Source organism: Pseudomonas sp. E102 (assembly GCF_052660185.1).
The window spans coordinates 2,464,731-2,521,579 of record NZ_CP084025.1 but is presented as its reverse complement, the minus strand read 5'-3'; the positions used below and the strand labels follow the sequence as shown (position 1 = coordinate 2,521,579).

The 56,849-nt window shown below is 62.2% G+C and carries 51 protein-coding genes (2 of these 51 cut by a window edge); 18 read left to right on the top strand and 33 right to left on the bottom strand.

Features of this window, described 5'->3' with window-relative positions; all coding sequences use genetic code 11:
* Positions 1–3,959 carry the 5' portion of a dermonecrotic toxin domain-containing protein gene (locus tag DOCECA_RS11190; protein WP_445571985.1) on the bottom strand. The gene continues 1,147 nt to the left of window position 1, outside the view, so the window shows 3,959 of its 5,106 coding nt (coding positions 1–3,959); its start codon is at positions 3,957–3,959; its stop codon lies beyond the left edge, outside the window.
* A 225-nt stretch (positions 3,960–4,184) separates the two neighbouring features.
* The gene (locus DOCECA_RS11185; RefSeq protein ID WP_434558842.1) at positions 4,185–4,787 is read right to left on the bottom strand and encodes a LysE family translocator; all 603 of its coding nucleotides are present in this window, start codon (positions 4,785–4,787) and stop codon (positions 4,185–4,187) included.
* Positions 4,788–5,082: 295 nt separating this feature from the next.
* On the opposite strand from DOCECA_RS11185, the gene DOCECA_RS11180 reads away from it, so the two are divergent.
* Positions 5,083–6,618: a family 10 glycosylhydrolase gene (locus DOCECA_RS11180; RefSeq protein ID WP_445571984.1), complete on the top strand. Its 1,536-nt coding sequence runs from the start codon at positions 5,083–5,085 to the stop codon at positions 6,616–6,618.
* A 6-nt stretch (positions 6,619–6,624) separates the two neighbouring features.
* Here the strand turns inward: DOCECA_RS11180 and DOCECA_RS11175 are convergent, their stop codons facing one another.
* From DOCECA_RS11175 to DOCECA_RS11145, 7 genes are all read right to left on the bottom strand, one after another.
* Positions 6,625–7,458: an AraC family transcriptional regulator gene (locus DOCECA_RS11175; RefSeq protein ID WP_420763917.1), complete on the bottom strand. Its 834-nt coding sequence runs from the start codon at positions 7,456–7,458 to the stop codon at positions 6,625–6,627.
* A 91-nt stretch (positions 7,459–7,549) separates the two neighbouring features.
* Positions 7,550–7,975, bottom strand: a complete 426-nt coding sequence (locus DOCECA_RS11170; RefSeq protein ID WP_434647429.1) for a GlcG/HbpS family heme-binding protein — start codon at positions 7,973–7,975, stop codon at positions 7,550–7,552.
* Positions 7,976–8,043: 68 nt separating this feature from the next.
* Positions 8,044–8,826, bottom strand: a complete 783-nt coding sequence (locus DOCECA_RS11165; protein ID WP_420763915.1) for an ABC transporter substrate-binding protein — start codon at positions 8,824–8,826, stop codon at positions 8,044–8,046.
* 142 nt (positions 8,827–8,968) lie between these two features.
* Positions 8,969–9,319 (bottom strand): RidA family protein, encoded by a 351-nt coding sequence (locus DOCECA_RS11160; protein ID WP_434558848.1) that lies wholly within the window; start codon positions 9,317–9,319, stop codon positions 8,969–8,971.
* Entirely contained in the window at positions 9,316–10,689 is a 1,374-nt protein-coding gene (locus DOCECA_RS11155) for an FAD-dependent oxidoreductase (RefSeq protein WP_445571983.1), read from the bottom strand. The genes DOCECA_RS11160 and DOCECA_RS11155 overlap by 4 nt, the downstream gene beginning before the upstream one ends.
* A complete protein-coding gene (locus tag DOCECA_RS11150) occupies positions 10,682–11,011 on the bottom strand; it encodes a (2Fe-2S)-binding protein (protein ID WP_420763912.1) in 330 nt (109 codons plus the stop codon). The genes DOCECA_RS11155 and DOCECA_RS11150 overlap by 8 nt, the downstream gene beginning before the upstream one ends.
* Positions 11,001–12,125, bottom strand: a complete 1,125-nt coding sequence (locus DOCECA_RS11145) for an NAD(P)/FAD-dependent oxidoreductase (protein WP_420763911.1) — start codon at positions 12,123–12,125, stop codon at positions 11,001–11,003. The genes DOCECA_RS11150 and DOCECA_RS11145 overlap by 11 nt, the downstream gene beginning before the upstream one ends.
* Before the next feature lie 155 nt (positions 12,126–12,280).
* Between DOCECA_RS11145 and DOCECA_RS11140 the strand changes: the two genes are divergently transcribed.
* Positions 12,281–13,186 carry a LysR substrate-binding domain-containing protein gene (locus DOCECA_RS11140; RefSeq protein WP_434647434.1) on the top strand — a complete coding sequence of 302 codons (906 nt, stop codon included), beginning with the start codon at positions 12,281–12,283 and terminating at the stop codon, positions 13,184–13,186.
* 245 nt (positions 13,187–13,431) lie between these two features.
* Here DOCECA_RS11140 and DOCECA_RS11135 read toward each other — a convergent pair whose 3' ends face one another.
* The 3 genes from DOCECA_RS11135 to DOCECA_RS11125 all read right to left on the bottom strand — a co-directional run bounded on the left by DOCECA_RS11135 (position 13,432) and on the right by DOCECA_RS11125 (position 16,322).
* Positions 13,432–14,067: a hypothetical protein gene (locus tag DOCECA_RS11135; protein WP_445571982.1), complete on the bottom strand. Its 636-nt coding sequence runs from the start codon at positions 14,065–14,067 to the stop codon at positions 13,432–13,434.
* An 11-nt stretch (positions 14,068–14,078) separates the two neighbouring features.
* Entirely contained in the window at positions 14,079–15,305 is a 1,227-nt protein-coding gene (locus DOCECA_RS11130; protein WP_434647440.1) for an RtcB family protein, read from the bottom strand.
* 75 nt (positions 15,306–15,380) lie between these two features.
* On the bottom strand, positions 15,381–16,322 hold the full coding sequence (locus DOCECA_RS11125) for an AraC family transcriptional regulator (RefSeq protein ID WP_420763907.1): 942 nt from the start codon (positions 16,320–16,322) through the stop codon (positions 15,381–15,383).
* A gap of 213 nt (positions 16,323–16,535) precedes the next feature.
* On the opposite strand from DOCECA_RS11125, the gene DOCECA_RS11120 reads away from it, so the two are divergent.
* The gene (locus DOCECA_RS11120; protein ID WP_434605761.1) at positions 16,536–17,309 is read left to right on the top strand and encodes an L-iditol 2-dehydrogenase; all 774 of its coding nucleotides are present in this window, start codon (positions 16,536–16,538) and stop codon (positions 17,307–17,309) included.
* A 195-nt stretch (positions 17,310–17,504) separates the two neighbouring features.
* Positions 17,505–18,356: a CAP domain-containing protein gene (locus DOCECA_RS11115; protein WP_445571981.1), complete on the top strand. Its 852-nt coding sequence runs from the start codon at positions 17,505–17,507 to the stop codon at positions 18,354–18,356.
* A gap of 104 nt (positions 18,357–18,460) precedes the next feature.
* Here the strand turns inward: DOCECA_RS11115 and DOCECA_RS11110 are convergent, their stop codons facing one another.
* Entirely contained in the window at positions 18,461–19,327 is an 867-nt protein-coding gene (locus DOCECA_RS11110) for a LysR family transcriptional regulator (RefSeq protein WP_434676517.1), read from the bottom strand.
* 101 nt (positions 19,328–19,428) lie between these two features.
* Here DOCECA_RS11110 and DOCECA_RS11105 point away from each other — a divergent pair, with 101 nt between their 5' ends.
* The 3 genes from DOCECA_RS11105 to DOCECA_RS11095 are packed head-to-tail and all read left to right on the top strand — an operon-like array spanning position 19,429 to position 22,463.
* Entirely contained in the window at positions 19,429–20,775 is a 1,347-nt protein-coding gene (locus DOCECA_RS11105; protein WP_445571980.1) for an acyclic terpene utilization AtuA family protein, read from the top strand.
* On the top strand, positions 20,775–21,098 hold the full coding sequence (locus DOCECA_RS11100) for an AtuA-related protein (RefSeq protein WP_434647447.1): 324 nt from the start codon (positions 20,775–20,777) through the stop codon (positions 21,096–21,098). The genes DOCECA_RS11105 and DOCECA_RS11100 overlap by 1 nt, the downstream gene beginning before the upstream one ends.
* A 54-nt stretch (positions 21,099–21,152) precedes the next feature.
* Positions 21,153–22,463 carry a CitMHS family transporter gene (locus tag DOCECA_RS11095; RefSeq protein ID WP_445571979.1) on the top strand — a complete coding sequence of 437 codons (1,311 nt, stop codon included), beginning with the start codon at positions 21,153–21,155 and terminating at the stop codon, positions 22,461–22,463.
* A 3-nt stretch (positions 22,464–22,466) separates the two neighbouring features.
* Here the strand turns inward: DOCECA_RS11095 and DOCECA_RS11090 are convergent, their stop codons facing one another.
* Complete coding sequence (locus DOCECA_RS11090) at positions 22,467–23,366, bottom strand: NAD(P)/FAD-dependent oxidoreductase (RefSeq protein ID WP_445571978.1); 900 nt, start codon at positions 23,364–23,366, stop codon at positions 22,467–22,469.
* A 135-nt stretch (positions 23,367–23,501) separates the two neighbouring features.
* Here DOCECA_RS11090 and DOCECA_RS11085 point away from each other — a divergent pair, with 135 nt between their 5' ends.
* A complete protein-coding gene (locus DOCECA_RS11085) occupies positions 23,502–23,951 on the top strand; it encodes an Rrf2 family transcriptional regulator (protein ID WP_434605773.1) in 450 nt (149 codons plus the stop codon).
* 73 nt (positions 23,952–24,024) lie between these two features.
* On the opposite strand, the gene mqo is transcribed toward DOCECA_RS11085, so the two are convergent.
* The 11 genes from mqo to pedF all read right to left on the bottom strand — a co-directional run bounded on the left by mqo (position 24,025) and on the right by pedF (position 37,341).
* Positions 24,025–25,668: a malate dehydrogenase (quinone) gene (gene mqo, locus DOCECA_RS11080; protein WP_434647452.1), complete on the bottom strand. Its 1,644-nt coding sequence runs from the start codon at positions 25,666–25,668 to the stop codon at positions 24,025–24,027.
* 378 nt (positions 25,669–26,046) lie between these two features.
* A complete protein-coding gene (locus DOCECA_RS11075) occupies positions 26,047–27,252 on the bottom strand; it encodes a DUF1624 domain-containing protein (protein WP_434647453.1) in 1,206 nt (401 codons plus the stop codon).
* A 186-nt stretch (positions 27,253–27,438) separates the two neighbouring features.
* Entirely contained in the window at positions 27,439–28,809 is a 1,371-nt protein-coding gene (locus DOCECA_RS11070; RefSeq protein WP_445571977.1) for an ATP-binding response regulator, read from the bottom strand.
* Complete coding sequence (gene ercA, locus DOCECA_RS11065) at positions 28,793–29,950, bottom strand: alcohol dehydrogenase-like regulatory protein ErcA (protein ID WP_420764037.1); 1,158 nt, start codon at positions 29,948–29,950, stop codon at positions 28,793–28,795. The genes DOCECA_RS11070 and ercA overlap by 17 nt, the downstream gene beginning before the upstream one ends.
* Positions 29,951–30,080: 130 nt before the next feature.
* The gene (gene pqqA, locus DOCECA_RS11060; protein WP_003243383.1) at positions 30,081–30,152 is read right to left on the bottom strand and encodes a pyrroloquinoline quinone precursor peptide PqqA; all 72 of its coding nucleotides are present in this window, start codon (positions 30,150–30,152) and stop codon (positions 30,081–30,083) included.
* 282 nt (positions 30,153–30,434) lie between these two features.
* Positions 30,435–31,955, bottom strand: coding sequence for an acetaldehyde dehydrogenase ExaC (gene exaC, locus DOCECA_RS11055; RefSeq protein WP_445571976.1), 1,521 nt, complete (start codon positions 31,953–31,955; stop codon positions 30,435–30,437).
* 270 nt (positions 31,956–32,225) lie between these two features.
* Positions 32,226–34,001, bottom strand: coding sequence for a PQQ-dependent methanol/ethanol family dehydrogenase (locus DOCECA_RS11050; protein WP_434605778.1), 1,776 nt, complete (start codon positions 33,999–34,001; stop codon positions 32,226–32,228).
* Positions 34,002–34,281: 280 nt separating this feature from the next.
* Positions 34,282–35,217: a quinoprotein relay system zinc metallohydrolase 1 gene (locus DOCECA_RS11045; RefSeq protein ID WP_445571975.1), complete on the bottom strand. Its 936-nt coding sequence runs from the start codon at positions 35,215–35,217 to the stop codon at positions 34,282–34,284.
* Between the two features lie 16 nt (positions 35,218–35,233).
* Positions 35,234–35,989, bottom strand: coding sequence for a quinoprotein dehydrogenase-associated SoxYZ-like carrier (locus DOCECA_RS11040; protein ID WP_434558882.1), 756 nt, complete (start codon positions 35,987–35,989; stop codon positions 35,234–35,236).
* Between the two features lie 9 nt (positions 35,990–35,998).
* Positions 35,999–36,874: a substrate-binding periplasmic protein gene (locus DOCECA_RS11035; protein WP_445571974.1), complete on the bottom strand. Its 876-nt coding sequence runs from the start codon at positions 36,872–36,874 to the stop codon at positions 35,999–36,001.
* A gap of 5 nt (positions 36,875–36,879) precedes the next feature.
* Positions 36,880–37,341, bottom strand: a complete 462-nt coding sequence (gene pedF, locus DOCECA_RS11030; protein ID WP_420763890.1) for a cytochrome c-550 PedF — start codon at positions 37,339–37,341, stop codon at positions 36,880–36,882.
* 251 nt (positions 37,342–37,592) lie between these two features.
* Here pedF and exaA point away from each other — a divergent pair, with 251 nt between their 5' ends.
* Both exaA and DOCECA_RS11020 read left to right on the top strand, forming a co-directional pair.
* Positions 37,593–39,449, top strand: coding sequence for a quinoprotein ethanol dehydrogenase (gene exaA / locus DOCECA_RS11025; protein WP_434558886.1), 1,857 nt, complete (start codon positions 37,593–37,595; stop codon positions 39,447–39,449).
* Positions 39,450–39,581: 132 nt separating this feature from the next.
* Positions 39,582–40,226: a pentapeptide repeat-containing protein gene (locus DOCECA_RS11020; protein ID WP_445571973.1), complete on the top strand. Its 645-nt coding sequence runs from the start codon at positions 39,582–39,584 to the stop codon at positions 40,224–40,226.
* Between the two features lie 163 nt (positions 40,227–40,389).
* Here the strand turns inward: DOCECA_RS11020 and DOCECA_RS11015 are convergent, their stop codons facing one another.
* From DOCECA_RS11015 to DOCECA_RS11005, 3 genes are read right to left on the bottom strand one after another with little or no spacing between them, the layout of a single operon-like run.
* Complete coding sequence (locus DOCECA_RS11015; RefSeq protein WP_434605787.1) at positions 40,390–41,028, bottom strand: response regulator; 639 nt, start codon at positions 41,026–41,028, stop codon at positions 40,390–40,392.
* Positions 41,025–42,281, bottom strand: coding sequence for a histidine kinase (locus DOCECA_RS11010; RefSeq protein WP_445571972.1), 1,257 nt, complete (start codon positions 42,279–42,281; stop codon positions 41,025–41,027). The genes DOCECA_RS11015 and DOCECA_RS11010 overlap by 4 nt, the downstream gene beginning before the upstream one ends.
* A gap of 2 nt (positions 42,282–42,283) precedes the next feature.
* Positions 42,284–42,481: a hypothetical protein gene (locus DOCECA_RS11005; RefSeq protein WP_434605791.1), complete on the bottom strand. Its 198-nt coding sequence runs from the start codon at positions 42,479–42,481 to the stop codon at positions 42,284–42,286.
* A 163-nt stretch (positions 42,482–42,644) separates the two neighbouring features.
* Between DOCECA_RS11005 and DOCECA_RS11000 the strand changes: the two genes are divergently transcribed.
* The 6 genes from DOCECA_RS11000 to DOCECA_RS10975 all read left to right on the top strand — a co-directional run bounded on the left by DOCECA_RS11000 (position 42,645) and on the right by DOCECA_RS10975 (position 47,829).
* The gene (locus DOCECA_RS11000) at positions 42,645–43,811 is read left to right on the top strand and encodes an ABC transporter substrate-binding protein (protein WP_445571971.1); all 1,167 of its coding nucleotides are present in this window, start codon (positions 42,645–42,647) and stop codon (positions 43,809–43,811) included.
* A 26-nt stretch (positions 43,812–43,837) separates the two neighbouring features.
* A complete protein-coding gene (locus DOCECA_RS10995; protein ID WP_445571970.1) occupies positions 43,838–44,827 on the top strand; it encodes a YVTN family beta-propeller repeat protein in 990 nt (329 codons plus the stop codon).
* Positions 44,824–45,555, top strand: coding sequence for an ABC transporter ATP-binding protein (locus DOCECA_RS10990; RefSeq protein ID WP_434676505.1), 732 nt, complete (start codon positions 44,824–44,826; stop codon positions 45,553–45,555). The genes DOCECA_RS10995 and DOCECA_RS10990 overlap by 4 nt, the downstream gene beginning before the upstream one ends.
* The gene (locus DOCECA_RS10985; RefSeq protein WP_445571969.1) at positions 45,552–46,343 is read left to right on the top strand and encodes an ABC transporter permease; all 792 of its coding nucleotides are present in this window, start codon (positions 45,552–45,554) and stop codon (positions 46,341–46,343) included. Before DOCECA_RS10990 ends, DOCECA_RS10985 begins: the two co-directional genes overlap by 4 nt.
* A 233-nt stretch (positions 46,344–46,576) precedes the next feature.
* Positions 46,577–47,110 (top strand): PQQ-dependent catabolism-associated CXXCW motif protein, encoded by a 534-nt coding sequence (locus DOCECA_RS10980; protein ID WP_445571968.1) that lies wholly within the window; start codon positions 46,577–46,579, stop codon positions 47,108–47,110.
* 53 nt (positions 47,111–47,163) lie between these two features.
* On the top strand, positions 47,164–47,829 hold the full coding sequence (locus DOCECA_RS10975; RefSeq protein WP_039588789.1) for a response regulator transcription factor: 666 nt from the start codon (positions 47,164–47,166) through the stop codon (positions 47,827–47,829).
* A gap of 152 nt (positions 47,830–47,981) precedes the next feature.
* Here DOCECA_RS10975 and nahK read toward each other — a convergent pair whose 3' ends face one another.
* The 4 genes from nahK to DOCECA_RS10955 all read right to left on the bottom strand — a co-directional run bounded on the left by nahK (position 47,982) and on the right by DOCECA_RS10955 (position 54,758).
* Positions 47,982–50,624 (bottom strand): hybrid sensor histidine kinase/response regulator NahK/ErcS', encoded by a 2,643-nt coding sequence (gene nahK / locus DOCECA_RS10970; protein WP_445571967.1) that lies wholly within the window; start codon positions 50,622–50,624, stop codon positions 47,982–47,984.
* Entirely contained in the window at positions 50,554–51,717 is a 1,164-nt protein-coding gene (nosP, locus tag DOCECA_RS10965) for a nitric oxide-sensing protein NosP (RefSeq protein ID WP_434558902.1), read from the bottom strand. The genes nahK and nosP overlap by 71 nt, the downstream gene beginning before the upstream one ends.
* A 216-nt stretch (positions 51,718–51,933) precedes the next feature.
* Entirely contained in the window at positions 51,934–53,118 is a 1,185-nt protein-coding gene (locus tag DOCECA_RS10960) for a porin (RefSeq protein WP_434558904.1), read from the bottom strand.
* Positions 53,119–53,483: 365 nt separating this feature from the next.
* The gene (locus DOCECA_RS10955; protein ID WP_434558906.1) at positions 53,484–54,758 is read right to left on the bottom strand and encodes a glucarate dehydratase family protein; all 1,275 of its coding nucleotides are present in this window, start codon (positions 54,756–54,758) and stop codon (positions 53,484–53,486) included.
* A 96-nt stretch (positions 54,759–54,854) separates the two neighbouring features.
* Here DOCECA_RS10955 and DOCECA_RS10950 point away from each other — a divergent pair, with 96 nt between their 5' ends.
* Entirely contained in the window at positions 54,855–55,751 is an 897-nt protein-coding gene (locus DOCECA_RS10950; protein ID WP_445571966.1) for a LysR substrate-binding domain-containing protein, read from the top strand.
* 160 nt (positions 55,752–55,911) lie between these two features.
* The gene (locus DOCECA_RS10945; RefSeq protein ID WP_420763875.1) at positions 55,912–56,340 is read left to right on the top strand and encodes a nuclear transport factor 2 family protein; all 429 of its coding nucleotides are present in this window, start codon (positions 55,912–55,914) and stop codon (positions 56,338–56,340) included.
* 203 nt (positions 56,341–56,543) lie between these two features.
* Here the strand turns inward: DOCECA_RS10945 and DOCECA_RS10940 are convergent, their stop codons facing one another.
* Positions 56,544–56,849, bottom strand: the final stretch of a protein-coding gene (locus DOCECA_RS10940; protein WP_434647479.1) for a LysR substrate-binding domain-containing protein. Its footprint extends 618 nt past the window's final position; only the last 306 of its 924 coding nucleotides appear in the window; the start codon falls outside the window, past its right edge; its stop codon occupies positions 56,544–56,546.

The following is a 56,849-nucleotide window of genomic DNA, read 5'->3' as shown; positions in this document are numbered from 1 at the left end:
ATCGCCAGGGCCGCCGGGGGCACCGTATCGAGCCCGGTATTGGCCAGTCCCAGGTCCCGCAACAGTCTGAGCTCGGGCAGGCTTGGCAGACGGGTGCAATTGTTGCCGTTCAAGGCGAGCTCCTCCAGCCCGGTCGCCGTGCGCAGGAATGCGCTGCCTTCCTCATCGAGCCTCAGGCCACAGCGCGACAGGTTCAAGATGCGCAGCTCCGGCAAGGCGGCGATGGCTCGCAGCTGCTCGGGAGTGAAATGCAGATTATCAGCCCATACCAGGTCCTGCAGCGAAGGCAGCTCGGCGAGGCGACCGATGGCCTCGACCGTGGCGGCACTCATCGACGGCCCTACCCCACTGCTGACTCCCGACAGGTTCAGGATATGCAGGTTGCTCGCCGAATCGCCGCCAAGCAGAGGTACGAAGACATCGGCGGTCATCAACAAGGGATTGTCTTTCATCGACAACTCCAGCAGCCCGCGCAACTCGCCGGAAGCCACGGGTATCGTATTCAGCTGGTTGCCCCGCAGGTGCAAGGTATCGATGTTGGGAAACAACCGGAGGAAATCAGATGGGTCCTCATCCAGGCTCAGATTCGTCAACATCAACTCTTCGATTTGCTCGAAATTTGCGCTGATGGTCGGTAATCGGCCGAGGTAGTGCCCCGACAGCTTCAACCGCACCTCGCTCCCCTCCTGGCCCGGAACCGGGGTGCGTCGCCAGGCACGGCGGATTTCCCCGCCGACGATCCTGCGCTGCTCGGCACGCGCCTGCGGGTCGAGCAGGTTCTCGGCGGGGTGATGCACGTCTCCATGGGATTCCCAGTGATGCAGCTCTTGGTCAAGTGCCGTCCACTGGGCTTGCAGCCGGTCGACCAACACCTCCAGCGTCGTGCCCGCCCGCCTCGCCTGCTGGCTCAGATCCAGCCGAAGCTGGACCATGGCATCACCGGCATGACCGGGATAAAGCTGTTCGATCCGATGGTCCAGGCCGTTGCGCCACGCCGATAGAGGAAGGCGTCCACGCCCGCTGAGCGGGTAACCCATGCGGCCGTTGAGCGATTGCAGGCCGGGCCCGTCATCACCGATGCGCTTCATCTGTAGGAAACCACGGAGTGCCTGCCGATCATCCAAGGCCTGGTCAAGCAAACGGGTGCGCAGCTTCGTCGCTTCCCATATATCCAGGCCGAGCGCCTTGCGCGCGTCATCGGGCATGGCCCTGAGCAGCGCTTCCTCCAACGGCAGAGGGCCCGCCAGTTCTTCACCTTGTTCATCGAAAGGCTGGTATCGCTCACCTTCCTGGCGGATGGTCTTCATCGGCCCTTCTCCTTCCAGCTCAAGCGGAGTCCGGAGTTCCCGCGACCACAGGCGAAGATGCAAACGCCCCTTTGCCAGCGGCGACTGGTCGAGCAGGCCCATGACCAGGCGATCCCGGTCGCCGGTGCTTTCACCGCGTTCCAATGCGCCCAGCGCGCGGGTCAGGCGCAACTCACGCAACGCTTCGGCGCATTGGTCACCCAAGTCCCCGGCCACACGCCCTTGGACCAAGCGCAACCGTTCATCCCCCGTCGTTTGACGGGCAAGCTCGTTGGCGACGGACTCCGGCATACCGGGAAAAGCACGCTTGATCGGCGCGGCCAACGGATCCAGCTCGACACCGCGACGCATGCCATCGGTCACCCGTGCCGCGTTGCGCTCCAACAGGTCGGCCCAGCGGTCCGCCAACAGCCGACTACGCTCTGCTGGGCGCAGGCCGACGCTGCGTTGCCCGAGTATCTCGGTCTGTTCTTCCCTGCCCAAATTCGAGAGCACATAGTTGGCCCAGGCATCGCTCTGCAAATCTGTGCTGGTCAATCGGATAAACCGCACGTCGCCCGCACGCCCAATGGGGTAGACCCTGACGCCATCGTCGTAGCGCAGCGTGGCGCCTCTCGGCCAGCCTGGAAGATCGACAAGGGTCTGGACGATCCGAAAGTGCGCGCCCCCCATCGACTCATTGCGGCGCAGTCGCGCGACGGCCTGTTTCAGGTCCTGCCAGTTCCTCGCGTCATCCAGACTGTCGGCGAGTATTGCCGGCAATGGCTGGCCCTCGACCTGCAAATAGCGTAGATGTTCCTCGTTGATACCTGTCTGGCGCTGCAATGAGAGGATTGTCTGGTCATCCAGCTCGGAGGGTGTTTCGGCGAAGGATCGCAGCAGCTCCAGGTTGCCCTGCTGCATCGGATCGCGATGGGCCCACTGCCAACCACGGGCACGGTTCCACTTCAGGGGCGGTCGGATACCACGATGGTCGGCAGGCAAGCGCAGGTCGAGCACGTCGCCGGCTCCCTGGACTTCGAAGTAGTCATCGTCGATTCGAACCCAGGCCTGCTCCGGTGTGCGCCAGACGCCCCACGCGTCCTGTTCGGCTTCTGCCGGCGGCACGCCTTGCGCCCGGAAACTACGCACATCGCCGTTCCACAAGCGCGTGCTACCGTCATGGGCGGACATCGGCTCGAGGGTCCCGCCCACGAATCCCAGATAGGCACCTTGGGCGATCCCGAACAAGACATTGAAGATATGGTCGATGCCCTCCTGGGCCTGGCCTTCGTTGAACGCCTGGATGCCTTCAAAAATCTCATACACCATCTGCGCGCCCCCGACCGCCGCCGCGGTCATGCCAACCGGTGCGTAGAAGGGGAACAGCATGGCCGTGACCATCAACGCACGCTCGGCAAGGCTTTCCCAGTAGGCAAACCGCGCCATCCGCGCCTGCCAGTCCTTCTCCTCGGTGGGAACCATCAGCGTAGCCGCGTTGGCCAATACATGGCCGCGCCACTCGCGATAGCAAGCGGGCCAGGGCTGCTCGCGCAGATCACCCAGGCCCCAGGCAACCTTTGGTATCGGCACCCGGATGCGTTCCCGCGTCCCGTCCTCGCCCCGCTCACCCTCGCGCCAGCCGGTGATGCGGCCGTAGATCTCCTGCATCACGTTAGGGTGGGCATCCACCCGCCATTCCACCTGATCGTGCAACGCGGTCCCCAACGAGGCCTGCAAGCGCAACGGGAAGTAATGCATCAGGCTCTGGCGATAACTGCGTTTACGTACCCGTTCGATCAGCTCGGCAGACATGGCTTGCAGGCTTTTGAATTGCTTGAGGGGCGCCACCGCATCATGGGGCATGTGCAGGACGACTGGCCGAACGCCTTCGGCGTTGCCTTGCACGCCCCAGTAAACCCGTGCACCGAACAACGGCACCGACAGCAGCTCAAGGGACTTGACCTCGCAAGCCAGCGGCACGGCAGGTCGCTCTTCCAGGTGCACACCAACGTGGGCCAGCATCCGCTCGCCGGTTTCATCCAGGCGCCCGTCCAGCTTCGCTTCATAGGCATCGTAGGCGAGACGGCTGCGTGCATAGCTCATGTAGACATGCGCAATGGCGGGGACTTCGGCGCCGAGGTGCGGCAACCTGCTTTCGAGCACCTGTCGGTAAGCCCCGCCTGCGTTAATCCGGCGGCAAAGACGCGCAAATTCGGCGGGTGATATGGGCAATGCCGCGGTATCCGATCGTTCATCGGCGTCCAGGAACTCCAGGCTGCGACCTTGAATGTAGAGCACGCCGTCCTTATCGAAGTCGCTGCCTGTCACAGCATCGGCGGGCGGGAAATTTTGCATCGCGGCTTTCACCACCGTCAGGGCGGGGTCACGGATGTAGTGGGTGCGACTCACCCTTGCGCTGCGCACCGCATCGACAGCCGTGCCAAAGCCGTTTACCGCAATCCAGCGTTGTATCTGTGGCTCGGCTTGCAGCAGGTTGGTTGCGAAAACCGCTGGTTTCGGCAGGTCGGCAACCAACGCGTTGAGTGCGTCGCTGTCGCTCTGTAACTGCTTCATGAGGGCTTTCAAGCGCGTCTGATGAGGGCGCGCGGCTCGCTTCAACCAGCCGGGCAGCTTGGCCTCGATGATGGCGACATGAGTTTGAATGGACATGATGGACCTCCTTCCTTGGGGTCGTTCGAGCGTTCGAAGTGGTGAGCACGCTCAGCTCAGGGTTGGGCGATGCTGTCGAAATCGGACGCTTTTTGAAACCGGCGAAGCGTTGCAAGGGGTTGCGAGACTGGGGCACGGGCTCGCGGCTAATCGCACCCGGCGCCTGGGTGCGTGCAGCGAACCCGTTGCCCCTTCGCGTCAGGCCGCCATCTAAGCGGCTCTCGACTAGACAACCAACGTCAACCACGCCGAGACCAGCAGCAACACCGCCATGGCCCGATTGAAGCGGCCCATCGCAACGGCGGAACGGCAAAACCTCGCCGCGCCACGCCCCAAGCAGGCCCAGGCAGTCATGCAGGGGATCGAAATCGCGAAGAATGCGAGGGACAGCCACAGCACCCGCGCCGTACGGTCGGCCTCGGACCCGGCGAACACGCTGACCACCGCCAACGCCATCATCCAGGTCTTGGGATTCACCAGCTGCAACCCGGCGGCGCCCGCCAGGCCGAGTCGGGGCCCGTCCACAGGTCGGTCCGGGTCGATGGCTTCAGCCGGTGCGCTGTAGATCTGCCAAGCCATCCAGCTGAGCCAGGCGATGCCGGCCCATGACAGCGCCGTTTGAACCATGCCATGCCGGGCCAGCACGTCCCCCAGCCCGGTGCCCACCAATAGCACCAACATGGCGGCGGCTGCGCAAGCGCCGAGGATTATCGGCCAAGTGGTCGCCAGGCCGTAGCGTGAGCTGTGGCTCAGTACGAGGATATTGGTCGGGCCCGGCGTGATGGAGGCGACGAAGGCAAACAAGGCAAACGGCAGTAATTGGTCCATGGAGCGACTTCTCATTGGTGATCGTAGAGCTGATCATCCCGATGCCGCCGTATTGAGTCTGGAACAATTGAGCAGCGCTTGCGCTAGTCCACCGGGCTCAGTGCATTACTGTAAAAACCGACCCGCGAAGCTAGTCGAGGAACCCTGTTACCGGACGCATATGGCAATGCCAAGTTACACACTTCGATCGTGCAATATCTCGCCGCAAAATTGACAGCACGCTGAACAACCAATCCTGACTACTTCATTTATATTCCTATCCGGACACATCATATTTTCTGCGGGGAGTAATACTTTGACTAACATCAAGCGCCATCTTCGAGGCACATGGATCTCGACAGTAATCAATCTCGACTGGCCATCAAAAAACTCCCTCTCGCTTGTTGATCCTCAGGCACGCATCAACCAACAAAAGAACGAACTCAAAAACCTGCTGGACGAGGCAGTCAAGCTGCGGCTCAATGCGGTGTTCTTTCAGGTCAAACCGGCTTGCGATGCCTTCTACCGTTCGCAAGTACTGCCTTGGTCGGCCTATCTTACTGGCACTTTGGGCCAGGATCCCGGTTACGATCCATTGCAGTTCGCCATCGAGCAGGCACACCTGCGCAACTTGGAGCTGCACGCATGGTTCAACCCATACAGAGTCTCCATGAATACAAGACAAAGCACTGTCGAGGCGTTGAGTAACGTGCCCCCCGCCTCGCCCGTCAGTGTTTACTCGTCGAATCCTGACTGGGTCCGCATCGCCGCGCAGCGATTCGTGCTGGACCCAGAGGTTCCACAGGCAAGGGATTGGGTTATTCAAGGCATCATGGAAGTGGTCGACAACTACGACCTCGATGGCGTTCACCTCGATGATTATTTCTATTACGAAACGCCAGACTCGCCACTTGATGATGCGGACACTTTTGCGAAGTATGGTAATGCCTTTCAAGACAAGGGCGATTGGCGCAGAAATAATATCACCGAGATGATAGCCCTGCTTTCCAGGCGAATACGAGCCTCGAAATCACATGTCAAGTTCGGTGTCAGTCCCGCAGGAGTATGGCGCAACCAAAGAGACGATATAGAGGGGTCGGATACCACGGCCGGCAGTCCCACCTACGATAAGCAGTTCGCCGATACGAGACAGTGGGTATTGGATGAACTGCTCGACTATATCGCGCCTCAAGTGTATTGGCCGCTGACGCGCAGAATAGTGCAGTACGACATTATTTCGAACTGGTGGGCAAGTGTCGTTCGCGGCAAAAGTGTGCATCTATATATCGGCATGGCACTCTATAAAGTAGGAGTCGCCAGCAGTGCGGAACCACAGTGGCTCGTGGAAAATGGCACGACTGAAATCGGTAACCAACTCCTGTGGAACCTCACATCGGAGGGCGTTCACGGAAGTGTTCTTTTTCGAGCGTCATTCTTCCATGCCCCGGCGGTGCTGCCCGCGACAGGTGTGATCAAGCAAAGTATATGGCCAACCCTGGCGCTCGTTCCTTCCATGCCGTGGAAAGGCACAAAGCCCCCCGCCCCACCCATAGAGCCGGAATGCCGCACGGCGTCGCAAGGGGTTGAACTTCGATGGGTGGATGGAAATGACGAGGGGACCGTGTACTACGCGATTTACAGATTCGCGTGCAATCAGTCAGTCATGATCGACAATCCTGAAAATCTGATCGCTACGGTGCGTAGGGCGGGAACACAACAGTGTTGGGTGGATACGTCACCGTCGAGTTCCGAGGGGATGATGTATGCCGTGACAGCACTTGATCGCAACCACAATGAAAGCGCCATGGCGCTCGCCCGTTGGAGCGCCCTTGTACCGCAACAAAGCGAATGAACCGGTTCATTGGTTCCGGAGTGCTCGCTTGCGATAGTCCGCCGGGCTCATGCGATAGGCACGCTGGAACCAACGGCCGAGGTGGCTCTGGTCGGCAAAACCGAGCATCGCAGCCACCGCCACGGCGCTTTCGCCACGAGCCAGCAGACGTCGCGCCCGAGCCAGGCGCAGCTGGATCAGGTAAGCATGGGGCGCCAGGCCGAAAGCGGTTTTGAACGCGCGGCTCAGGCGAAAGCGATCCACACCGGTGGCCCGCGCGAGGTCGTCGAGGCCGATGTCCTCGCTCAAATGGCTGTGCAGGTAGTCGCGGGCCTGCTGGGCCACCAGCGGCAAGCGCGGGTCGGGATTGATCCGCGCGCGCCAGTGCAGGTGTTGGGTGAGGTTGGACAGCAGCATGTCGAGGGCGGTTTGGCGCACGATCAGGATGTCCTGTTCATGCAAGCTCTGGAAAGCCGTGGCGGTGGCGCGCGCCAGTTGTGCGTCGTCGTTGAGGGTTGCGGCGAAGCCCAGGCGGGCGTTGTCCGGCGCTTCTTCGAACAGCGAGCGCAGTTCGCGCTCCAGCCATTGCGGTTCGAGATACAACGTGCGGTAGGTGAAACCGTGTTCGTGAGGGGCGTTACCGTCATGCAGTTCGCCGGGCTCGAGCAGGAACACTTTGCCCGGCGTGCTGGTGTGTTGTTGTCGGCGACAATGGAACTGCTGCACGCCCTGCTCCGTCACGCCCACCAGGTAGGCGTCGTGCCAATGCGGATCGTAGGCATGCCCCTCGAAATGCGCGCGCACGGTCTCGATGCCGGACGTGGCGTCCTGCTTGAGATCGATCCAGTTGCGCGCTGTCATGTTTCTTTCCGTCTAGTCGATGTGCTCCGGCAGATTAACGGCTGCTCGGGCCTCTGTCTGGAAGATTTGTGCAGACCGAGGGGAAATAGCATCACGCATCGGGCGTGATTACCGGCAGCACCGTCTCCACCGCCAACCGCGCCAGCTCCGCATCTTCCTCAGCCTTCACACCGGAAACTCCGATGGCGCCGATGCATTGGCCGTCATGGCGGATCGTCACGCCGCCCTCGAGCATGCCCTGCAAGTGCGGCGCGCTCAGGAAGGCCAGGCGGCCGCCGTTGATCATGTCCTCGAAGGCTTTGCTGTCACGCCGTCCCATGGCGGCGGTGCGGGCTTTTTCGGTGGCGATGTAGGTCGACAAGGGCGACGCGCCGTCCAGACGCAGCAGCCCGAGGGGATGCCCGCCATCGTCCACCACACACACCGACACCGCCCATTGGCGCTGGTGAGCAAGCTCCTTGGCCGCCACCAGTAGTTGTGCAACGTCCTGTTCCGTGAGTATCGCTTTGGTTTTCATGAATCACCCCGAGTTATGGAACATGAGGCCTGCCGGCCAGCGCCTACAGGCCGTAGACAATGCGCTGATTATTCACCGTAGATATCGAAATCGAAATATTTTTGGCGAATCCGATCGTACGTGCCATTGGCGCGAATGGTTGCCAGGGCCCGGTTGAAGCGGCTCGCCAGCGGATCGTTTTTGCGCACCGCGATACCGATGCCCGTGCCGAAGTATTGTTCTTCGACGAAATTGGGTCCGACAAATTCAAAATCCTTGCCTTCCGGCCGCTTGAGCAAGCTTTCGTCGATGACGACCGAACTGGCCATCGTCGCGTCCAGACGGCCGCCCAGCAGGTCGAGGAAGATCTCGTTCTGCGAACCGTAGCGGATGACTTCGGCGCCGGCCGGGGCAAGCTTGTCGGTGACGTAGCGATCGAAGTTGGTCGCCCGTTGCACGCCGATTCGTTTGCCCTTGAGCTGCGCGGGAATCGCGTTGATGCCGCTGCCCTTGCGAAACACCAGGCGAGCCGGGATTCGGTAGTAACGGTCGGTAAAGTCGACCGATTTCATCCGCTCCGGCGTGATCGACATGGAGGAAATCACCGCGTCGACTTTCTTCACTTTGAGCGCCGGGATCAAGCCATCGAACTCCTGCTCTTTCCATTCACAACGGACCTTCATCTCGGCGCACAAGGCCTGGCCGATATCGTAGTCGAAACCCACGATGGCGTTGTCCGGGGTTTTAGAGGCGAACGGTGGATAGGCCGCTTCGATGCCGATGCGCAACGAAGTCTGCGCGGCCTGCAGGTTGGCGCCGAACGCCAGCAACGAGACGATGCCCAGGTTAAGTGCAATGCGTTTGATGTTCATTCATTAGCTCCGGATGCGATGTTATTGATTTCGGACGCTCCGGGGGAAGCCGTCCGTTATGGCAGCAGCAACGTGAACAAGCGCGGGCGACGGCTCTGGTGGTCGTCTTGCCCGGGGACGGCAGCACAGCGGTCCGGCGGTGCTACACCGCCGCGGTGACGATCAGTTCCAGCAGGATCTGCGGGTCATCGAACACCACCTGTGCGGTGGCCCGCGCCGGGGTATGCGCGGCCTCGACCCAATCACTCCACAGCGCATTCATCGCGGCGAAATCGCGCCCCATGTCTTTCATCCAGATTTGCACGCTGAGCAGCCGACGTTTATCGCTACCCGACGCGGCGAGCAGTTCATCGACCCGTTGCAGCACCTGGCGGGTCTGGCCCTCGATGTCCTGGCTACAATCGGCGGCGACGATGCCGCTGAGCCAGGCCACGCCGTTGTGCACGACGCTACGGCTCAGGCGCGGGTTGCTTTCGATACGTTGGATGGTCATGACAGTTGCTCCAATGAGTGGCTTTCGCCGGCCAGTTGGGCCAGCGTGATGGGTTTGAGGGGCGCACGGATGCGGTAGTCGCCGACCTCGGCGGGTGAAACCCGGCGATGGGCGGCGATGATCTGCGTGACAGTCAAGCCACACTGGCGGCCCTGGCACGGGCCCATGCCGCAGCGGCCGAAGGCCTTGGTCTGGTTGGGCCCCAGGCAGCCGAGGTCGACATGACGGCGGATATCACCGGCGCTGACTTCTTCGCAGCGGCACACCGTGACGTCATCGGCGGGAACGCAGCTCTGCGTCGATGGGCGATAAAGGGCATCGATCAATGGCCGCGCCGCACGGGCGCGGCGTAATGCCTTCTGGACGCGACGCGCGGGCTCCTGACATCCGGCCACGGCCAGCGCCGCCAACCGCCCTTCGAGTCGCGCCACCTGGGCGCCGCCGATGCCACCGCCGTCACCGGCAATGAAGATGCCAGGAGCACTGGTTTCGCCAAAGCCATTGCGGCGCGGGACCCAGCACAGCTGCGACTCGCTCCAGTCATGTTCCAGGCGCAGCGACCGGCTGACCTGCGTATGAGGGACCACGCCCTGGTGCAACAAAATCAGCTCGGCACCTACCTGGTGATGCCGCCCGCCACTGTCGAAACTCAACGCCCTGGCACGATCCTCGCCCTCGATGCGCAAATGAGCGGCACCGCGAAAATGGCGGATACCGGCACGCTTCAATTCAGCCAGTAACCCCGCCCCCTTGAGCAAGTCACGCCAACCACGGAGCGCCCCGGGTATCTCACGCCAGGCCTTGATGAGATCGCGCCGATGGCTGGTATCGACCAGCGCGTCGATGACGATCCCGGCCCGCAGGTACTGCACTGCCAGCAGGTACAACAGCGGACCACAACCTGCCAGGACCACGGGCCCGGCCGGAACCATCGCCGCGCTCTTGAGCAAGATCTGCCCCGCGCCGGCGGTCATCACCCCGGGCAAGGTCCAGCCGGGAATTGGCATCGGCCGTTCGAGGGCGCCGGTGGCAATCAGCAGATGGCGCCCCTGCAAGACTCGCGCACGGCCGTCGATCAGGTAATGAACCGCGCGCTGCGGTGTGACTTGCCAGATTGCCGCGTTGGGCAAATAGCGGGCTCCACACTGCATGAATTCCGCCGCCAATCCAGCGCCCACGCGGTAATCCTCACCCAGGACCGCGCGGCTGCGGGCATCGGCGTGAAGGACCTGGCGATAGATCTGCCCGCCGGGGCTGGCCTGTTCGTCCAGTACCACCACTGACAATCCACGGGACCGGGCTTCGAGCGCCGCGCTCATGCCGGCAGGTCCGGCGCCGATGATGACCATGTCGATCGCGACGTTACTCATCGCTTTGCTCCCGGCCCGTTACCAGGCTGGCGGCGCCACATTGACGGCGCACGCGCATGCCGGCGCGCACGGCAACCAGGCAGGATTGGACGTTGGCCTGGTCATCCACCTGCACCAGGCATTCGAAGCACACGCCCATCATGCAATACGGCGCCCCGGGCCTGCCGTTGATGGCGCTTTCGCGGGTATGGCGGACGCCGCTGGCGAGCAAGGCGGCCGCCAGCGAGACATTCCCCGGCACGCTCAACGGTTGGCCTTCGAATTCGATCAACACATTGTGCTGCGCAGCAGCCAAAGGTCTGAAAAGGCTGTCAGCCAGCATGGCGTACCTCCACGGATGAGCTAAAGCGGTGCAAGCCGAATGGCTTCACGGCCGGGTCATCGAATTCACCGGCAATCCACGGGGCCAGGCGCAGGGCATGAGCGGCGGCCAACGTCACACCACTGTGGCAACTGACGACCGACAGCCCGGGGCAGCCCTGGTACATTTCGTAGATGGGGAACCCGTCCGCGCTCATCACCCGCAACGCGCCCCAGGCACGCACCAGCCGCACGTCACCCAACAGCGGGAAACACTGCACCGCGCGCCTCGCGATAGCAGCCATGACTTGGCTACCGGTGCCATCGTCGAAACCTGCCGATTCATGGGAATCGCCCAATTGCACGGTGCCCTCGTCGGTCTGACGCACGTAAGTGGTGGGGTAATCGAGAAAGGGCTTGAGGCGCTCGGTCACCAGGATCTGCCCTCGGTTCGGTTGCACGGGCACATCCAGACCAACCATTTCACCCAAGCTCCGATTGCCCAGGCCAGCGGCCAGGACAACCTGCCGGGCCGACCAGTGCTGGTCGCCGGCACGTAGCCGAAAACCACTGGCATCGGGTTCGATTGCATCGACGTGATGACCATTAATCAACGTTACGCCCCGGGCCTGGCATGCGGCGTAGAGCGAACGCAACAGTTTCAACGGATTCACATGACCGTCCATGGGCGAGAAGCAACCGCCCACCACGTCTGGCCCGATGCCGGGCAGACGGCTGCGCAGTTGTGCCGGTGCCAGCAGTTCGTAGGGGTAATCGCCGTCAAGGGCTTCGCGCAGCCAGCCAAGGCGCGCGGCCTCCTCGGCCATTTCCGCGTCGCTCAGGCACAGTTGGAAACCGCCCTGCTGGCGCAGGTGGATATCGATGCCGGTATCGGCCTGCAACGCAGCGGCGAAGCGTGGCCACAGCGCCACGGACTCACGGGTCCATTGCGCATAAGGACTCATCCCAAAACCCTTGCCCTGGACCCAGAGCAAACCGAAGTTGCCCCGGGCGGCGCGTATGGCGTCGTCGCCCTCGTCGAGCACACTCACCTGGCGTCCGAGCAGGGCCAGGCCATAAGCGATGGACATACCTACCAACCCACCGCCGACGATGATGACATCAGTTTTTTGCATGGCAGCTCTTTACCGTGGAGGTGCTTCTTGCAGGGGTCACAGGCCTTTATTCCGGCCACATGCTTTGATGGACAAGATGCTAGGGCGCTGCCGCGCTCGTGAAAAATGCTTTATTTTGTCCAGCTCATGTCTTTTTGTTATGGATAGGTAAGCCCATGAACCTTCGTCAGCTCGAAGCCTTTCGCGCAGTGATCCTGGGGCAGACGGTGACCCGCGCCGCCGAGATGCTGCACATTTCCCAGCCCGCCGCGACCCGGCTGATCGCCAGCCTGGAAGAAGACATCGGCTTCAGCCTGTTCGACCGGATCAAGGGGCGGCTGCAACCCACCGCCGAAGCCATGACGCTTTATCAGGAGGTGCAGCGGTCGCTGCTGGGCGTGGAACGCATCGCGCGGACCGCACAGGACATCCGCAACCTCAAGCGCGGATCGCTGCACATCGCCTGCGCGCCGGCCATGGGCTTGTCGTTCCTGCCACGGGCCATCGCCGCGTTCATGGCCGAGCATGACCAGGTGCAGGTTTCCCTGGTGGTGCAATCCTCGCGGGAAGTCGTGGACCTGGTGGTGGGCCAGCGTTGCGACCTGGGCTTGATCGTCCTGCCCAACACCTACCCGAGTCCCCGCGCTGAAAAACTGCTGGCGACACGGATGCTCTGTGCCCTTCCCGCCGGCCATCGTCTGACGGATCGCCGGATGATCGTGCCGCAAGACCTGCACGGCGAGCGGTTCATCTCCTATCCGCAGTCCATTGGTTCTCGCCAGCATATCGACGCGATTTTCGCCGCACACGGCGTGGAACGTGAATTGCGCCTGGAGACGCAGCTTTCCCAGCCCATGTGCACGTTCGTCGAGCAAGGCCTGGGCGTTGCGTTGGTGGACGCCATCAGCGCGGTCGAATACCGGGGCAACGGCATCGTCTTCCGCGCCTTCGAGCCGGCGATTGAAATGGACTTCAGCATGTTGCTGCCGATTCAGGGACCCTTGTCGAGATTGCAGGCGTGCTTTCTGGAACACATGCAGCGATTCATCGAGGCGCAGGTGCCGGCGGCGTATCGGTTTTAGCTGGCTCAATGGATCCATTGGGCAAATCAGTGAAGACTTGATGGATCACTTGACACCAAAACTGAACTGCCGCAAAACCCGTGGCGAGGGAGCTTGCTGCCGATGGCCTGCGAAGCAAGCCCCTTAATGGAATCAAGGTAAAGCTCACTCGCCGTTTTGCGGCTGCTGTGCAGCCGAGCGGGAGCAAGCTCCCTCGCCACGGGTTTTGTATAGGCTCGACTATCGGGACGTGTCTCTCCTGGGCCTCAATCCGTCGTGCTCGCCGCCAGCACCCCCAGCGTGCGACGCTCGGGGTTCCAGATACTCAGGCACCAAACGCCCCACCATTCCATGCCATCGTCGAAATAATCACTCCAGGGGTCCCGGGCCGGGTCGGGCTCGTCGCTGGCCAACCCGTTGAAGTTGAAATTATCGACCCAGTCCACCACCACCACGCGGGCATCCGGTGCAAGCCCCAACAGGTCAAGCCATTCCTTGAATAGCGCCTGGGGCGTGTCGTCAACGAAGCGAGTGCCATAGGGTGGCTCGCAGAACGCGTCGTACAAAGCGAAGAATTCCGGGTTTCGCCCGGTCTTTTCAACACTCACCAGTTGAAGGATCTCATCGCGCCCTAGCGCTCTGGGCCGGGCTTTGGCCAAGTCCCAGTTCATGTTTGGAGGCGGGACGTCGGCAACGGACGGATCCACGACCAACTGACGGTGCTGTTCGAGCCATTGAGCCTTGATGTGCTGGAACAGCCGGTCTACCGCCTGGCCATGCAGCGCTTGGTCGACGGTATCAACCGCCTCGGGCGCGAAGACCAGGAAGTCAAACGCGCAACCGGCTTTCTCCATCCGCTGGCGCAACGCATCACTGGCCGACTGTTCAACGATCCTCAACATGACGAGCTCCGCTAACCCTTCACGCACACCACTTGACGCAGTGTATGCAGCACTTCGACAAGTTCACGTTGTGCATGCATTACCTTTTCTATGTCTTTGTAAGCCATGGGGATTTCATCTATCACGGCGACGTCCTTGCGGCACTCGACATGGGCGGTGGCGCGCACTTGGTCGTCGACGGTGAAACGCTTTTTCGCTTCGGTGCGGCTCATGACCCGACCGGCCCCGTGGCTGCACGAACAGAACGATTGCTCGTTGCCCAGGCCCCGGACGATGAAACTTTTGGCGCCCATCGAGCCGGGAATGATGCCCAGTTCGCCTTTTTGCGCCGATACCGCGCCTTTGCGGGTCACCAGCACCTCGCGTCCGAAGTGTCGCTCCCTCTGCACATAGTTGTGATGGCAGTTCACCGCTTCCAGAGCCACATCGAACGGTTTGCTGATCACCTGTCGCGTGGCCTGTATCACGGCATCCATCATCAACGCCCGGTTCTGCCGGGCGAAATCCTGGGCCCAGCCCACCGCTTCGACGTAGTCATCGAAATGTCGGCTGCCTTCTTCAAAATAGGCCAGGTCTCGATCCGGCAGATTGGCGAGGTGTTGGCGCATGTCGGCCTGGGCCAGCTGGATGAACAGGTTGCCGATGGCGTTGCCCACGCCCCGGGAGCCACTGTGCAACATGAACCAGACCCGATTTGCCTCATCCAGGCACACCTCGATGAAATGATTACCGCTGCCCAGGGTCCCGAGGTGCTGGCGATTGTTGGTGCGGGCCAGCTTCGGGTATTTGTCGGTAATCGCCTTGAACCGCGCGGCCAGCGCGGACCACGCCTGGTCCGCGTGCCGTGGGACGTTGCTCCAGGCGCCTTTGTCGCGCCCGCCATGGCTGAGGCTGCGGCCATGGGGCACGGATTTTTCAATGGCGCTACGCAGGGCCTGGAGGTTGTCGGGCAGATCGGCGGCATCCAGTGAAGTACGGGCCGCAATCATGCCGCAACCGATGTCCACCCCCACCGCAGCGGGAATGATTGCCCCCACGGTCGGGATCACGCTGCCTATGGTCGAGCCCTTGCCGAGGTGGACATCGGGCATCACCGCCAAGTGCTTGAAGATAAACGGCATCTTCGCGGTGTTCATCAATTGCTGTCGGGCCTCGGGCTCCACCGGGACGCCCTGGGTCCAGAGCTTGATGGGCTTGCCGTTGGCGACTTCCAGCAGATCGTAGGTATTTTCTTGCATGACCGGAGCACTGTCTGTAGGCGAACCGGCTTGATTGCCGGTTCATGATTTTCGACACCGGCCATGAACGCAGATTCAGGTGCGGTCTGTCGAATGCGATTGCGTGACGGGATGTGGCGAGCCTGCCTCGAGGCTGTGGCGATACTCGCTGGGCGTCTGGTTCATCTCGACGCGAAAGTGCCGATTGAAGTTGGACAGGTTGTTGTAACCGACTTCAAAACAGATGTCGGTCACCGCCATTTCGCTCTGCGACAGCAACCGGCAGGCGCGCTGGACCCGGAGCTTGCGCGTCAGGTCGATGAACCCGTGCCCGGTGATGCGTTTGAAGAACCGAGAGAACCCGGGCTCGCTCATGCCCAGTTGCTGGGCGATCTCTGACACTCTCAGGTCGCCCGTGAGTTCGGCTTGCAGGTATTCGAACGCTTTTTGGATGCGCTCCGAGCTGCGCGCGTCAAGGACCGGCGCATAGCAAGGACTGGCCAGGCATGAGGCCTCGCCGTCGCCGGCATGGCCAAGGGTGTCGAGCAGTTCGAGAAACAGCGCCAGTCGCGCCAGCCCCCTGGCCGGGCCGATCGCTTCGAGCAGTTGCGCGGCACGGCGCGCAGTGCCGCCGCTAAAGGCCAGGCCACGTCTGGCCCGCTCGAACAATCGCTGCAGATCCCCCAGTTCAGGTAAGGTCCGGCGCAACGACAACAGCGTGGCACCGTCGAACTGCAACACCACGTCGCGCCCGACCAACTGCTCCCCGGGTGCGACATCGCCGATCCAGTCGTGAGGCAAATCCGGCCCGATCATCGCCACATGGCCTGGCCCGAAAGGGCCCATGTAGTCACCGACCAGCAATCTGCCGCTGCCCTGGCGGATCAGGTGGATTTCAAACTCCGGATGATGGTTCCAGCGTGCCAGCGGATAGGGATAGTCGTGCTCGTACCAGCGAAAACTGTGCTCGGGCTCGGTCAGGATGACTTCCAGCTCGGCAGGCCGGTGATCGTACAGCAGCGTTCGGTGGTCAGGCATGTCGCGCCTCTTTCTCGTTATTGCGGGCACCTTACGCCGAGTGCCTAGGGCCTCGCCAGCGTCGTCGCGACCGCGCACCGATACTTTTTTAACACGGACGCTGGGGTAGTCGATCGCGTTAAAAAAGTATCAGCTTTCAGCCCCACTGGCGTTTGTCGGCTTCCGCCCGCGCTGCTGTAATCGGTCTGCCCCTAACAATGACAGGACTTCCCCATGAAACGACTGGAAGGAAAAAGCGCCCTGGTGACCGGCGCCGCCCGCGGCATCGGACGCACGTTTGCCCAGGCCTATATCAACGAAGGCGCGACGGTGGCGATTGCCGATATCGACCTCGAGCGTGCCAAAGCCACCGCCACTGAACTGGGCGACAGCGCCTTTGCGGTCAAGATGGACGTGACTGACCAGGCGTCAATCGATGGCGCCATCGACGCAGTCGTGGCCCGTGCGGGCAAGCTGGATATCCTAATCAACAACGCGGCCCTGTTCGACCTCGCGCCCGTCGTCGAAATCACGCGCCAGAGCTACGAACGGCTGTTTTCCATCAATGTCGCCGGCACGTTGTTCACCTTGCAGGCCGCCGCTCGGCAGATGATCAGCCAGGGCCACGGCGGCAAGATCATCAACATGGCAAGCCAGGCCGGCCGGCGCGGCGAGGCCCTGGTGGCGGTCTATTGTGCCTCCAAGGCTGCCGTGATCAGCCTGACCCAGTCCGCCGGGCTGGACTTGATCAAACACCGGATCAACGTCAACGCCATCGCCCCTGGCGTGGTGGACGGCGAACATTGGGACGGCGTCGACGCGCTGTTCGCGCGCCATGAGAACCTGCCGTTGGGAGAAAAGAAGCGGCTGGTCGGGCAACAGGTCCCGTATGGCCGGATGGGCACGGCCCAGGACCTGGTCGGCATGGCGATTTTCCTGGCGTCGGCGGAAAGCGAATACGTAGTGGCACAGACCTACAACGTCGACGGAGGCAACTGGATGAGCTGACGCGCTGGAAGTTTTATGGCCTTGAGACGACGAAAATGGACCTAATCGCCTGAAAATTGATCCGACTACTTGAGGATCGTCCCAAACGGTACCAAACGGTGCCGTTGCAAGGGATTTCAAGAGAGCGTGAATACCGTTGCCCCAGCGGGGCAAAAATTGCGCATCATAGGCGCCGTCCGCTCAAGGGAGATTTACATGCGTGCCATTTTTTCCGTCATGCGTCTTGCCGCGCTGTCGCTGGGACTGGCGTTTGCCACCAGCGCCGCAGCCACCGAGGAGACGCAACTGGTCGAGTCCATCAACCTCTACCGCAGCCAGTCCCAAAGCTGCCCGGGCCAGGCGTCCCTGGAATTGCCACCGCTGGCGATGGATTCGCGGTTGATCCTGTCGGCCAATGGCATCGGCGATCTGCAACAGGCGTTGGCGCGGGCGGCCTACCCGATGGTCAACGTGCAAGCCATCAGCCTGTCCGGGCCGCGCGACGCCCAAGCGGCAATGAAGGCTGTACAGGAAAGCTTTTGCCAAGTTGTGCTGGACCCACAATTTGTCGATATCGGCGTCAGTCGCCTGGACCGTGAGTGGCGCATCGTGCTCGCCCGCCCGCTGTTATCGGCGCGCCTGGGTGATTGGCAGGCCGAAGGGCAGAAATTGCTCAAACTGATCAATAGCGCCCGCGCACAGCCGCGCCGCTGCGGCACCGATGCGTTCAGCGCCACGACGCCGCTGGCCTGGAACGCCACGCTGGCCCTGGCCGCTGTCAATCACACCCGGGCCATGGCCAACAACAATTTCTTCGATCACAAGGACCGTGACGGACGCATGCCGGGCGATCGCGCTGAATTGGCGGGTTACCTGGGCCAGGCCATCGGCGAAAACATCGCCGCCGGCCAGGACACCGCGCTGAAGGTAGTGGACGGCTGGCTGGCAAGTCCGGGGCACTGCGCCAACCTGATGAATCCGCAATATCGCGAACTGGGCGCCGGGTACGCGGTGGACCCGAAGAGCGATGCGGGGATCTATTGGACGGCGATGTTTGGCACTCAGTAATTGTATTGATCGAACTTGCGCCTTCGCGAGCAGGCTCGCTCCCACATGGATTGCGGTTTTCCCCTGTGGAAGCGAGCCTGCTCGCGAAGGCCGCGCATCGGCCCTCATTGCAGCCGCAATACCTGCCGCACATGCCCCATGAACTGGCTCAACGACGGTGACGGGGCTACTGGCTTGCGCTGCAGCAGGCCAATCGAACGTTTTGCCGGTTGATCGATGGCGGTGACGGCGCATTGCTCGCCGATGTTGAACACCGCCGTGCAACTGGCCGGCAACAGCGAAAATCCCAGCCCTTCCCGCACCAAGGCCGTGGCGGTGCTCATATGCGCCACTTCCCAGGCGGGCAACGGATCGACATTCAGGTAACGCAACGCAGCGTCAGCCAACGGCCGGATACTGGTGTCCGGCGTCAGGGCGATATAAGGCTGCTGCGTCCAATCGCGTTGATGATCCTTGTGGCTCAGCAGCACAAGGTTGTCATCCAAAAGGCGCTCGAAGCTCAAGCCAGACAGGTCGTCCGGCAGTGAACTGATGCCGGCATCCACCTCGCCACGCTGCACCCAGCCCATGATTTCCCCCGCTCGGCCATCCAGCAGATGCACGTTCACGCCCGGATGCTCACGCTGGAAAGAAGCGATGACCACCGGCAGGAACGACGCGGCAGCGGTCGGCAACGCTGCGAGCCTGAGCGTGCCCCGGCTCAAGCTGAGGGTGTCGCGGGCGTCGCGCACGGCATCGTCCATGTCCCGAAGCATGCGCCGGGCCTGGGGCAGGAAATGCTCGCCGGCCGGGGTCAGCTCGACGCTGCGGGTGTTTCGCGCGAGCAATTGCAGGCCCATGCTCTCTTCGAGTTTGCGGATGCTGTAGCTCAGCGCCGGCTGGGACAGGTGCAGCTGTTCGGCGGTGCGGGTAAAGCTGGACGTTTCAGCGATCAGGATAAACGCACGCAGCTGGCGGAAGGATACGTTCATGGCCCGCTCATAAAATTATTGGATCAATTGATTCTACCTTTAAAATTCACAGAACAATCCAGCCTCTCCACTATAGGGCCACCCTTCAGTGGAAAACGGACATGACAAAAACAATTCTCGTCGGGTGTGGCGCCGGTTTCGCCAATGACCGGCCAGACGCGGCCCTGCGACTGGCCCAGGACCTGGCACAACGCAGCGGCCAGCGGTACATCATGCTTGAGCTGCTGGCGGAGCGGACCCTGGCCGAAGCGCAACTGCGCAAGCGCCTCGATCCACAGGCCGGTTATTCCGCCCGGTTGTTCGATTTTCTCGAGCCCATGCTGGACCTTTGCATCGAAGCCGGGATCCCGATCATCACCAACGGCGGCGCCGCCAACCCGAGGGCGGCCGCCCAGCGACTGCGCGGTGCATTGGCCGGTCGTTTCCCTGGGCTGAAAATTGCCTGCGTGCTCGGCGACGACCTGCTTGAAGAAACACCGCCGCGCTATAAGCGATGGCTGTCGTCCGATACTCAACAGCCTGTCTCCGTGAACGTCTACACCGGCGCCGACGGTATCGTCCAGGCGTTGACCGGCGGTGCCGGCATCGTTCTTTGTGGCCGTGTAGCCGACCCTTCGCTGGCGGTAGGCGCGATTCGTCATGGGTTGGGTTGGAGCGCCGACGATTGGCAGAAAATCGCCGTCGCCACGGCGGCCGGCCATCTGTTGGAGTGCTGTACCCAGGTCACCGGCGGTTATTTTGCTCATCCCGGGATGAAAGACATTCCAGACCCGGTCAATCTCGGTTGTCCGATTGCCGAAATCCACGAGGACGGCCGCTTGATCCTGGGCAAGACCCGCCACAGCGGCGGCCGGGTCAGCGAGCAGACCGTGAAGGAGCAGCTTCTTTACGAAGTCCACGACCCTCGCCGCTACCTGACGCCGGATGTTGTACTGGATCTGGGCGAAGCACGCGTGCAGGACTTGGGCGACGACCGTGTGGAGATCAGCGGCCTGCTCGGCCATCCGCGTCCTGACACGCTCAAAGGATTGGCGGGCGTGCGTGGCCTCTGGTTCGGCGAGGCGGAAATATCCTATGCCGGCCCCGGCGCCGTGGCGCGTGCGGCATTGGCGCGAGAAATCCTGCTGGAGCGTTTCGACCGGTTGGCGCCAGGCGTACAGCCCTGGATCGATCTTTCCGGCGTCGCCAGCCTGTTCAACGACCAGGGCGGTCGCTATCTGCAAAAGCAACTCGCCCAGGCACCAGCCCTCGAAGATGTGCGCGTGCGCATCGGCCTGACCCACACCGACCGGTCGTTGCTCGAAGTGCTGTTGGCCGAGGTGGAATCGCTCTACACCAACGGGCCAGCCGGCGGCGGTGGCGTTCGGCGACACCTCGTCGAGGCCGTCACCACTCGCAGTTTCCTGCTGCCGCGCGGTGAAATCCATACAACCCTGGAGTGGTACTGATGAACCTCGTCACGCTCGCCGATTTTGCCCACGCCCGTGCCGGCGACAAAGGCAACATTCTCAGCATCGCGGTGTTTCCCCATGACGCGGCCCACTACGCCTGGTTGCTGCGGGAGCTGACCTGCGAACGGGTGGCCGAGCAATTCGCCACGCGGCGGCCTTCCATGGTGCATCGCTATGAACTGCCGAACCTCAATGCACTGAATTTTGTCCTTGAAGACGCCCTGGAGGGCGGCGTGAACCGCAGTTGCGGCCTGGACCGCCACGGCAAGAGCTTGAGCTATCTGCTGTTGGCCCTGCACCTGCCAGGCCCGCGAGACTGATCGATCCTTCGCCCGCCCGAACCATCCGACAAGAATAAAAAGAGAGGCTGCAACATGATTACAACCCTGGGTTTTTTGATGATGCTTGCCATCATCGGACTGATATTGCTGCGCAGGATCAGCCCGGTGGTGGCGTTCACCACCCTCCCCGTGATCGTTTGTCTGCTCGCGGGGTTCAATCTCGGGCAGATCGGCGAATTCATCAAGGCCGGCCTGATCACGGTTGCGCCGACTGCCGCGCTCTTCCTGTTTGCCATCCTGTTCTTTGGCATCATGCGTGACCGGGGATTGTTCGATCCTCTGGTCAACCTGCTGATCCGCAGCACGGGCGGCAAACCCCTGGCTGTGGCGTTGGTGACCGTATTGGTGACGTCGGTGGTGCACCTGGATGGCGTGGGCGCCGCCACGTTCCTGCTGACTATCCCGGCGCTGCTGCCCTTGTACAAACGCTTGAACATGAGCCCGGCGATGTTGCTGTGTCTGGTGGGCACCACGGCGGGCGTCATCAATATGGTGCCTTGGGGCGGCACGACCGCCCGCGCCGCCGCGGTGTCGGGCCTGGACGCCACCGAGCTGTGGCTGGGCTTGCTGCCGGTGCAGATGGTGGGCCTGGTGTGCATGCTTGGGGTGGCGACGATATTGGGTATGCGCGCGCAGCGTCGCCAACCGATGTCTCTGGGGGCGGCGGCCGCAACGTGTGATGTAGACGGTCTGCAAACCCAGGATCGCGAATTCAGCCTCTCCCCCCGGGAGCCGCGCTACTGGCTGAACGTGGCCCTGACCGGTGGCATCCTGGTGTGCCTGTTCACCGGTATTTTCCCTTTGTATGCGTGTTTCATGGTGGGACTGGGCATCGCCCTGCCGCTGAATTTCCCATCCCTGGACGCCCAGGCCGAACGCCTCAAGGCTCATGCATCCGATGCACTGCAGATGGTCCTGGTGATGATGGCTGCCGCCGTCCTGCTGGGCGTGCTCTCCGGCGCGAAGATGTCCGACGGCATGGCCTTGGCGCTGATCGATATCCTGCCCGCGGGTTCTGCCCAATACCTGCACGTGATCGTCGGCTTCTTCGGCGTGCCCCTGGGCATGATTTTTTCGCCGGACGCCTATTATTTCGCCCTGCTACCGGTGATCAGGGACGTGGCCGCCGCGGCCGGCGTTCCCCTCGAAGCGGTCGCCCGGGCCATGTTGATCGGCGAGAACACCGGGTTCTCCATCAGCCCGGTGGTGCCCAGCGTCTACCTGGCGCTTGCGTTGTCCGGCGTCGAACTGCGCAAGCACATGGCCTATACGTTTTTCTGGGCCTGGAGCGTCAGCCTGGTGATGCTCGCTTTCGCCGTGGCAACCGGCGCGGTACAGGTCTGAGTTTCAAGGGTGGGTCTGGAAGATCAACGACCGATGCACCCCGGAGCCCGCCCTCACCCCATCACCAACGGCCAGCGCGACCGAGCCGAACGGCATCGCCGCGTCGCCACAAGCAAACACCCCGGGAATGCTGGTTTCCCGGGTCATCGGGTCGGCCTGGATGAACGCCCCGAGCGGGCCTTCTTCAAAGTTGCAACCCAGGGATCTGGCAAGGGAACTGGCAACGCGGGTATGCGGCAAGACAAACAGGCCTTCAATGGCGATCACTCGCCCGTCCGCCAACACCACATTGGCCCGATCGCCTTCAATACGTTCGACACGTTCCGGCACCAAGGTCACACCGCGTTGCGCCAGGCTGTCCTGTTGCTCACGGTCAGGCTCGAACACACCATTGGTGAAAAACGTCGTCGGGCCCCAGTCGGGCAGCATCAAGGCATGGTGCAGCGACATCGGCGACGTCGCCAGCACACCAATCGGCCTCTGCTCCAATTCATAGCCATGACAGTACGGGCAATGGAAAACGTTTTTTCCCCAACGCTCCCTCAATCCTGGCACATCGGGCAACTCATCGATCACGCCGGTGGCGAGCAACAGGCGTTTGGCACTGTAGCGTTGTCCACGGGCCGTCTCGACGACGAAGCCGTCCGCGTCGCGGGTGGCGTGGATCGCGCTATCCGACAGCCATTCCACGGTCGGGTAAGCCATGAGTTGGGCACGGGCGTCACTGGCAATGTCATCCGGGGCGCGGCCGTCCTGTCCTAGGAAACCATGGGAAGTCGCTGCAAACCGGTTGCGACGCTGGTCGGCGTCGATTACCAGCACCTTTTGACGGGCGCGGGCCAATTGGAGGCCAGCGGACAGGCCGGCGTAGCTGCCGCCAGCGATGATGATGTCGTGTTCCATGGGGCGATCTCCATTTTTCGAAGGAGTGGGATTTTCTCGAAACATCGTATGTTTCTTGAAAAGCGCCTGTCAATGGTCTCGTAACTTTTGCCATTACAGGCGATACTCCGCGCAGATTTACCTTCGGACCCGCCCATGAGAAACGACACCCGCCTATCACGCATGCTGCACGTCTTGATTCATATGGATCGCCACCAGCAATCGGCGACCTCCGACACCCTCGCCCAGATGCTGGGTACCAACCCGGTCGTGGTGCGCCGAACCATGGCGTTGCTCAAGGAACGGGGTTACGTCACTTCGGAGAAAGGCCATCGCGGTGGATGGAGCCTGGCTAAACCGTTGGCGGAGATGACGCTGCTGGACATTCATCAGGCGTTGGGCAGCACGTCGATTTTCGCCATCGGCCTGTCCACTGATCATCCGCAATGCCTGGTTGAACAAGCGGTGAATGCGGCGCTGACGGATGCGTTCGATGAGGCCCAGGCGTTGTTGCTTGAGCGTCTGGGCAGTATCACGTTGGCCCAGTTGGCGGAGGATTTTGATACGCGGTTTCGGGACGAGCCCAAGGTCGAGCGTCACCTCTGATTCCTGGCGCACGCACATAAAAAAGCGCCGCTCAATGAGCGGCGTTTTTTTACCTGACCAGACAGCGTCCGGTTTACAGCGCCATGTCAGCCGCTGGATTGGATTCCCGGGCAGCAGCCGGCTGGGCCGGAGCTACAACGGTGCCAGCCTTGCCGATAGCCGGTGGCGGGTCCAGTTGCAGCACTTCGCTGGTGTAGGCCCATTCCTGCGCAACACGCTCAGGGCTTTCGTTCAGCTTGGTGCCGTAGCTCGGTACGATCTGGCGCAGTTTTTCCTGCCAGGCCGGGGTGGCGACTTTGTCCTTGAAGACTTTTTCAAGCACGGTCAGCATGATCGGCGCAGCGGTCGAGGCACCTGGCGAGGCGCCCAGCAGGCCGGCGATGCTGCTGTCCTGGGAAGCGACGACTTCAGTGCCGAGTTTCAGCACGCCGCCCTTCTCTTCGTCACGCTTGATGATCTGCACGCGCTGGCCGGCTTGCCACAGGCGCCAGTCTTCCTGCTTGGCGTCCGGGAAATACTCTTTCAGAGCATTGAAGCGGTCTTCGTCCGACAGCATCAGCTGACCGGCGAGGTATTCCACCAGCGGGTACTGTTCGATACCGACCTTGGTCATCGGCCACACGTTGTGGGTCGTGGTGCTGGTCAGCAGGTCAAAGTACGAACCGTTCTTCAGGAACTTGGTGGAGAACGTCGCGAACGGGCCAAACAGGATCACGCGCTTGCCATCAAGCACGCGGGTGTCCAGGTGCGGCACCGACATCGGCGGCGCGCCAACCGAAGCCTTGCCGTAGGCTTTGGCCAGGTGCAGCTGAGCGATGGTCGGGTTTTCGGTCACAAGGAACGAACCACCCACCGGGAAACCGGCGTATTCACGGGCTTCTGGAATGTCAGCCTTCTGCAGCAGGTGCAGCGCGCCGCCACCGGCACCGATGAACACGAACTTGGCGTCGGTCTCGGTTTCGGTCCCGTCTTTGAGGTTCTTGTACGAAACGCGCCAGGTGCCGTCTTCGTTGCGGGTGATGTCTTCCACTTCGCTGGAAAGCTTGAGGGAGAAGTTCGGCTTGGATTGCAGGTGAGCTGCGAACTGACGGGTGATTTCGCCGAAGTTCACGTCGGTACCCAGCGGACTCCAGGTGGCCGCGACTTTCTGGCTCGGGTCACGCCCTTGCATCATCAGCGGAACCCATTTACTGATCTGCGCCGGATCCTCGGAGTACTGCATGCCGGCGAACAGCGGGCTGGCCTGGAGCGCGTCGTAGCGCTTCTTCAGGAACGCGATGTTGTCATCACCCCAGACGAAGCTCATGTGCGGCGTGGAGTTGATGAACGAGCGCGGGTTCTTCAGCACACCGTTCTTGACCTGCCAGGACCAGAACTGACGGGAGATCTGGAACGCTTCGTTGATCTCGATGGCCTTGACGATCTCGACCTTACCGTTCTTGTCTTCCGGCGTGTAGTTCAGCTCGGCCAGCGCGGAGTGACCGGTACCGGCGTTGTTCCAGCCGTTGGAGCTTTCTTCGGCAACACCGTCCAGGCGCTCGATCATTTCCATGGTCCAGCCCGGCTCCAGCTCATTGAGCCAGACGCCGAGGGTCGAACTCATGATGCCGCCACCAATGAGCAAGACATCCACTTTTTTCGGCTCGGCGGCGTGCGTGGTCGCAAGACCCATCGCCATCGCCAGGCCCAATAGCGCCGTGTGTGTTTTCTTCAACATGTGTGTATCCCTAGGATGGAACGCCATTCCGTCCTCCGATTTCGTTCAAGCATCAACCACACCCCATTGCGGCAAGGCCGGCGGGCGGGTATCGAGTGGACTGGAGGATGGACCTACAGGGGCCGAGCATATCGGCCTCACATTTATGTCTCTCCGGCGCTGACTTCTTGTAGGTCTTGGCTTCAGCTGGGTGAGGGACACTGCAAAACGGTCTGGATCGGGCCCGGCGTGGCCGTGCCCGATTGTCGCAGCGGGGGGAGTTTACATAATGAACCAAACAGACCGAAGCGTATTTTTACATTCCAGGCAAAAACGCCGACCAAATGGCGGCGTTTTAATGGCTCGGTTGCGTCCCGCTAATATCGCGGTTTCGCCAAATCAGAGGTACTTGAGGAGCGAGATATCGCGACGGCGTTGTTTCAAGGCGGCGAACCAACGTGTTGGAAAAAACAGCACGACGGCCAGCATAACGCTCCACAACCAGACCATTGGCAAGTGATCGAAGCCGAAATACGCGCCCTGGTTGGCTCCCCACAAGGCGACCGCAACCAGGTACATGGCCTTCAGCACGTAGAGGTGCAGCAAGTAGAAAAACATCGGCGCGCCGCCGTAGATCGCCAGTTTCGCGATGCTCCCCCGCTCCTGGGCTTTTTCGAACAGGGCCAGCAGGATCAAGCCCAGCCCCAGCGTCGGCATGAGAAACATCAACGACGGCGGATATTTCGTCGCACTCATGAAACTCATGAATGTGCGCAACCCATCACCGGTCTGGACCCAGGGTTTATCACCGTAGACATTGACATAGCGGATCAACGCGAAGGCGATCAATAAGCCAAGGCCGACCATGAACAACCGCCGCAGGCGCACGGCGGGCTCCACGTCCTTGGCGAACCATGGCCCGATACCCCAACCCAGCAGGATCACGCCGATCCATGGCAGCACCGGATAGGTGGTGCGGGCCCGGGTGAACTCGGTGATGTCGATGAACGCCCGCTGGTGAAGAATCGACCACGGCACGAAAAACGGTGAATCCGGCCCGAGCACGATACCGTCCAGCAGGTTGTGCCCAGCGACGATGGCGACCCCAAGCACAATCAGCCAGCTGCGCTTGAAATGCAGCAGCGCCGCCAGGACGATCATGCAGATCCCGATGCACCAGATCACCTGCAACCACAGCGTCTTCGGCGGAAACTCGGCGTTCCACGCGAAACACACGAACGTCAGTTCCAGAAACACCAGAAACAGACCGCGCTTGAGCAGGAACACCGAGGTCTGGCCGGCGGTGTGTTTCTGGCTGTAGAGCCATGCCGACAAACCGGTAAGGAAGATGAACACCGGCGCGCACAGCGTGCTGAGCAAACGGGTGAAAAACAGGTCCGGGGTCACGCTCAGGGCATCGATCGGATCAGTGACCTGACGATGCAGAAGAAACGTTTCGCGCACATGGTCCACCAGCATCAACAACATGACGAATCCCCTCAGGGCGTCGATGGCGAGCAAGCGTGTGGCGGCTGTTGCGGTGGTGGATGCAAGGGTCGGCGCGATGACAGCGGCTGGGCTTGTCGCGCTTGGGGATAGACTCATAGCGGTACTCGGGCGGTCGTGGTCCGGACAAGGCAGATGAGAACACCTGCCAAATGAAAGCGGATAACATAACACGAATACCTGCAAATGCCTCGTTCTTGTGGGAGCGAGCCTGCTCGCCAAAGCGGCTTGTCAGCCCCATCATTTCCGTTGACCCAGCGGCCACGGGGATCTGTGTACGGCGGCCTATGCGAGCAACTGGCTCAACACCGCCCGCAACTTTCCAGGCTTGACCGGTTTGTTCAGCAGCGGCGCGTTCAGTTTGCGCAAGGCGCGGCGGCATTGGTCGCTGCGGTCGGCAGTGATGATCACGGCGGGAATCGCCCGCTGGAAATGCTCACGCAGATGCCTGACCACCTCGCAGCCGACCACACCATGATCAAGGTGGAAATCCGCCAGGATCAGTTCCGGGGCACGGCCCCGCAGAACGTCGAGGGCAGCGGCTTGATCGGTGGCGGTCAGCACTTCACAACCCCACTGTTCCAGCAGCGCCGCCATGCTTTGCAGAATGCTCACTTCGTTATCGATGACCAACAGCCTTCGACCCGGCAGCGGATTGCCCGCCACTGGCTGGACCGGGACCTGGGACATGGGCAGCGGCCGCTCGGCCGACAGCGGCACGTCGATGCTGAACACCGAGCCGCGTCCCGGCCGCGAACGCACCTGCACCCGATAACCGAGGATATGGGCAATGCGTTCGACGATCGCCAGTCCCAGGCCCACGCCCTTGCGATCCGCCGCACGACCGACGTCCAGTTGGTTGAACTCCAGGAAGATCGACTCCAGGCAATCGGCGGCAATGCCTCGCCCCGTGTCCCAGACTTCCAGACGCAACCGCCCTCCCCGACGCCGAGCCGCCAGCAGGATGCCGCCCCGGTCGGTGTATCGGCAGGCGTTGCTGAGCAGGTTGCGCAGGATGCGAGTGATCAATCGCAGATCCGTCAGTACCGCGTCATCGGCAAACCGCACGCGCAATTCCAGGCCCGCGGCACCGGCCACCGATTGGAACTCGGACACCAGCGGCGCGAGTAGCTCATCCACTCGATAAGGCGCCAGGTCCGGCCTGACAGCAGCTTGATCCAGGCGGGAGATGTCCAGCAGGTCAGTGAGCAAATCCTCGGCGCCTTCGAGCGCCTGGTGGGTCCGCTCCACCAGTACGTGTTCCGGGGCGGGCAGTTGCCGCTCGCGCAACGTCGCAATCAGCAAGCGCGCGGCGTTGAGTGGTTGCAGCAGGTCATGGCTGGCGGCGGCCAGGTATTTGTCCTTGCTGCGGTTGGCCGCCTGGGCGGCGTCCCGGGCATCTCGCAGCTGTTGCTCGACCAGCTCGCGCTGGGCAATTTGCTTCTGCAGGTTGTGATTGGCCTCCAGCAACGCATCGGTGCGTTCGGCCACCCGTTGTTCCAGTTGATCATTGAGCTGTTGAAGGTGCCGTCGGGCCTGCTCCAGCTCATCGAGGCGCGCCGCCAGTTCAGGGTAGTGGCTTTTGCGTGTCGAGTGGTTGCCCAGCCCCAGCAAGCCTGCCAGGGCTTTTTGCTGCTCCTCAGAGGGCTTCGCCATAGACGACCTCGACATCCCGCTGGCTCGACTCTCGAGGGTTGGTGAGGATGCACGGATCGTCCATCGCATGTTGCGACAAGAATGGAATGTCCGACGTGCTGACGCCATGCAGTCCGAGGGTTTCATGGAAGCCGATGGTGTGCTTGAGGGCGATCAGGTGCTCCACCAACCGGGTGCGGATCTGCCGATGGTTGAGGCCCCGGCAATCGATGCCCAGGGTCTCGGCAATCACTTTGAAACGCTCCGGTGCCGAGGTGTAGTTGAACGCCACCACATGTTCCACCAACACTGCGTTGCACAACCCATGGGGCAGATCGAGGAAGCCACCCAGGCTGTGGGACATCGCATGCACGGCGCCGAGGATCGCATTGGAAAATGCCAACCCGGCCTGCATGCTGCCGAGCATGATCTTCTCCCGCAGGGCGACGTCCGCCGGGTTGGCGATCATCTGCACCAGGTTGTTGTTGATCAGCCGCATTGCCTCCAGGGCATGGGGATCGGTCAGCGGCCCGTGGCCCGTGGAGACGAACGCCTCGATGGCGTGCACCAGGGCGTCGATACCGGTACAGGCGGACAGGAACGGGTCCATGCTCAGGGTGGTTTCCGGGTCGATCAGCGACACGTCCGGCACCGCCGCCTTGCTGACGATGGAAAATTTCATGCGTTCCTGCTGGTTGGAAATGATGACGAACTGCGAGACGTCGGCCGAGGTGCCGGCGGTGGTGGGAATGAGGATCAGCGGCGGGCTGGGCACGTGCAGCGTATCCACGCCTTCGAATTCAAGGATGCTGCGGCCATGGGCAACCACGATCCCGATCGCCTTGCCACAGTCCATGGGGCTGCCGCCACCGACCGCGACGATGACGTCGCAATGGTTCTCGCGGTACGTCTCGGCACCGAGCATCACTTCCTCGACCCGTGGGTTGGGCGAGACGTCGCTGTAGAGGCAGTAATCGATGCCCTGGGCTTGCAGGCTGGCTTCGACATCGCCGACCCAACCGGCGGCGATGACCCCGGGATCAGTCACCACCAACACCTTGCGCGCGCCGAAGGTCTTGGCGTAGTTGCCGACGTTGTGCCGACATCCTGCGCCGAACATGATTTCAGGGGAAACGAACTTGCGCAGCGGGCTGAGGCTCATTTTTTCAGGGGGGCTCATCGGTAAGCCTGTTGTTATTGTCATGGGATACGTTGAGCCTAAAGCATCCCGCCATGAATGCAATCCGACCAATGGGGAGCCCGGCCCGAACGCATCAGGCCGGGCCGGCGCCTCATCGGTTAGCGAAGTACATCGTCACTTCAAAGCCGATACGCAGGTCGGTGTACGCGGGTTTAGTCCACATGGGTCTTTACTCTTCTTGTACCGGGCGATTCCGGCAAGGTCATTAATGCACGCCGCGCCCAAGGCTCGAATGCTACTTTCGAAGCGGTGGGTGGGGTGCGTTGGTACTACTGGAGCAGCGAGCACTTGTGGCGAGGGAGCTTGCTCCCGCTGGGCTGCGCAGCAGCCCCAAATAAGCAGCCACACAATCAATATGTGCATCAAGGAAAGGGCCGCTTCGCGGCCCAGCGGGAGCAAGCTCCCTCGCCACAGGGTCACTGCAACTGCTTGTTATCTCCCAGGGTCAGAAGAACCCCAGCGGATTGATGTCATAGCTCACCAGCAAATTCTTGGTCTGCTGGTAATGGTCGAGCATCATCTTGTGGGTTTCACGCCCGACGCCGGATTTCTTGTAGCCACCGAACGCCGCATGAGCCGGGTACAGGTGGTAGCAGTTGGTCCAGACGCGACCGGCCTTGATCGCCCGGCCCATGCGGTAGGCGCGGTTGATGTCGCGGGTCCAGAGGCCGGCACCGAGGCCAAACTCGGTGTCGTTGGCGATCGCCAGGGCTTCGGCTTCGTCCTTGAAAGTGGTCACGCCCACCACCGGCCCGAAGATCTCTTCCTGGAACACGCGCATCTTGTTGTGGCCCTTGAGCAGGGTCGGCTGGATGTAATAGCCGCTCGACAAGTCTCCTTCAAGGCATTCGGCCGCGCCGCCGGTAAGCAGTTCGGCGCCCTCTTGCCGGGCGATGTCCAGGTACGAAAGAATTTTGTCGTATTGCTGCTGGGACGCTTGGGCACCGACCATGGTCTCGGTGTCCAGCGGGTTGCCGCGCTTGATCCTGGCGATTTTCTTCATGACCTCGGCCATGAACGGCGCATAGATCGATTCCTGCACCAAGGCACGGGATGGGCAGGTGCAGACTTCGCCCTGGTTGAAGAACGCCAGCACCAGGCCTTCCGCCGCTTTCTCAATGAACGCCGGCTCGGCTTGCATGATGTCTTCGAAGAAGATATTCGGCGACTTGCCGCCCAGTTCCACGGTGGACGGGATGATGTTCTCGGCCGCGCACTTCATGATGTGCGAACCCACCGGTGTGGAGCCGGTGAAGGCAATCTTGGCGATGCGCTTGCTGGTGGCCAGGGCCTCACCGGCCTCGCGGCCAAAACCATGGACGATGTTCAACACGCCGGCCGGCAGCAGATCGGCGATCAGCTCGACGAACACCGTGATCGACAGCGGCGTCTGCTCCGCCGGCTTGAGCACGATGCAGTTACCGGCGGCCAGGGCCGGGGCGAGTTTCCAGGCGGCCATCAGCAGCGGGAAATTCCACGGGATAATCTGCCCGACCACGCCCAGCGGCTCGTGGAAATGGTAGGCGGTGGTCAACTCGTTGATCTCGGCGGCCCCGCCCTCTTGCGCGCGAATGCAGCCGGCAAAGTAGCGAAAATGGTCGGCTGACAACGGTACGTCGGCGTTGAGGGTTTCGCGCACGGCCTTGCCGTTGTCCCAGGTCTCGCTGACCGCCAGGATTTCCAGGTGCTGTTCGATGCGGTCAGCGATTTTCAGCAGGATCAGGGAGCGGTCCTGGACCGACGTCTTGCCCCAGGCATCGGCGGCGGCATGGGCCGCGTCCAGGGCCTTGTCAATGTCGGCGGCGCTGGAGCGCGGAAACTCGCCGATGACTTCGCCACTGACCGGCGAAGTGTTGGTGAAATACTCGCCGTGGACCGGCGCGACGAACTCGCCGCCGATGAAATTGCCATAGCGCGGCTTGAAGGAAACGACGGCGCCTGGGGTTCCGGGTTGTGCGTAGATCATGATGGGCCTCTGCCTGGTCGATGCCTGTCGCGGGACAGGCGATAGGCCGATGGTAGAGAGCCCCGCGCGGTGGACGAATGCGTCATTGGCAGGGGGCTCTCTCGTTATTTGGTCGTAGGTTTGTAAGCGATAAGCGCAAGTTCAAGGCCGGCGCAGGCCCTTGTGGCGAGGGAGCTTGCTCCCGCTGGAGTGCGCAGCACTCCCCGCTTTTGGCGGCTGCTGCGCAGCCGAGCGGGAGCAAGCTCCCTCGCCACGGTTCTCGGCAAGGTTTTAACGCTTGGCGACAAGTTCCTTCGGCAACTTGAAGGTCCAGAGCATGCCGCCCTGGTTGAAGTCCTTCACGCGCTTGGCCACTTCACCGCCCCAAAGCGGCACCGCACCGCCCCAACCAGAGACCACGGAGACGTACTGTTCGCCGTCCATTTCCCAGGTGATCGGCGAGCCCAGCACGCCGGAGCCGGTCTGGAATTCCCAGACCTTTTCCCCAGTCTTGGCGTTGAACGCCTGCAAGAAACCTTCAGGCGTACCGGTGAATACCAGATTGCCCTTGGTGGTCAGCACCCCGCCCCACAGCGGCGCGAAGTTCTTGTGGCGCCACACTTCCTTGCCGGTTTTCGGGTCTATGGCCCGCAGCACGCCGATGTAATCCTCGTTCAGCGGCTTGATGGTGAACCCAGCGCCGAGAAACGCCGCGCCTTTCTTGTAAGCGATGCCTTCGTTCCAGATGTCCATGCCCCACTCGTTGGATGGCACGTAGAACAGACCGGTGTCCTGGTTGTAGGCCATCGGCATCCAGTTCTTCGCGCCGAGGAATGCCGGAGCGACAAAGACTGAGCTGCCCTTGGCCTCGCTGCCCGGCGCACCCGGACGGCTGGCCTCGTTGTAAATCGGACGGCCATCCTTGTCCAGGCCCGTGGCCCAGGTGATCTTGTCGACGAATGGGAAGCCGCGGATGAACTTGCCGTTGGTGCGGTCGAGCACGTAGAAGAAGCCGTTACGGTCGGCGGTCGCCGCCGCCTTGATGTCTTTGCCGCCGTCCTTGTAGTTGAACGAGATCAGCTCGTTGACGCCGTCATAGTCCCAACCGTCATGGGGCGTGCTCTGGAAGTGCCATTTGATGGTGCCATCGTCCGGGTTCAGGGCCAGGCGCGACGACGAATAAAGGTTATCGCCAGGGCGCAGGTGGGAGTTCCACGGTGCCGGGTTGCCGGTGCCGAACAGCAGCAGGTTGGTCTCCGGGTCGTAGTAGCCGCCCAGCCAAGGCGCGGCGCCGCCGGTTTTCCAGAGATCGCCCGGCCAGGTCTTGCCCGCCTCGCCGCCGGAAATACCGTTCTCCACGGCCTTGCCGTCCTTGTAGACGTAGCCCATGTGGCCTTCAACGGTCGGCCGGGTCCACAGCAACGCGCCATTTTTCGGATCGAATGCGGTGATCTGGCCGACCACGCCGAATTCGCCCCCCGCCACGCCGGTGATGAGCTTGCCATTCACAACCATTGGCGCGGCGCTGATGGAATAGCCTTCCTTGTGGTCGGCGACCTTCTTGCTCCACACCACTTTGCCGGTGTCCTTGTTCAGGGCCACCAGCTTGGCGTCCAGCGTGCCGAAGAACACCAGGTCGCCATACAACGCCACGCCCCGGTTGATCACGTCGCAGCAAGGGCGGATGTCATCGGGCAAGCGCGCGTCGTATTGCCAGAGCTTCCTGCCGGTGCGCGCATCCACCGCAAACACCCGAGAGTAGGAGCCGGTGAGGTACATCACCCCGTCCTTGATCATGGGCTGGGCCTGTTGACCGCGCTGCTTTTCACCGCCGAAAGAGAACGCCCAGACCGGACGCAGGTCCTTGATGTTATCGACATTGAGGGCATCGAGCGGGCTGTAGCGCTGGCCCTGCACGCCCAGGCCGTTGGTCACGACCTGCTGCGGATTCTTCGGATCCTGGAGAATTTCCTGGTCGGTCACGGCGGCCAAGGCCGAGCCGGACAGCAGCATGGCACTGAGCAGCAGGCTTACGGCGAAGGGCTGGCGACGTGCGGGATGAATCATGGCGGCTACCTCTGCGGTTATTGTTATACCCGGGAAAATTTCCCGGTCTGTCGCAGATTCTTGGGCCGGGGGCCGCCGCCAACAATTGCCCGCTGTGTTGAGTTTTCTAGTTCCTTGGTACACATAGAGGTAAGCAAATACCCCGTGGCGAGGGAGCTTGCTCCCGCTGGGCTGCGCAGCAGCCCTTCTGTTGTCCCCCTGGTTATCAATGTTGACTGGCTATCTTAGGGCCGCTGCGCGCCCCAGCGGGAGCAAGCTCCCTCGCCACGGGGATGTGTGATCAGTCAGGGTTTCGGGTATCCACCCGCGTCATCCCCGCCCGCTCATAACGCGGGTAAAGATGACTGACGCTGCGGATCAACTCATACCGGCTCAAGCTGATCCCGGCGAAGCGCTCGGGGATGGGGCTGCGGATCATTTCGGCCATGTCGTCGCCCCGGGCGGCGCCCTCGCGCATCAGTTGATCGAGCCAGCCCAGGTAGTCGTGCATCTGTGCGAAAGGCCGGGCGTCGATGGCCACCGGGCCGTGGCCGGGGACGATCTGCTTCCAGGGCAGCGCCTGCAGCGTGTTCAGATCGTTGAGCCAGATATCCAGGCCGGGGCTGTTCGGGGTGGTCAGGGCCCGTTCATAAAACACCAAATCACCGGCAAACAGCACGCCGGTGGTTTCATCGAGGATCGCCAGGTCCGCCCCGGTGTGCCCGGCCAACGCAAGCAGGCGCAGCGAGTGATCGCCGACCTTCAGCGTACCGGGGGTCAGCGCCTGGGTCGGCAAAACCACTTCGGTGCCGCGCATCCAGTCGCCCACCAGCCGGTACATGTTTTCCGCCATCGCATCGCCCTGCTGTCGCAGCAGGTCCGCAGTGCCCGCCAGCGCACCAACAGGCACGCCGTTGAAGGCCTGGTTGCCCAGCACATGATCGGGGTGATGGTGGGTCAGCAGCACCTGGATCACCGGTTTGTCCGTCGTCGCCGCGATGGCCTGGCGCAGCGCCTCGCCGTAACGCTTGGACGGGCCGGTGTCGATGACCACCACCCCGACGTCGGTGACGATGAACGCCGTGTTGACGATGTTGCCACCGTTGGCCTTGGCGAAATTATCCGTGCTGCCTTCCAGCAGCCAGGTGCCCTCGGCGATCTGCCGGGGCTTGAGGGAATAATCGGAGGACCACGCCGGCAGGCACAGTCCAAGACAGATCAGCAACAACCAGCGCATGGCGCGCTCCTTGTGGTCAGGGAATGGCCGCCTCGAATTCGTTGCCGCTGTTGTCTCGCAGCACCAGGCGGGTCTGTCCCGGGCCTTGGATGTCGAAGCCCAGGTTGGGGTTTTCACTGACCGCCGGGAACAGCTCCAGGCGCGCCAGCAGCTTGCCGTCAGCGTCCAACAGTTGCGCCTGGTTGAGGAAAAACTCAGGGATGCCGCTCACCAGGCCGTTGTCCATGGGATGGGCTATCTGCAAGCGCAGGCGATTCGAGTCCCCACGCGGGTAGCGCCCGCCCAGCACTTCGCCCAGGTGTTCTTCCCAACCCGGTTGGGTGCGCACCACGCTGGGCGCCGTGCAACCACCACCGGCCGCGTCGATCAACGCCGAGCCAACGTGCCACAGGCCGTCGCGGGTCTGTACGGCGGCACGTAACGGCGTGGCCTGCTCGATACGAATGCGGATCGACAGCCACGGCAGCACCCGCTCCGAAGGTTGGAAGTCGACGATTTTCGGCAGTGGGTTGAGCTCGGCCCACGCCAGCACTCGTACGACATCGCCGGTGAACGCCCTGGCATCGATTTCCAGCGGCACCTGCCGCGCATCTTCGGCAAAAGGTGGCGCCAGCAGCCGCACCCGGTCGTCGAAAACGAACGGTGCGTCAGCCAGCAATTGCTTGTGATAGAAGGCCCACATCACCGATGGCACCGGATCCTTTCCCGGCTCGATTGCGCTCACCATCAATGGCAGCCAGCCCAACAGCAGCCCCAACACACGCCAGTTCATCCTGCGCTCCTATTGGTACATTTGCGGTACTTCGTAGCGCAGACCATAGCGGGCATACACCGCCTTGAGGCTGCCGTCGCGAATCAAGCCTTCCAGCGCCTCCTCCACCGCATAGGCCAGCTGACGGTTGCTTTCATGCACCGCCATGCCGATCTCCCAGCGCTGCTTACCCATGTTCGGATAAGCGTTTTCAGCGAGGGCCAACTGCGAGTCGGCAGCCTGATGCACTTGCCAGTCGATCTCGCCGCGCATCGCCATGACCGCATCGACTTCGCCGGCCTGCATGGCCCCGAAGGCTTTGGCAGCGCTGGGGTAATGGCGGGTCTTGGCACTGAGCATGCCGTTGAACACCGAGGTCAGGTAGAACGATGGCACGCTGTCGACTTCGACGCCGATGGGGTGCCGCTGGAACACCGCGACACTGCCCACCGACGCCAATCGACGGCGGTCATACGCCACCTGCCAGCACTCCTGCTGATATGGCCCGAACATCACGACCTGGGCGTTTTCCCGTTCGCCAATGTCGTTGCGCCGCTGCACATAGTCGTGATCGTACGGCACTCGCATCATCAGGTCGGCCAGTTGCCGGTCGTGCAGCGGACTGCTGCGCCATATGTAGTCGCGCAGGTCATCGTCGAGCTTCTCGCCAGGTGGCGCCCACATCAGTTTCAGCCGCACGCCCATGGCCTTGGCCAAGGCCTGGGCCAATTCAACGTCGACGCCCCTGGGCTGGCCCTGGTCTTCGAAACTGTAGGGGGCAAAGTCCTTGTAGACCGCGACCTTCAATTCGCCGTCGGCGATCATCTGGTCATAGCCGCGGACCTGCGCCTGCACCGCCGAGCCCCACAGCAACAGGCTGCACATCACCCAGGCGAACAGGCGCATGGCGGTCACTCCTCGACGTGTACGCTGTCCAGATAGGTCCGCACCGCCCACAGCGCTTCCTGGCTCAGGTAGTCGGCCATCTTCGGCATATAGACCCGGCCGTCGCGCACCGCGCCATGGCGCACCCGTTCGACGAACCATTCGTCACCGGCTTCGGCGGCATCGAGCATGCGCAAGTCCGGGGCGATCCCGCCGGACTTGGCTTCCAGGCCATGGCAGGCCGCGCAGTTCTGGTTGTACGCCGATGCGCCGATTTCGACTGCTTTGTCCCGTTCGGGAGCATTGCGATAGGGGTTTTGCGAGGCCCAGCCATCGGCATCCAACGGCAGGTTGGTGTCTTTGATCGGAGTCAGTCCCTGGGTTTCCACTGCCTGGGGCACTACGTTGCCATGGGCCCATGCGGAGCCTGCGCCGGTCAGCCCCATCAGCAATGCGGTAGCGATGATGGCGTTGCGTTTTGTTGTCATTGTTATGCCCTCGAAATTGCACGCAAGACCTCTTCGCAGAGGCCGTGCCGTCATCTTAGGAACCGTCTGCCGCCAACCGAATGCTGCTTTGGTGGTCGCGGTCTAGTTCCTTGGTAGCAGGCCATCCGACGCTAGTCGCAAAGACAGGCGCCCTGGGAAGTTTTCCCGGCAAGGGCGGGACTTTTTCCGTATCGGACCAGGGGGGCGAGACCCGACCCTAGTCAGGCCAAAACCTCACTGGGAATCCCACCATGACAATAAAAACGCTTCCTGCCCTCTCGTCCCTGACCGTTGCCTTGCTGCTGGCCGGCAGCCTGTCCCTGGGCCCACAGGCCAACGCCGCCGTTACCTGGGAAGACATCGCCAACGATCACCTGACCACCAAGGACGTGTTGCAATACGGCATGGGCACCAACGCCCAGCGCTGGAGCCCGCTGGCCCAGGTCAACGACAAGAACGTCTTCAAGCTGACCCCGGCCTGGTCCTATTCCTTCGGCGACGAGAAGCAACGCGGCCAGGAATCCCAGGCCATCGTCAGCGACGGCGTGGTCTACGTCACCGGCTCGTACTCACGGGTGTTCGCCCTCGACGCCAGGACCGGCAAGCGCCTGTGGACCTACAACCACCGCCTGCCGGACAACATCCGTCCATGCTGCGACGTGGTTAACCGGGGCGCGGCCATCTATGGCGACAAGATCTACTTCGGCACGCTGGACGCCCGGGTCGTCGCCTTGGACAAAAACACTGGCAAGGTGGTGTGGAACAAGAAGTTCGGCGATCACGCCGGCGGGTACACCATGACCGGCGCCCCGGTGCTGATCAAGGACAAGACCAGCGGCAAGGTTTTGCTGATCCATGGCAGCTCCGGCGACGAGTTCGGCGTGGTCGGGCAATTGTTCGCCCGCGATCCTGACACCGGTGAAGAAGTCTGGATGCGCCCCTTCGTCGAAGGCCACATGGGGCGGCTAAACGGCAAGGACAGCACCCCGACCGGCGACGTCAAGGCGCCGTCCTGGCCCGACGACAAGACCACCGAGACCGGCAAGGTCGAGGCCTGGAGCCACGGCGGCGGCGCGCCCTGGCAAAGCGCCAGTTTCGATCCCGAGACGAACACCATCATCGTCGGCGCGGGCAACCCCGGCCCGTGGAACACCTGGGCGCGCACGGCGAAGGACGGCAACCCCCACGATTACGACAGCCTCTACACCTCCGGGCAGGTGGGCGTCGACCCCAGCACCGGTGAAGTGAAATGGTTCTACCAGCACACGCCCAACGATGCCTGGGACTTTTCCGGCAACAACGAACTGGTGCTGTTCGACTACAAGGACAAGGACGGCAAAATGGTCAAGGCCACCGCCCACGCCGACCGCAACGGCTTCTTCTACGTGGTGGACCGCAACAACGGCAAACTGCAGAACGCCTTTCCCTTTGTCGACAACATTACCTGGGCCAGCCACATCGACCTGAAGACTGGCCGCCCGGTGGAAAACCCTGGCCAGCGTCCGGCCAAGCCATTGCCCGGTGAAACCAAGGGCAAGCCGGTGGAAGTCTCACCGCCATTCCTCGGTGGCAAGAACTGGAACCCCATGGCCTACAGCCAGGACACCGGGCTGTTCTACGTACCGGGCAACCAGTGGAAAGAGGAGTACTGGACCGAGGAAGTCAGCTACAAGAAAGGCTCGGCTTACCTGGGCATGGGCTTTCGAATCAAGCGCATGTATGACGACCACGTCGGCAGCCTGCGAGCCATGAACCCCACCACCGGCAAGGTGGTGTGGGAGCACAAGGAGCCTCTGCCACTGTGGGCCGGTGTGCTGGCGACCAAGGGCAACCTGGTCTTCACCGGTACTGGGGATGGCTTCTTCAAGGCCTTCGACGCGAAAACCGGCAAAGAGCTGTGGAAGTTCCAGACCGGCAGCGGCATTGTCTCCCCGCCCGTCACTTGGGAGCAGGACGGCGAGCAATACATCGGCGTGACCGTTGGCTACGGCGGCGCCGTACCGTTGTGGGGCGGAGACATGGCCGAACTGACCAAGCCGGTGGCCCAGGGCGGTTCGTTCTGGGTGTTCAAGATTCCGAGTTGGGATAAGGCGACGGCGCAGAAATAACCCTGACCTCCACCACAATCCCTTGTGGGAGCGAGCTTGCTCGCGATGGCGCAGTGTCAGTCAAATCAATGCCGGCTGAACCACCGCCATCGCGAGCAAGCTCGCTCCCACAGTTAACATCGAGTTCCTGCCATGAAATTTTTGCCATTACTGCTTCTGTTCATCGGCGCCGTTGCCCATGCCGATGACCCCGACACCCCACTGACCATAAACGGCTGCCTCATTGCCGAATCCAGCCAATGCCCCGGCGCTAACCTGCGGGGCGCCCACCTGGCCAACCAGGACCTGCGCAAGATGAACCTCGCCGGCGCGGATCTGCGCGACGCCGACCTGCGCCATGCCCGGCTGGACCTGGCGAATCTAGAGAAGGCCCAGCTACAGGGCGCCAACCTGAGTCGCGCGAGCCTGCAACAAAGCAACCTTCGCCTGGCGGACTTCAGCAATGCCACGCTCAAGGCGATTCAGGGCTGGGGCCTGTTTGCCCAGGGCGCGCAGTTTCAGCGAGCCGACCTGACGGCCGCCTATCTCCAGTTCGCCCGCTTGTCCGGCGCCCGCCTGCACGACGCCAACCTGCAAGCCGCCGACCTGGAAATGGCCTGGCTGAGCAAAGCCGACCTCAAGGGCGCCGACTTGCGCGATGCCAACCTGCAAGAGGTCAAACTGGGTGAAAGCAACCTGGAACAGGCCGACCTGACGGGCTCGCGGCAGCATTACGGGAATTTCCAGGATGCGAATATGCAGGGGTGTGTCGGATGCCCAACGTCTTGGGAACAATGAAGCTCCCGTGGCGAGGGAGCTTGCTCCCGCTGGGGTGCGAAGCAGCCCCAATTTGTACGACTCAATTAACCTGACACACCGAGGCGCCGGCCTTGGGGGCGCTTCGCACCCCAGCGGGAGCAAGCTCCCTCGCCACAATTGGCCGGCATTTCAAGTCAGGGACTCACCCCGCCACCCGCACCACCCCCATATCGATCCCCAAATGCACCAACTCGGCATGGGAACTGACCTGCAACTTACTCTTGAGCAACGTCAGGTGGTTGGACACGGTCTTGGCGCTGATGCATAGCTGTTCGGCAATGGTGCGCGCGGGAGTGCCATTGGCGAGCATGACGAAGATCTCCAGCTCGCGCTGGGTCATCGATTGCAGGCGTGGATCGCTGTCGTGGCGGGTGGTGGCGCAGGCCAACTGAGTGGCCAGGGCCTGCTCGATGTAGGCATGGCCGGCCAGCACTCGCCGTACCGCCTCGATCAATACCTGCGGCGCCGAATTCTTGGTCAGGTAGCCCGCAGCGCCCGCGTCCAACGCCTGGCGAACCAACGGCAACTCGTCGTGCATGCTGAAGAACAGCACCCGCAGTTGCGGCAAGCGTTGACGCAGGCGCCGGGTGGTTTCCAGCCCGCTGATCCCCGGCAGGCCGAAGTCCATGATCACCAGGTTCGGCACTTGTTCCTGCACCTGGCTCAACGCCTCTTCGCCGCAGGCCGCTTCGCGCACCTGCAGCTGTGGCATCAAAGTCCGCAACAAGCTGGCGTAGCCCTGCCGAACCACGGCGTGGTCGTCCACCAACAAAATGTTCATGAGGCCTCCAAGGGAATATTCAAGGCCAGCGCCCAACCCGCCCCGGGCCGGCTGATGATGCGCAGCTCACCACCAAGGCTGCGCGCCCGTTCCGCCATCGAATGCAGGCCCACGCCGGCCCGGGAGCGCTGCTGGGCACCGCGTCCGTTATCGCGCACCCATAGCCGTAGGCGACCGGCGCGGTGCTGCATGCGGATCCGCACCTGGCTGGCGTCGGCATGCCGTGCGATGTTGGTCAGCGCTTCCTGCAACAGGCGGTACAACTGAGCCTTGTGCGATGCGGCCAATGGCGGCGGTGCTCCATCGACCCGTAACTGACAGGCGATGCCGTGGCTGTCCTGCCATTGCCGGGCCAACAATTCAATGGCCTCACCCAACGGCAGATGCTGGAGCACGACCGGATACAAGTCGTTGACCAAGGCGCGAAAGCCTTGCTGCAAATGATCGCAGTGTTCTTCCAATTCGTTGGCGGTCTGCTCCAGCACGGGCGGCTGATGAATCACCAGGCGCAACAAACAGGCCCTCGCGCGAATACCTGCCACGTACTGGCCCAAATCGTCGTGCAAGGTTTGCGCGAGGGACCTGCGCTCCTGCTCCTGGACGGCCAGCAACGCCTGGGTCAGCCGCGCATTGTCGGCCCGAGTCTGGCCCAGGGCGGCGGTCATGCGGTTGAAATGCGCCGCCAATTGCTGGGCTTCCGATAGGCCCTCGGGCCGCAGATGCACTTGCAGGTCGCCGCTGGACACCTGGTGCAACGCCTGTAGCAACTCGTCCAGCAGGCGCATGCCCCGGCGCACCGCCCAGCGGATCGCCAGCAGGCTGAGCAGCAACGCCATCGCGCAAACGCCAAGCAACTGCACCAGGGAATCGAAGATTTCATCGACTTCGTCACCGGGGTCGACGGCAATCCAGGCCCGACGACCGTCCTGCAACACGACGATCTGGGCGGCAGGCCCTTGGGCCAGGAGTCGACGCCCCAACCAGGCGTTCAAGCCAGGCTCCTGTGCCGGCGCGTTTTCGCCGGGCGCCAACCAGCGCACCCGAACGTGACGCAGGCTGCCGGTGAGCCGCGACTGGAGGCTGGCCGGGTCGCGCTGGGCAGTCTCGCGCAGGTAATGCACCACCGACTCGGCCGATTGCAGTTCGCGTCGCACATCCACCGTGGCCTGGTGCAACAGCAGCGTTGCGCAGGCCAGGGTGACCAGGGCGAAGAACGCCGTGACCCAGAGGTAGATGCGCCAGAGGGCAGACATGGTCAGTGCTCCAATCTGCGAATCACACCGGCCCCCTGTGGGAGCGAGCCTGCTCGCGAAAGCGAAGGCACATCCAACATCAACGTCGGCTGGACCAACGCTTTCGCGAGCAGGCTCGCTCCCACAAAGGACACTTTAGGTCGATCCACGCCTATCAAACTCAGGATCAGCAACAACGGCAACAGCAGCGTCTTGAACATTCGCACGGTCTGTCCGCTCCCTGATGAATGACAATTGAAAGCATCCTAAAACCCCGGCGCCTGGGGCGAGCTACTACCTTGGTACTGCCCCAGCGGTACTTTCTGCATATTTCCCCGGCATCACGGCCTTCCTATGCTGGCGCTACCTGCAATGGAGGACGTCATGCGCTGGCTTGTCAGTTACGCCCTGATCTACCTGTTGGCCGCATCGACCGCTCAGGCCAGCGATGCCGCGTCGTTGCAGGTGCGCATCGGCTACCTGGGTTACCGTCCCGACCCCGGCCCGCTGCTGTCCAACGTCATCGCTGAACCCACCGATGCCGGATTGCGCGGCGCCGAACTGGCGATCATCGACAGCAGCAGCACCGGGCGATTTCTCAAGCACGACTACCGTCTCGAAAGCGCTAACGTCGACAATTCCCAAGCACTGCTGGAGGCCGCCCGTGCCCAGCATGAACAGGGCCTGCGTTTGTTCGTGGTGAATGCGCCGGGTGAAAGCCTGCGCCAACTCAGCGCCGCCCTGCCCGACAGCCTGCTCTTCAACGCCGGCAGCCCCGACGACAGCCTGCGCACCAGCGGCTGCCTGAGCAATGTGCTGCACACCCTGCCCGACCGCGCAACACTGGCCGACGCCTTGATCCAGTTCAGCGTCGTGCGCAAATGGCAGCGGGCCTTGCTGATCGTCGGCCAGACACCCGAAGACCAGGCCTACGCCGCTGCATTGCGCCGGGCCATGAAACGCTTCGGCATGAAGATCGTCGCCGAGAAACCTTGGCAGTTCGATAACGACCAGCGCCGCAGCGCCCAGGCCGATATGCCGCTGTTCACCCAGGCCGCCGAGTACGACGTGGTGCTGGTAGCCGATGAGCGCGGCGACTTCGGCGAATACGTGCCCTATCAGACCTGGCTCCCGCGCCCGGTCGCAGGGACCCAGGGACTGACGCCCACCGGTTGGCACAAGACCGTCGAGACATACGGCGCGGCGCAGTTGCAAAAGCGCTTCGAAGCCTTGGCCGGCCGCTGGATGAACGACCGCGACTTCGCCGCCTGGATCGCCGTGCGCAGTATCGCCGCCGCCGTGAGCAAGCTGCGCCAGGACGAGCCATTCGCCATTCGCCAACTGGCCCTTGGCGACGAGCTGCCGCTGGATGGATTCAAGGGCCGCAAGCTCAGCTACCGGCCCTGGAATGGTCAACTGCGCCAACCGATTCCCCTGGTTCAGCCTCGGGCCTTGGTCAGCACGTCGCCCCAGGACGGTTTTCTCCACCCGTCCAACGAAATGGACAGCCTGGGCTTCGACCGGCCCGAAGTGAGCTGTCGCTACCCCTGATCGATCACAACAATAAGGAAGACGCCATGCGCCGCCCCCTGCTCAACCCGGCTCTGCTTTGCCAAGCCCTCGCCCTGGGCGCCTCGCTGCTCCTTGCCGGTCCCGCTGCCGCCAGTATCGCCTGGGTCTCCAACGAAAAAGACAACAGCCTCAGCCTGATCGACCTGCGGAGCCTGGAAGTCGTCGATACCTTGCCGGTAGGCCAGCGCCCGCGAGGCTTGTTGTTGTCCCATGACGACCGCCTGCTGTACATCTGCGCCAGCGATTCGGACCGCGTCCAGGTGATGGACGTCGCCACTCGCAAGATCATCAAGGAGCTGCCCTCCGGCAAGGATCCGGAGCAATTCGCCCTGCACCCCAACGACCGCTGGCTCTACGTTTCCAACGAGGACGATGCGCTGGTCACAGTGATCGACACCCATACCTCCGAAGTGCTGGGCCAGATCGGCGTCGGCGTCGAGCCCGAAGGCATGGCCGTCAGCCCCGACGGCAAGTGGGCGGTCAACACCAGCGAAACCACCAACATGCTGCACTGGATCGACACCAGCACCCAGACCCTGGCCGACAACACCTTGGTGGACCAACGGCCGCGTTTCGTCGAGTTCAGTCGCGACGGCACGCAACTCTGGGCCTCGGCGGAGATCGGCGGGACGCTGACCATCCTCGACGTTGCCTCGCGCCAGGTGCTCAAGACTCTGACCTTCCAGATCAAGGGCGTGCACCCGGACAAGGTGCAGCCAGTGGGCATCAAGCTCAGCGCCGACGGCAAGCTGGCATTCGTCGCCCTGGGCCCGGCTAACCATGTGGCAGTGATCGATGCCAAGACTTTCGAGGTGCTGGATTACCTGCTGGTGGGCCGACGCGTCTGGCAGCTGGCGTTCACCCCGGACCAGAAGCAACTGCTGGCAACCAATGGAGTCAGCGGCGACGTCTCGGTGATCGACGTGCAGAGCCGCAAGGTGCTCAAGTCGGTGAAAGTCGGCCGCTATCCCTGGGGCGTGGTGGTGACGCCATGAACGCCTTGGAGGTCAGCGACCTGAGTTTCGCCTATGGTGCGCGGCAAGCCCTGCGCCAGATCAGCTTCAGCGTACCGGCCGGACGCTTCGCCGCCCTCCTCGGACCGAACGGCGCTGGGAAGTCGACGCTGATTGCGCTGCTGACGCGCCTGTACGATGTTCAGCGCGGCGAGATCCGCGTCGGCGGTCATTCATTGCGCACGTCACCGCACCAGGCGTTGCGCCAGTTGGGCGTGGTGTTCCAGCAAAGCACGCTCGACCTGGACCTGAGCATCGAGCAGAACCTGCGTTATCACCTCGCGCTGCATGGCTTTTGCCGGCGCCAGGCCGATGCCCGGATTGAAGCCGAACTGGCCCGCCAGCAGTTGACCGAACGACGTCACGAGCGGGTGCGCCACCTCAATGGCGGACACCGGCGCCGGGTGGAAATCGCCCGGGCCCTGCTCCACGAACCGCGCTTGCTGCTGCTGGACGAGCCGAGCGTCGGGCTCGATCCGGCCAGCCGCCAGGCTTTGGGGCAACACATTCGCCAACTGTGTCGCGAACAGGACATCAGTGTGCTCTGGGCCACGCACCTGCTGGACGAAGTGCAGCCCAGTGATGACCTGTTGATCGTGCATCAGGGCCGGCTGGTCGCCAGCGGACGGGCCGAGGACGTGAGCGAGGAACACGGCGGCAGTCTCGGCTCGGCCTTTCATCGATTGACCGCCTCGGGAGTTGCCGCATGAACGCGTATTGGCAATGTTTCCTTGGCGTCGTGATGCGCGAATGGCTGCGCTTCGTCTTGCAACGCACGCGATTGCTCAGCGCACTGGTGCGACCGTTGTTGTGGCTGCTGGTGTTCGCCGCCGGCTTCCGGGCGGCGCTGGGCATCGCCATCATCGCGCCTTATGACACTTACATCCCCTATGAGGTGTACATCGTGCCGGGGCTGGCCTGCATGATCCTGTTGTTCAATGGCATGCAAGGCTCGCTGTCGATGGTCTATGACCGCGAAATGGGCAGCATGCGCGTGCTGCTGACCAGCCCCCTGCCCCGGGCCTTTTTGCTGGCGAGCAAATTGCTCGCCACCTCGATGATCTCGCTCTTGCAGGTCTACGCCTTCCTCGCCATCGCCTGGCTCTACGGTGTCCAACCGCCAGCCATGGGCGTTCTGCTGGCATTGCCGGCCTTGCTTTTGGTGGCGCTGATGCTCAGTGCCCTGGGCCTGTTGTTGTCCAACGCGATCCGCCAGCTGGAGAACTTCGCCGGGGTGATGAACTTCGTCATCTTCCCGATGTTTTTCCTGTCTTCGGCGCTGTACCCGTTGTGGAAAATGCTCGAAGCCAGCCCCTGGTTGTACTGGCTGTGCGCGGTGAACCCCTTCACCCATGGCGTGGAGCTGGTGCGGTTCGCGTTGTATGGGCAATTCAATGTGCTGGCGATGGTTGTGTGCGTGGGGCTGACGCTGCTGTTCGCGCTGCTGGCGGTGTGGACGTTCAATCCGCAGCATGCGGCGTTGCGCAAGGCCAATTGACCTACCTGATACACACAGCCCCTTGTGGGAGCGAGCCTGCTCGCGAATGCGGTAGACCAGACACATCTATGCTGCCTGACCCACCGCTTTCGCGAGCAGGCTCGCTCCCACAGGGGATTTGTGTGATCCGTGATGAAAATTACTACTTTAGTACCGTTTTTCCTGTCTATGGTCGCATTCACAAGACCTCGACCCTGGCATGTAATGGGCGCATAACAAAAAGGATAAATCCCATGCCCCGTTTGCTGGCCATCGTCTTGCTGGGCCTGTCGCTGAATGTCGCCCAGGCCGACACTGCGTTGTTTTCGGCGCAGGGCTATCGCATTACCCAATACCGCAGCCCCACGCCCGCCTCCGCCCAGGGCGCGCAAACCGTCGACACCGAAGGCTTGCAGCGCCTGCTTGGGCAAACGCCCGCCCCGGTGTTGATCGACGTGTACCGTCGTCCATGGGTCCAGGGGCGCTTCATCGACACCGAGCCCCACGCCAACCTCCCCGGCAGCCTATGGCTGGCCAATACGGGCGATGGTGAGCTGGAGGGGAACTGGCAAGATTACTTCACCTCCCACCTACGCAAGGCCACCGACGGGCGCCTGGACCAACCCTTGGTCTTTTACTGCCGCTCCGATTGCTGGTTGAGCTGGAACGCGGTAAAACGCGCCGCGTCCATGGGCTATAAACATTTGTATTGGTACCGCGACGGCCTCGACGCCTGGGAGGCGGCCAACCTGCCCTTGCAAGCGGCCCGCCCCGAACCTTTTCCCTGATGCAGCGCCCTGCGTGCAATTGCCCCAACACGACAATAACGAGGTGAATGGCCATGTATAAAATCCTGATAGCCGACGATCACCCACTGTTTCGCGAAGCCATCCACAACGTCATCAGCGACGGGTTCGCCGGTAGCGAGGTGATGGAAACCGCCGACCTGGACAGCGCCCTGGCGCTGACCCGCGAACACGACGACCTGGATTTGATCCTGCTGGACTTGAACATGCCCGGCATGCACGGCCTCAACGGCCTGATCAACCTGCGCAACGAAGCGCCGACCATCCCCGTGGTGATCGTGTCCGCCGAACAGGACAAGCAAATCGTTCTGCAGGCCATCACCTATGGCGCGGTGGGTTTCATCACCAAGTCTTCACCTCGCTCGCAAATGACCGACGCCATCGAGCAGATCCTCAACGGCAACGTGTACTTGCCGCCGGACATCATCCGCACCCAGAAGAGCCCCACGGGCCGCCGCTTGAACGAAACCCCGGCGTTCCCGCCCGAACTGCTCCAGGCCCTGACGCGCAAGCAACTGCTGGTACTCGAACGCATGACCAAGGGCGAGTCGAACAAGCAGATCGCCTACACGCTGGACATCGCCGAAACCACGGTCAAGGCCCACGTCTCGGCGATCCTGCGCAAGCTCAACGTGCATAACCGGGTGCAGGCGATTCTCAGCGCGGGGGATATTGATTTCGGGGCGTACCTGCGCCGCTAGGTCAGTGGCGTGAGATTACTGTGGCGAGGGGATTCATCCCCGCTGGGCTGCGAAGCGGCCCTAAAACCTGACAACTCGGTACATCAGGAAGAGTCACGGGGCCGCTTCGCGCCCCAACGGGGATGAATCCCCTCGCCACAACAGCGTTCGGCTCAAGAGACCGGGGCCTGGCCCAGCAAGTGACTCATCGCAATCTTCAGTTTCATCGGCCGCACCGGCTTGTGCATCAGTGTGTGCCCAAGCTCGCGGATCTGCTGTTTGAGTTCATTGCTGTAATTGGCGGTGATCATCATGGCCGGGATCGGTGAGGCACGGCAGGCGTTGATCCGGGCCACGGCGTCCACGCCGTTCTGGTCGTGATCCAGGTGGTAATCGGCGATCAGCAGGTCGGCTTCGGCACGGTAGCCGTCCACTTTCCGCGCTAGGTCCTGTTCCGACAGCGCAGTCACCACGAGGCAGCCCCAACCTTCGAGCAAGGTACGCATGCCGGCGCAGATCGCTCCATCATTATCCAGCACCCAGACCCGCGCCCCGCGCAGGCGTTCAAGCATGGGCTCGCTCATGTCCAGGCACGGCAGCGGCTTGGGCGCGGTGGCGCTGAGGGGCACCTCAATGGCGAATACCGAGCCTTTGCCCGGCCATGAGCGCACCCGGATCCGGTGCCCAAGTATCCTGGCGATCTTCTCGACAATCGCCAGCCCCAGGCCCAAGCCTCGATCCTGGTTCGGTCGCTGGACATCACCGCGCTTGAACTCCTGGAAAATCTCCTCCAGGCGATCCTGGGCGATGCCTATGCCAGAATCCCAGACCTCGATCGAAACACGATTGCCAAGACGCCGGCATCCCAGCAGAACCCGCCCGTTCGGGGTGTAGCGCAGCGCATTGCTCAGCAGGTTCCGCAGGATCCGCGCCAACAGTTGGATGTCACTGCGCACCAGCACCGAACAAGGTACGAAACACAATTCAAGACCCTCGCTGCGCGCCACTTGGCGATATTCGGCCGCCAGGTTGTCGAGCAATTCACTCAAGGCGAACGGCGCCACGTCGGCCTTGATCACGCCGGCGTCGAGCTTGGAGATATCCACCAGGGTGCCCAACAGGTTTTCCACGTCCTGCAGCGAATTGCTCACGTTGCGCACGAGGTGCGCGTTCGCCACCGGCTCGCGGCGCTCCAGCAAGGCGCTGGTGAACAGCCGCGCGGCGTTCAACGGTTGCAGCAGGTCATGGCTGACCGCCGCGAGGAATTTGGTTTTTGACAGGTTGGCCCGCTCGGCCTCGCGCTTGGCTTCACGCAAGCGCAGTTCCACCCGGCTGCGCTCATCGATCTCGCGCAGCAACTGGTCGTTGAGGCTGGTCAGTTCAGCGGTGCGCTCCTGCACGCGCTGCTCCAGGTTTTGATAGGCCTGGTGCAACGCCTCGGCGGTGCGACGGCGCTCGGTGATGTCGCGGATCAGCACGAAGATCCCCACCACCTCGCCGTTGGCCAGCACGTTGGGCACATAGGAGCGCAGCATGTAGCGCTCCTGGTTGTTGATGTTGGTCTCGGCGAATTCGAACGTCACGCTCTCGCCCGCCAGCGCCCGGGCCACGTAGGCTTCCAAGCGCTGATAGTGCTGCTCGCTGTGGGCTTCTCGCAGGCTCTGGCCGAGCATCACGCCACGGGGCCAGCAATACCATTGCTCGTAGACCTTGTTGGTGAACTCATAAACCAAATCGGCGTTGAGATAGGCGATCAGCGCCGGAACGTGGTCGGTGATCAGGCGGATCCAGCGCTCGCTCTCGCTCAACGCCTCGGCGTGCTGGTAGCGCTCGGTGATGTCGGTGAAGGTGTTGACGTAGCCACCGGTGGGCAGTGGATGGGTGCGGATCTCCAGGACTCGGCCATCGGACAGCCGTTGCTCACACTCCTGGATCAGCCGGCCATTGCCATCGCGACTGGTCGGTGTAAGCAGTTGCAGCTCGCTGTCGGCGATGACCTCGTTGAACGGCCGATGGGCCGCTACCGGTGCCAGGCCACTGAGCTCCAGGAAGCGCCGGTTCCACAGTTCCAGCACGCCTTGAGCGTTGACCATCGCCACGCCCTGGGACAGGTTGTCCACGGCGCGCTGCAACAGATGGGATTTCTGCGCGATGGCCTGTTCCCGGCGCACGGTTTCACTGAGTTTGACGTCGGTGATATCGGTGAAGAGAATCACCCGGCCGCCTTCCTGGGTCGGCCGTTCACTGACTTGCAGCCAGCGCCCGTTCTGCAATCGGTACAGCACCGGTTCGTCGGGCTGGCCGCGGGTTTCTTCGCTGAACAAGCCGTTGGCGGTCATCAAACGCTTGACCTCGGCAAGGCGCATCCCCGCGATGATCCGCACCCGGCTGTGGGCCCAGAACGCCTTGAAACGGCTGTTGAACAGGACGATGCGCTGTTGCGCGTCGAACAGCACGAAGGCATCGGAAATACTCTCGATCGCGTCGATCAAATGCCGATGGGCCGTTTCCGCCCGCAACCGCGCTTCGCCGAGCAAATGGTTGCCGGCCTTCAACTCGGCCATGGCTTGGTTCAAGGCGTCGGTACGCTCACGCACCTGTTCGGCCAGCACCACCGAATGCTGGAAGGCTGCGTATGGGTCGCTGCCGCGCGTCACGCCGGATTCCACCCGCTCGATCAGCGCTTCATTGATGCGCCGCAGCTTGCGGTTCTCATGCTCCAGAGCGGCGAGCTGCGCCTGCAGTTCAGCGATGGTCGGGGACGCGATGGCGGGCAATGGCAACTCCGGTGAACGTCTGGTTGATGTGCATGCCATTGAATTGCTCTCCATAGGTGTTGAACCCCATCACCCGATGTTCACGCAGGAACTGGCCGATCTGTTCCAGGCCGTCGCGATCTTCCAGCTCCAGGCGTCGAAGGAAACAGTCGCAGCCCAGGGTCAGCAGCAAGTCCCCGAGGCGCGCCTGCAAACCATCGAACAGATCTTGCAGGTTGTGCAGCAACGGCCCCGGGCTCATGGCGGTGAGGACGATGCCGTTCTCCACCGCGCAATAGAAACTCAGGCTCAGGTCCGAATGGACCTGCTGGATCGCTCGCACGTAGTACTGGTCATTGATGCGCACGGCCAATGGATGGGCAGCGAAGACCCGGTAATCCAGCGCGTTTACCGGCACGCCAATGTGCCGTGCGTATTCTTCGGCCGCAGGCTCGGCGTTTAGCTCGTAGACCCTGCGCGTGGCGCTGTCGGCGCCGGTCACCACCAGTTTTTCCTGCCGGGGCAGGATGTGGTGGGTGGTAAACACTTCGAACTCCAGCCAAGTATTGATCAACACCACCACGGCCGCGCCGCTGTGGAATTGACCTTCAAAGTAGACGTGGGTGTGGGTCAGGTAATTGTCATCCCCGGCCGAACCGCCGAAATGCGGGATGTCCCCCAGGGCGGCGCTCAAGGCTGCCAGCACCATCTCCTCGCGGCTAGACAAACCGTCGAGCAAGGTCAAGGCGAAGCTGTGGCCCTTGATCGGCGCCAAGGCGTTGCTGCGGCAACCACTGGCCAGGCGCTCGACCATCTGCTGGGCATCGATCAGGCTGAAGTGCTCCATTTCGCCGATCAGTTCGGCAGCGATGGAAAAATGCCGGTGGTCGAAACCCACCGCCGTCACGCAGTTGCGGCCGTAACCTTGTGGCGTGATTTCCCCCGCGCTGGTGCATCCCGCCAGCCGGATCCCGCCAAAGCTGCGCGAAAGCGCGTGGCCCAGGGCCGGCAGATTGTATTCGGCGGAACAGAAAAACAGCACGAACCCCAGGTACGGGTGCAACAACTGTCGCGCCAGCTCCTGGGCCACTTGCTCGACGTCCGTTGCCTGGGACATGGCGCTGACCACGCCCTCGCTCTGGGCCTGCTGCATCTGCGCCTCCGACGGTGCGTGATAGAGCCTTGAGTGTACGAATCGACGCCCGGCCCACGAATGCTACTTGGGTAGCGGATGGACGCTTCCATGGGATGAGAACCGTGGCGGCCCCAGCCGCGATGCGCACGGTTGGGGCCGCCAAGAAAACCTTGTTCACGTGGATCGCTTCCGTGGCGAGGGAGCTTGCTCCCTCGCCACAGGGTTGAGTAGTCCTTACCAGGTCAACACCGCCCCCACCGCGAAGGTATCGGTGTCTTCGTTCTGCGCGCTGGTGTCATGGCCGTTGATTTCGAACTGGTTGTATTCGGCGACGAGCTTGAGGTTATCGTTGATGTCGTGGAACAGCGCGACACCGCGAGTCTCATAGTCGGCGCCGCTGCCGACCACGCCGTTTCCGTCGTCCTCGGTCTTGCCATAGGACAGCGCCAGGCGGTTCTTGCCCAGCTTGTAGGAGCCCTGCAAGAGGTAGCCCTTGCTGTCGACATTGCGCAACGTGGCCTCGCCGGCATTGTTTGTGAAGAACGGGTTGATACCCTTGGCCTGAAACCCCGAGCCGGTGAGCGACAGCCCACCCATCTTCGCCTGCACCCCATAACCCAAACCTTTGGACGTGACCGACTCGACGCTGGAGTCGGTGTTGTCGGAAGTCTGGTAGCTGCCGTTCAGCCAGCTGTAGATCTTCGCTGCGCCCAGGTCGAACTGATAAGTAACCTCGCTCTCTGTGCGAGGGTTCTCCTGGTAGGCCTTGCCGGTGGCGCTGCTGTCGTTGGTGTCCACCGGGTCCATGATGCCCACCGCCACGCGCAACCCGTCCATCACGGGGGTGCGATAGGTGATTTGCGACGTAGGGAACGGGTACGGATAACCGCTGCCGATATTGCCGAACGAGACGCCGCCGCCGTCCACCAGCCCCAAGGTGTCGCTGACCTGGCCATAACCGGCCAGCAGCTCATCGAGCAGGATGTTGGAACGGGCGAACAGGCCGAAGTCCTTGCCGATCAGCACTTCGCCCCACTCCGGGTTGGCGACGGTGCCGTAGAACTGGCGCACGTCGATGGCAGTGTCGGTGCCGTTGGTTTCGCTGTCGTTGATGGTCACCCAGAACGACGCCCGGGCGCCGAGCTTGAGGTCATCGACCTGCTTGCCCATGTTGAAGCCCAGGTAGTTGGGCAAGAAGCCCATCTTGACCCGCGACTGGCGGCGGTCGAACTGTTCGCCGGCACGGTCCACGTCGCTGTTGACGTAGAAAGCGTTGATGTAGCCGTCGGTGGAAAAGGTCGTCTGGTCCTTGTCGTACAGCATGATTTCGGCGTGGGCCCAAGGCATCGGGGCGAGGGTCGAGAGGCCTGCGATGACCGCAGGCAAAAAACGCAGGCAGGTATTTTTATTGTTGTGCATGGCGCGCTCCGCAACAGGGGACGGGATGTCGGAGGCGATTATCGAAAGGCACCCGGGCGCGTCATACGCTGCCTTGGAAGTGATTGGCGGCTGCTTTGGCAGCGCAGGCCCGGCGCGGCAGTTTGTGTGTAAGACCCGGATGCCGCCGGGCGCGGTACTTTGGGTGTGGGCCGGTGGGTGGGTTGGGGATGGTGCTGAGTATGATCAACTTGTGGCGAGGGGATTTATCGAAACGTCGCACCGCCCCGCTGGGGTGCGAAGCGGCCCTAAAACCTGACAACTCGGTACATCAGGACAATCCAAGGGGCTGCTGCGCAGCCCAGCGGGGATAAATCCCCTCGCCACAACGGCCCCTCGCCTTCAGCTCAGAACCTCGGCTTGACGGTCTTCCAATCCGGCCGATAACGGCGCATCTGCCGCACGTCATCGCGCTGACGAATGCCGCAGCTGAGGAACTGCTCGTGCAGCTTGCCCAGTTGATCGCGGTCCAGCTCCAACCCCAGGCCCGGCGCCCGGGTGATCTTCACGCAGCCGTCGACAAACGGAAGCTTGCCACCCTTGATCACTTCTTCATCCGGTTCCTGCCATGGGTAATGGGTGTCGCAGGCGTAATCCAGGTTTGGGACCGAAGCCGCCACGTGGGCCATGGCCATGAGGCTGATGCCCAAGTGCGAATTGGAATGCATGGAAACCCCCAGGCCAAAGGTGTCGCACATTTTCGCCAGTACCTGGGTGTCCCGCAGCCCGCCCCAATAATGGTGGTCGGCCAGGACGATCTGCACGCTGTCCTGGGCCACGCTTCGGCGGAACTCGTCAAAATCGGTGACCACCATGTTGGTCGCCAGCGGCAGGCCAGTGCGCTTGTGCAGCTCGGCCATGCCCTCCAGGCCCGGCGTCGGGTCTTCGTAATACTGAAGGTCGTCCCCGAGCAGCTCAGCCATGCGGATCGAGGTTTCCAGCGACCAGTTGCCGTTGGGATCGATGCGCAGCGGAAAGCCGGGAAACGCTTTTTTCAACGCCTTGATGCAGGCCACTTCATGCTCCGGCTCCAGGGCGCCGGCCTTGAGCTTGATGCTTTTGAACCCGTATTCCTCGATCATCCGCCGTGCCTGGGCGACGATCTGCTGCTCGTTCAGCGCTTCGCCCCAGTTGTCCGCAGGATATGGCGAGTCGATGTGCTCGGCATATTTGAAAAACAGGTATGCGCTAAACGGCACTTCATCGCGAATCGCACCGCCCAACAGGTCCACCAGCGGCACGTTCAGGTAATGCGCCTGCAAGTCCAGGCAGGCCACCTCGAAGGCCGAATAGGCATTGCTCACCGCTTTGCTCGCATGGGAGCCCGGCGCCAGTTCCGCCCCGGCAACGCTGGCCGGCTTGTGGGCCGCCACGGTGGCCTGAACGATGGCCCGCAACTGGTTGAGGTTGAACGGGTCCATGCCGACCAGTTGGTCCTGGACCTGTTGCTGGATCGCCAGGGCCGGCGCATCGCCGTAGCTCTCGCCGAGGCCGATGTAGCCGTTGTCGCTTTCGATCTCGATGATCGAGCGCAGCGCAAAGGGCTCATGGATGCCGCTGGCGTTAAGCAGCGGTGGGTCGCGGAAAGCGATGGGGGTGACGGTGACGCGTTTGATTTTCATGCAGCGGCTCCGGAAGGTGTGCGCGTCGATGATGGACGCCGCTGATTGTTCCCGTCTAATCTAACCTGGCACTTGATTGATACCAGGATTGAATCAATGTTTGAGCTGGCCCAACTGCGCTGCTTCACCACCGTGGCGACCGAACTCAACTTCCGTCGCGCCGCCGAACGCCTGAACATGACCCAACCACCCTTGAGCCGGCAGATCCAATTGCTGGAGCATCACCTGGGCGTCGAACTGTTCACCCGCAGCACCCGCAGCGTCGCCCTCACCGCCGCCGGCCGGGCGTTCTTCATCGAGGCGCAGAACCTGTTGCAACAGGCGCAGCAGGCCGCAGTGGCCGCCAAGCGCTTTGCCCAGGGCCATATCGGTTCGGTCACCATCAGCTTCGTCGGCAGCGCGGTGTATGAATTCCTGCCAAAGGTGATCGCCGAAGCGCGGCTCAAGCAACCGCAGGTGAAGATCGTCCTGTCGGAGATGAACACCTACCAACAACACGAAGCCCTGCGCGCCCGGCGCATCGACCTGGGCATCGTCCGCTCGCCGCTGCTGGAAACCGGCTACGCCAATGAGTGCCTGGTGCGCGAGCCGTTTGTCCTGGCCGTGCCTGCGGGCCACCCGCTGGCAAACGCCGAGTCTGTCAGCGTGCAGGACCTGGATGGACAGCCGTTCCTGATGTACGCCCACTCCGCCTACCCGCCCTTCAACGAACTGCTCACCGGCATGCTGCGCTCGGCCCGTGTCGCCCCGCAGTTCGTGCAATGGCTGGGGTCTTCGCTGACCATCCTGGCGCTGGTCAACGCCGGCATGGGCCTGGCACTGGTGCCGCGTTGCGCGACCAGCGTGGCGTTCAGGCAGGTGGTGTTTCGCGAGATCGATCTGGGTGAAGGGGTGCAAAGTGAGCTGCATCTGGTTTGGCGGGAGGATAACGACAACCCGGCGTTTACGATGTTGCTGGAGGGGATTCGAGGGGCGGTTCGGGAGGGACTGTAGGCAAATCGCGGATCAATACCGTGTGCCCTTGTGGCGAGGACGCTTGCTCCCTCCCCACGTTGGCCGTGCCCTATTCCAGTCTACCGTGACACGTTGTACGATGACCGACGAGCACTAGACGCTCGAATTCCCGATACTTACAAAAACAAGGAAAAAACCCATGAAAAAAGCATCATTGCTGATCGGTTTCGTTTGCCTCTTCAGCGGCTACGTCGCAGCCGCCGCACCGGCCGAAAAAGAGGTGGCCGAAGCTGTAGACCACCTGACCCAGGCCATGCTTCACAAAGACATCCCCCAACTCCAGGCCCTTGCCGCCGAGAACCTGACCTACGGCCACTCCAGCGGCAATATCCAGGACAAAAAAGCCTTCATCGCCGACATCGAAACCGGCAAGAGCGCATTCAAGACCCTGGAAATGAAAAATCAGAAAATCACCCTTTCTGGCGACGTGGCCCTGGTACGCAACCACTTCTCTGCCCAGGCGCTCAAGGGCACCGAAGTGGTCCCGACCGAAATCGAAAACTTCCAGATTTGGCAAAAACAGAACGGCAAATGGCTGCTGATTGGTCGTCAGGCATTCCGGTTCTGATAAAAGGCTGGGCCGGGAATCTCTGCGGCAAACGCATCATTTGAGCTTATGGTGATCCATTGTGGCGAGGGGATTTATCCCCGCTGGGCTGCGCAGCAGCCCCAACAGCGGCGGGTGTTCAATCTGGCACACCGAGCAGTCTGAGCGATGACTGCTTCGCAGCCCAGCGGGGATAAATCCCCTCGCCACAGATCACAATCACCTCAAGTCGCGGCCCACTGCTCCCGGTACTGCAACAGAAAATCCACAAACGCCCGCACCCGCTGCGGCACATATCGGCCATGGGGATACAGCAACGTGAACGGGCGCGAACGCCCCGCGAACGGTGTCAGCACTTCCACCAATTGCCCGTCCGCCAACTCTGTTTCAACGATGAATCGATAGGTCTGGAACAGCCCGGCGCCATGCTTGGCCAGCGTTACCCCGCCCAACACGTCGTCGGAACAGCAATACCCACCCTGCCCGAACACTTCCTTCTCCTTGCCCTCGACGTTGAACAACCAAGAGAT

What these genes read in the sequence shown, in the direction of transcription:
- DOCECA_RS11185 (WP_434558842.1), bottom strand. Translation starts at nt 4,787, where the DNA reads ATGGACCAATTACTGCCGTTTGCCTTGTTTGCCTTCGTCGCCTCCATC.
- DOCECA_RS11175 (WP_420763917.1), bottom strand. Translation starts at nt 7,458, where the DNA reads ATGACAGCGCGCAACTGGATCGATCTCAAGCAGGACGCCACGTCCGGC.
- DOCECA_RS11170 (WP_434647429.1), bottom strand. Translation starts at nt 7,975, where the DNA reads ATGAAAACCAAAGCGATACTCACGGAACAGGACGTTGCACAACTACTG.
- DOCECA_RS11165 (WP_420763915.1), bottom strand. Translation starts at nt 8,826, where the DNA reads ATGAACATCAAACGCATTGCACTTAACCTGGGCATCGTCTCGTTGCTG.
- DOCECA_RS11160 (WP_434558848.1), bottom strand. Translation starts at nt 9,319, where the DNA reads ATGACCATCCAACGTATCGAAAGCAACCCGCGCCTGAGCCGTAGCGTC.
- DOCECA_RS11155 (WP_445571983.1), bottom strand. Translation starts at nt 10,689, where the DNA reads ATGAGTAACGTCGCGATCGACATGGTCATCATCGGCGCCGGACCTGCC.
- DOCECA_RS11150 (WP_420763912.1), bottom strand. Translation starts at nt 11,011, where the DNA reads ATGCTGGCTGACAGCCTTTTCAGACCTTTGGCTGCTGCGCAGCACAAT.
- DOCECA_RS11145 (WP_420763911.1), bottom strand. Translation starts at nt 12,125, where the DNA reads ATGCAAAAAACTGATGTCATCATCGTCGGCGGTGGGTTGGTAGGTATG.
- DOCECA_RS11140 (WP_434647434.1), top strand. Translation starts at nt 12,281, where the DNA reads ATGAACCTTCGTCAGCTCGAAGCCTTTCGCGCAGTGATCCTGGGGCAG.
- DOCECA_RS11135 (WP_445571982.1), bottom strand. Translation starts at nt 14,067, where the DNA reads ATGTTGAGGATCGTTGAACAGTCGGCCAGTGATGCGTTGCGCCAGCGG.
- DOCECA_RS11130 (WP_434647440.1), bottom strand. Translation starts at nt 15,305, where the DNA reads ATGCAAGAAAATACCTACGATCTGCTGGAAGTCGCCAACGGCAAGCCC.
- DOCECA_RS11125 (WP_420763907.1), bottom strand. Translation starts at nt 16,322, where the DNA reads ATGCCTGACCACCGAACGCTGCTGTACGATCACCGGCCTGCCGAGCTG.
- DOCECA_RS11120 (WP_434605761.1), top strand. Translation starts at nt 16,536, where the DNA reads ATGAAACGACTGGAAGGAAAAAGCGCCCTGGTGACCGGCGCCGCCCGC.
- DOCECA_RS11115 (WP_445571981.1), top strand. Translation starts at nt 17,505, where the DNA reads ATGCGTGCCATTTTTTCCGTCATGCGTCTTGCCGCGCTGTCGCTGGGA.
- DOCECA_RS11110 (WP_434676517.1), bottom strand. Translation starts at nt 19,327, where the DNA reads ATGAACGTATCCTTCCGCCAGCTGCGTGCGTTTATCCTGATCGCTGAA.
- DOCECA_RS11105 (WP_445571980.1), top strand. Translation starts at nt 19,429, where the DNA reads ATGACAAAAACAATTCTCGTCGGGTGTGGCGCCGGTTTCGCCAATGAC.
- DOCECA_RS11100 (WP_434647447.1), top strand. Translation starts at nt 20,775, where the DNA reads ATGAACCTCGTCACGCTCGCCGATTTTGCCCACGCCCGTGCCGGCGAC.
- DOCECA_RS11095 (WP_445571979.1), top strand. Translation starts at nt 21,153, where the DNA reads ATGATTACAACCCTGGGTTTTTTGATGATGCTTGCCATCATCGGACTG.
- DOCECA_RS11090 (WP_445571978.1), bottom strand. Translation starts at nt 23,366, where the DNA reads ATGGAACACGACATCATCATCGCTGGCGGCAGCTACGCCGGCCTGTCC.
- DOCECA_RS11085 (WP_434605773.1), top strand. Translation starts at nt 23,502, where the DNA reads ATGAGAAACGACACCCGCCTATCACGCATGCTGCACGTCTTGATTCAT.
- mqo (WP_434647452.1), bottom strand. Translation starts at nt 25,668, where the DNA reads ATGTTGAAGAAAACACACACGGCGCTATTGGGCCTGGCGATGGCGATG.
- DOCECA_RS11075 (WP_434647453.1), bottom strand. Translation starts at nt 27,252, where the DNA reads ATGAGTCTATCCCCAAGCGCGACAAGCCCAGCCGCTGTCATCGCGCCG.
- DOCECA_RS11070 (WP_445571977.1), bottom strand. Translation starts at nt 28,809, where the DNA reads ATGGCGAAGCCCTCTGAGGAGCAGCAAAAAGCCCTGGCAGGCTTGCTG.
- ercA (WP_420764037.1), bottom strand. Translation starts at nt 29,950, where the DNA reads ATGAGCCTCAGCCCGCTGCGCAAGTTCGTTTCCCCTGAAATCATGTTC.
- exaC (WP_445571976.1), bottom strand. Translation starts at nt 31,955, where the DNA reads ATGATCTACGCACAACCCGGAACCCCAGGCGCCGTCGTTTCCTTCAAG.
- DOCECA_RS11050 (WP_434605778.1), bottom strand. Translation starts at nt 34,001, where the DNA reads ATGATTCATCCCGCACGTCGCCAGCCCTTCGCCGTAAGCCTGCTGCTC.
- DOCECA_RS11045 (WP_445571975.1), bottom strand. Translation starts at nt 35,217, where the DNA reads ATGCGCTGGTTGTTGCTGATCTGTCTTGGACTGTGCCTGCCGGCGTGG.
- DOCECA_RS11040 (WP_434558882.1), bottom strand. Translation starts at nt 35,989, where the DNA reads ATGAACTGGCGTGTGTTGGGGCTGCTGTTGGGCTGGCTGCCATTGATG.
- DOCECA_RS11035 (WP_445571974.1), bottom strand. Translation starts at nt 36,874, where the DNA reads ATGCGCCTGTTCGCCTGGGTGATGTGCAGCCTGTTGCTGTGGGGCTCG.
- pedF (WP_420763890.1), bottom strand. Translation starts at nt 37,341, where the DNA reads ATGACAACAAAACGCAACGCCATCATCGCTACCGCATTGCTGATGGGG.
- exaA (WP_434558886.1), top strand. Translation starts at nt 37,593, where the DNA reads ATGACAATAAAAACGCTTCCTGCCCTCTCGTCCCTGACCGTTGCCTTG.
- DOCECA_RS11020 (WP_445571973.1), top strand. Translation starts at nt 39,582, where the DNA reads ATGAAATTTTTGCCATTACTGCTTCTGTTCATCGGCGCCGTTGCCCAT.
- DOCECA_RS11015 (WP_434605787.1), bottom strand. Translation starts at nt 41,028, where the DNA reads ATGAACATTTTGTTGGTGGACGACCACGCCGTGGTTCGGCAGGGCTAC.
- DOCECA_RS11010 (WP_445571972.1), bottom strand. Translation starts at nt 42,281, where the DNA reads ATGTCTGCCCTCTGGCGCATCTACCTCTGGGTCACGGCGTTCTTCGCC.
- DOCECA_RS11005 (WP_434605791.1), bottom strand. Translation starts at nt 42,481, where the DNA reads ATGTTCAAGACGCTGCTGTTGCCGTTGTTGCTGATCCTGAGTTTGATA.
- DOCECA_RS11000 (WP_445571971.1), top strand. Translation starts at nt 42,645, where the DNA reads ATGCGCTGGCTTGTCAGTTACGCCCTGATCTACCTGTTGGCCGCATCG.
- DOCECA_RS10995 (WP_445571970.1), top strand. Translation starts at nt 43,838, where the DNA reads ATGCGCCGCCCCCTGCTCAACCCGGCTCTGCTTTGCCAAGCCCTCGCC.
- DOCECA_RS10990 (WP_434676505.1), top strand. Translation starts at nt 44,824, where the DNA reads ATGAACGCCTTGGAGGTCAGCGACCTGAGTTTCGCCTATGGTGCGCGG.
- DOCECA_RS10985 (WP_445571969.1), top strand. Translation starts at nt 45,552, where the DNA reads ATGAACGCGTATTGGCAATGTTTCCTTGGCGTCGTGATGCGCGAATGG.
- DOCECA_RS10980 (WP_445571968.1), top strand. Translation starts at nt 46,577, where the DNA reads ATGCCCCGTTTGCTGGCCATCGTCTTGCTGGGCCTGTCGCTGAATGTC.
- DOCECA_RS10975 (WP_039588789.1), top strand. Translation starts at nt 47,164, where the DNA reads ATGTATAAAATCCTGATAGCCGACGATCACCCACTGTTTCGCGAAGCC.
- nahK (WP_445571967.1), bottom strand. Translation starts at nt 50,624, where the DNA reads ATGGCATGCACATCAACCAGACGTTCACCGGAGTTGCCATTGCCCGCC.
- nosP (WP_434558902.1), bottom strand. Translation starts at nt 51,717, where the DNA reads ATGCAGCAGGCCCAGAGCGAGGGCGTGGTCAGCGCCATGTCCCAGGCA.
- DOCECA_RS10960 (WP_434558904.1), bottom strand. Translation starts at nt 53,118, where the DNA reads ATGCACAACAATAAAAATACCTGCCTGCGTTTTTTGCCTGCGGTCATC.
- DOCECA_RS10955 (WP_434558906.1), bottom strand. Translation starts at nt 54,758, where the DNA reads ATGAAAATCAAACGCGTCACCGTCACCCCCATCGCTTTCCGCGACCCA.
- DOCECA_RS10950 (WP_445571966.1), top strand. Translation starts at nt 54,855, where the DNA reads ATGTTTGAGCTGGCCCAACTGCGCTGCTTCACCACCGTGGCGACCGAA.
- DOCECA_RS10945 (WP_420763875.1), top strand. Translation starts at nt 55,912, where the DNA reads ATGAAAAAAGCATCATTGCTGATCGGTTTCGTTTGCCTCTTCAGCGGC.